This is a genomic window from Tissierella praeacuta DSM 18095 (assembly GCF_900128955.1).
GTDB lineage: Bacteria > Bacillota > Clostridia > Tissierellales > Tissierellaceae > Tissierella > Tissierella praeacuta.
The window spans coordinates 1-57671 of the sequence record NZ_FQTY01000013.1 but is presented as its reverse complement, the minus strand read 5'-3'; the positions used below and the strand labels follow the sequence as shown (position 1 = coordinate 57671).

48 protein-coding genes (1 of these 48 running past the window's edge) are annotated in these 57671 nt (G+C 30.6%); 4 read left to right on the top strand and 44 right to left on the bottom strand.

All coding sequences use genetic code 11. The features are described 5' to 3' along the window. The 15 genes from BUB33_RS11755 to BUB33_RS11685 all read right to left on the bottom strand — a co-directional run. Window positions 1–411, bottom strand: the 5' end (the start) of a protein-coding gene (locus tag BUB33_RS11755; protein WP_072976592.1) for a TolC family protein. Its footprint begins 1014 nt before the window's first position; 411 of the gene's 1425 nt are visible here — the first part of the coding sequence; the start codon lies at window positions 409–411; the stop codon falls past the left edge of the window. A 2-nt stretch (window positions 412–413) separates the two neighbouring features. Continuing rightward, window positions 414–923 carry a MarR family winged helix-turn-helix transcriptional regulator gene (locus BUB33_RS11750; protein WP_084725419.1) on the bottom strand — a complete coding sequence of 170 codons (510 nt, stop codon included), beginning with the start codon at window positions 921–923 and terminating at the stop codon, window positions 414–416. A 144-nt stretch (window positions 924–1067) separates the two neighbouring features. Next, window positions 1068–2183 (bottom strand): TolC family protein, encoded by a 1116-nt coding sequence (locus BUB33_RS11745; RefSeq protein WP_072976590.1) that lies wholly within the window; start codon window positions 2181–2183, stop codon window positions 1068–1070. Between the two features lie 102 nt (window positions 2184–2285). Next, the gene (locus tag BUB33_RS11740; protein WP_072976588.1) at window positions 2286–2561 is read right to left on the bottom strand and encodes an efflux RND transporter permease subunit; all 276 of its coding nucleotides are present in this window, start codon (window positions 2559–2561) and stop codon (window positions 2286–2288) included. Between the two features lie 79 nt (window positions 2562–2640). Then, window positions 2641–2925, bottom strand: coding sequence for a hypothetical protein (locus BUB33_RS11735; RefSeq protein WP_072976586.1), 285 nt, complete (start codon window positions 2923–2925; stop codon window positions 2641–2643). Window positions 2926–2979: 54 nt separating this feature from the next. Continuing rightward, the gene (locus BUB33_RS11730; RefSeq protein ID WP_072976584.1) at window positions 2980–3336 is read right to left on the bottom strand and encodes an efflux RND transporter permease subunit; all 357 of its coding nucleotides are present in this window, start codon (window positions 3334–3336) and stop codon (window positions 2980–2982) included. A gap of 7 nt (window positions 3337–3343) precedes the next feature. Continuing rightward, window positions 3344–4444, bottom strand: a complete 1101-nt coding sequence (locus BUB33_RS11725) for a S41 family peptidase (protein ID WP_072976582.1) — start codon at window positions 4442–4444, stop codon at window positions 3344–3346. Between the two features lie 20 nt (window positions 4445–4464). After that, entirely contained in the window at window positions 4465–5913 is a 1449-nt protein-coding gene (locus BUB33_RS11720) for an S-layer homology domain-containing protein (RefSeq protein ID WP_084725417.1), read from the bottom strand. Window positions 5914–5921: 8 nt separating this feature from the next. Beyond that, window positions 5922–7577 carry a hypothetical protein gene (locus tag BUB33_RS11715; protein WP_072976578.1) on the bottom strand — a complete coding sequence of 552 codons (1656 nt, stop codon included), beginning with the start codon at window positions 7575–7577 and terminating at the stop codon, window positions 5922–5924. A 1-nt stretch (window position 7578) separates the two neighbouring features. Continuing rightward, on the bottom strand, window positions 7579–13704 hold the full coding sequence (locus tag BUB33_RS11710; RefSeq protein ID WP_072976576.1) for an IPT/TIG domain-containing protein: 6126 nt from the start codon (window positions 13702–13704) through the stop codon (window positions 7579–7581). Window positions 13705–13716: 12 nt separating this feature from the next. Further along, window positions 13717–15930 carry a hypothetical protein gene (locus BUB33_RS11705; RefSeq protein WP_072976573.1) on the bottom strand — a complete coding sequence of 738 codons (2214 nt, stop codon included), beginning with the start codon at window positions 15928–15930 and terminating at the stop codon, window positions 13717–13719. Window positions 15931–16038: 108 nt separating this feature from the next. After that, window positions 16039–18489: a sulfatase-like hydrolase/transferase gene (locus BUB33_RS11700; RefSeq protein WP_072976571.1), complete on the bottom strand. Its 2451-nt coding sequence runs from the start codon at window positions 18487–18489 to the stop codon at window positions 16039–16041. 85 nt (window positions 18490–18574) lie between these two features. Further along, entirely contained in the window at window positions 18575–19093 is a 519-nt protein-coding gene (locus BUB33_RS11695; RefSeq protein WP_072976569.1) for a hypothetical protein, read from the bottom strand. Between the two features lie 102 nt (window positions 19094–19195). After that, entirely contained in the window at window positions 19196–20155 is a 960-nt protein-coding gene (locus BUB33_RS11690) for a dipeptidase (RefSeq protein WP_072976567.1), read from the bottom strand. Window positions 20156–20198: 43 nt separating this feature from the next. Beyond that, window positions 20199–21410: a DUF819 family protein gene (locus BUB33_RS11685; RefSeq protein WP_072976565.1), complete on the bottom strand. Its 1212-nt coding sequence runs from the start codon at window positions 21408–21410 to the stop codon at window positions 20199–20201. Window positions 21411–21587: 177 nt separating this feature from the next. Here BUB33_RS11685 and BUB33_RS11680 point away from each other — a divergent pair, with 177 nt between their 5' ends. Then, window positions 21588–22139: a cupin domain-containing protein gene (locus BUB33_RS11680; RefSeq protein WP_172463202.1), complete on the top strand. Its 552-nt coding sequence runs from the start codon at window positions 21588–21590 to the stop codon at window positions 22137–22139. A 52-nt stretch (window positions 22140–22191) separates the two neighbouring features. Here the strand turns inward: BUB33_RS11680 and BUB33_RS11675 are convergent, their stop codons facing one another. Further along, on the bottom strand, window positions 22192–23532 hold the full coding sequence (locus BUB33_RS11675) for a radical SAM/SPASM domain-containing protein (RefSeq protein WP_084725415.1): 1341 nt from the start codon (window positions 23530–23532) through the stop codon (window positions 22192–22194). A 214-nt stretch (window positions 23533–23746) separates the two neighbouring features. On the opposite strand from BUB33_RS11675, the gene BUB33_RS11670 reads away from it, so the two are divergent. Then, window positions 23747–24718 carry a hypothetical protein gene (locus BUB33_RS11670; protein ID WP_072976562.1) on the top strand — a complete coding sequence of 324 codons (972 nt, stop codon included), beginning with the start codon at window positions 23747–23749 and terminating at the stop codon, window positions 24716–24718. On the opposite strand, the gene BUB33_RS11665 is transcribed toward BUB33_RS11670, so the two are convergent. From BUB33_RS11665 to BUB33_RS11560, 22 genes are all read right to left on the bottom strand, one after another. Next, on the bottom strand, window positions 24639–25244 hold the full coding sequence (locus tag BUB33_RS11665) for a TetR/AcrR family transcriptional regulator C-terminal domain-containing protein (protein WP_200778208.1): 606 nt from the start codon (window positions 25242–25244) through the stop codon (window positions 24639–24641). The two genes, BUB33_RS11670 and BUB33_RS11665, sit on opposite strands and share 80 nt — an antisense overlap. A 46-nt stretch (window positions 25245–25290) precedes the next feature. Next, window positions 25291–26049 (bottom strand): lysine 5,6-aminomutase subunit beta, encoded by a 759-nt coding sequence (kamE, locus tag BUB33_RS11660; protein WP_072976560.1) that lies wholly within the window; start codon window positions 26047–26049, stop codon window positions 25291–25293. Then, entirely contained in the window at window positions 26049–27611 is a 1563-nt protein-coding gene (gene kamD, locus BUB33_RS11655; RefSeq protein WP_234950043.1) for a lysine 5,6-aminomutase subunit alpha, read from the bottom strand. Before kamD ends, kamE begins: the two co-directional genes overlap by 1 nt. Before the next feature lie 59 nt (window positions 27612–27670). Then, a complete protein-coding gene (gene kamC, locus BUB33_RS11650) occupies window positions 27671–29299 on the bottom strand; it encodes a lysine 5,6-aminomutase reactivase ATPase KamC (RefSeq protein WP_072976558.1) in 1629 nt (542 codons plus the stop codon). Between the two features lies 1 nt (window position 29300). After that, complete coding sequence (gene kamB / locus BUB33_RS11645) at window positions 29301–30329, bottom strand: lysine 5,6-aminomutase reactivase subunit KamB (protein ID WP_072976556.1); 1029 nt, start codon at window positions 30327–30329, stop codon at window positions 29301–29303. A 50-nt stretch (window positions 30330–30379) separates the two neighbouring features. Further along, entirely contained in the window at window positions 30380–31630 is a 1251-nt protein-coding gene (gene kamA / locus BUB33_RS11640; protein ID WP_072976554.1) for a lysine 2,3-aminomutase, read from the bottom strand. Between the two features lie 118 nt (window positions 31631–31748). Beyond that, a complete protein-coding gene (gene kdd, locus BUB33_RS11635; RefSeq protein WP_072976552.1) occupies window positions 31749–32786 on the bottom strand; it encodes an L-erythro-3,5-diaminohexanoate dehydrogenase in 1038 nt (345 codons plus the stop codon). Between the two features lie 297 nt (window positions 32787–33083). Further along, complete coding sequence (locus BUB33_RS11630; RefSeq protein ID WP_072976549.1) at window positions 33084–34472, bottom strand: sigma-54 interaction domain-containing protein; 1389 nt, start codon at window positions 34470–34472, stop codon at window positions 33084–33086. A gap of 80 nt (window positions 34473–34552) precedes the next feature. Beyond that, complete coding sequence (locus BUB33_RS11625) at window positions 34553–35734, bottom strand: hypothetical protein (protein ID WP_072976547.1); 1182 nt, start codon at window positions 35732–35734, stop codon at window positions 34553–34555. Between the two features lie 141 nt (window positions 35735–35875). Further along, window positions 35876–37243, bottom strand: coding sequence for a germination protein YpeB (gene ypeB / locus BUB33_RS11620; protein WP_072976535.1), 1368 nt, complete (start codon window positions 37241–37243; stop codon window positions 35876–35878). 9 nt (window positions 37244–37252) lie between these two features. Next, a complete protein-coding gene (gene sleB, locus BUB33_RS11615; RefSeq protein WP_084725413.1) occupies window positions 37253–37948 on the bottom strand; it encodes a spore cortex-lytic enzyme in 696 nt (231 codons plus the stop codon). A gap of 133 nt (window positions 37949–38081) precedes the next feature. Further along, window positions 38082–38702, bottom strand: a complete 621-nt coding sequence (gene spoIIR, locus BUB33_RS11610) for a stage II sporulation protein R (RefSeq protein WP_072976531.1) — start codon at window positions 38700–38702, stop codon at window positions 38082–38084. A 105-nt stretch (window positions 38703–38807) separates the two neighbouring features. Beyond that, the gene (locus BUB33_RS11605; protein ID WP_072976529.1) at window positions 38808–39389 is read right to left on the bottom strand and encodes a TetR/AcrR family transcriptional regulator; all 582 of its coding nucleotides are present in this window, start codon (window positions 39387–39389) and stop codon (window positions 38808–38810) included. A 14-nt stretch (window positions 39390–39403) separates the two neighbouring features. Next, the gene (locus tag BUB33_RS11600) at window positions 39404–42511 is read right to left on the bottom strand and encodes an efflux RND transporter permease subunit (protein WP_072976527.1); all 3108 of its coding nucleotides are present in this window, start codon (window positions 42509–42511) and stop codon (window positions 39404–39406) included. 2 nt (window positions 42512–42513) lie between these two features. Beyond that, window positions 42514–43734 (bottom strand): efflux RND transporter periplasmic adaptor subunit, encoded by a 1221-nt coding sequence (locus BUB33_RS11595; RefSeq protein ID WP_072976524.1) that lies wholly within the window; start codon window positions 43732–43734, stop codon window positions 42514–42516. 149 nt (window positions 43735–43883) lie between these two features. Beyond that, window positions 43884–45011 (bottom strand): Ger(x)C family spore germination protein, encoded by a 1128-nt coding sequence (locus BUB33_RS11590; RefSeq protein ID WP_072976522.1) that lies wholly within the window; start codon window positions 45009–45011, stop codon window positions 43884–43886. After that, a complete protein-coding gene (locus BUB33_RS11585) occupies window positions 45008–46102 on the bottom strand; it encodes a GerAB/ArcD/ProY family transporter (RefSeq protein ID WP_072976521.1) in 1095 nt (364 codons plus the stop codon). The genes BUB33_RS11590 and BUB33_RS11585 overlap by 4 nt, the downstream gene beginning before the upstream one ends. Next, on the bottom strand, window positions 46089–47603 hold the full coding sequence (locus tag BUB33_RS11580; RefSeq protein WP_072976520.1) for a spore germination protein: 1515 nt from the start codon (window positions 47601–47603) through the stop codon (window positions 46089–46091). The genes BUB33_RS11585 and BUB33_RS11580 overlap by 14 nt, the downstream gene beginning before the upstream one ends. 10 nt (window positions 47604–47613) lie before the next feature. Then, complete coding sequence (locus tag BUB33_RS11575) at window positions 47614–47823, bottom strand: CLC_0170 family protein (protein ID WP_072976519.1); 210 nt, start codon at window positions 47821–47823, stop codon at window positions 47614–47616. Between the two features lie 57 nt (window positions 47824–47880). Next, window positions 47881–48735, bottom strand: coding sequence for a 4-(cytidine 5'-diphospho)-2-C-methyl-D-erythritol kinase (gene ispE / locus BUB33_RS11570; protein WP_084725411.1), 855 nt, complete (start codon window positions 48733–48735; stop codon window positions 47881–47883). Between the two features lie 71 nt (window positions 48736–48806). Then, the gene (locus BUB33_RS11565) at window positions 48807–50354 is read right to left on the bottom strand and encodes an SPOCS domain-containing protein (RefSeq protein WP_072976518.1); all 1548 of its coding nucleotides are present in this window, start codon (window positions 50352–50354) and stop codon (window positions 48807–48809) included. A gap of 113 nt (window positions 50355–50467) precedes the next feature. Further along, complete coding sequence (locus BUB33_RS11560) at window positions 50468–50734, bottom strand: Veg family protein (RefSeq protein WP_327191970.1); 267 nt, start codon at window positions 50732–50734, stop codon at window positions 50468–50470. A 270-nt stretch (window positions 50735–51004) separates the two neighbouring features. Here BUB33_RS11560 and BUB33_RS11555 point away from each other — a divergent pair, with 270 nt between their 5' ends. Then, window positions 51005–52807 (top strand): heme NO-binding domain-containing protein, encoded by a 1803-nt coding sequence (locus BUB33_RS11555; protein WP_072976516.1) that lies wholly within the window; start codon window positions 51005–51007, stop codon window positions 52805–52807. A gap of 151 nt (window positions 52808–52958) precedes the next feature. Here the strand turns inward: BUB33_RS11555 and BUB33_RS11550 are convergent, their stop codons facing one another. The 5 genes from BUB33_RS11550 to BUB33_RS11535 form a co-directional block, all read right to left on the bottom strand. Continuing rightward, window positions 52959–53495 carry a spore maturation protein gene (locus BUB33_RS11550; RefSeq protein ID WP_072976515.1) on the bottom strand — a complete coding sequence of 179 codons (537 nt, stop codon included), beginning with the start codon at window positions 53493–53495 and terminating at the stop codon, window positions 52959–52961. Next, window positions 53496–54116 carry a nucleoside recognition domain-containing protein gene (locus tag BUB33_RS11545; RefSeq protein WP_072976514.1) on the bottom strand — a complete coding sequence of 207 codons (621 nt, stop codon included), beginning with the start codon at window positions 54114–54116 and terminating at the stop codon, window positions 53496–53498. Window positions 54117–54340: 224 nt separating this feature from the next. Then, window positions 54341–55678 (bottom strand): magnesium transporter, encoded by a 1338-nt coding sequence (gene mgtE, locus BUB33_RS11540; protein ID WP_072976512.1) that lies wholly within the window; start codon window positions 55676–55678, stop codon window positions 54341–54343. A gap of 340 nt (window positions 55679–56018) precedes the next feature. Then, window positions 56019–56315, bottom strand: a complete 297-nt coding sequence (locus tag BUB33_RS16860; protein ID WP_333637959.1) for a HesB-like selenoprotein — start codon at window positions 56313–56315, stop codon at window positions 56019–56021. A 288-nt stretch (window positions 56316–56603) separates the two neighbouring features. Next, complete coding sequence (locus BUB33_RS11535) at window positions 56604–56987, bottom strand: phage holin family protein (protein WP_072976510.1); 384 nt, start codon at window positions 56985–56987, stop codon at window positions 56604–56606. A 156-nt stretch (window positions 56988–57143) separates the two neighbouring features. Here BUB33_RS11535 and BUB33_RS11530 point away from each other — a divergent pair, with 156 nt between their 5' ends. Continuing rightward, window positions 57144–57329 carry a DUF1858 domain-containing protein gene (locus BUB33_RS11530; protein WP_072976508.1) on the top strand — a complete coding sequence of 62 codons (186 nt, stop codon included), beginning with the start codon at window positions 57144–57146 and terminating at the stop codon, window positions 57327–57329. 84 nt (window positions 57330–57413) lie between these two features. Here the strand turns inward: BUB33_RS11530 and BUB33_RS11525 are convergent. After that, window positions 57414–57671: hypothetical protein (locus BUB33_RS11525; protein ID WP_084725007.1), on the bottom strand; the 258-nt coding region annotated here is incomplete at its 5' end.

The window sequence follows — 57671 nt, the reverse complement described above, 5'->3', positions numbered from 1 at the left end:
AATGGATTTTTTGATTCCTGATTTTATACTGTCTTGCATTTCACTAGGTAAGCTATCTATTTTAGTTCCAGCTTTAATTACCTTTCCATCCCCTAAAGATATATCACTTGGAACTACTCCTTGATTTAAAAGACCTTCCGCTTGGTTTATCTGTTTCTGTGCATCTCTTAAATCATCATCTCCACGCCTTAATTTCTTAGTAGTATAATGAGATCTATCCTTTGTTATATCTGCTAACTTAATCTCTGCTTCTACTTGATCTAAGGCTAAACTATTTTCTATTCCCATAAGAACTGCTTCTTCCATTGTTAGTTTTAGTACCTTATCCTCTGCTGCAAAGGTTTCAATAGTAGAGCCTAAAATCATAGTGCATATAATGGCAGAAATTATTTTTTTCTTTATTCCTTTCATTTTTATCTCTCCTCTATTATCTTTAAAACATTATCTTTTTCTATTTCAATAATTCCTTGCTGCAAAGTTTTTAATAGTTTTATTAGTTGGTTGTTTTCTTCAACAGTCAATACTTCCATCAATTTCTTAGACCATTTAATATAATCTTCCATAACCTTTTCAACGGAGTTTATACCCTTTTCTGTGATTTTTATGACTATTTTCCTTCTATCTTCCTTGCTTCTAACTCTCTTTACTAAAGACTGTTCCTCTAATCTGTCTATTAAACCTGTAATATTAGCATTGGACAGGAGCATCCTCTCTCCTATTTTTGACATATACATCTCTTCAGTGCATCCCTTATATAGAATGACTAGAACGTTAAATTTTGTATTGGACAAATCGTATGATTGAAAAAACCTATCATGTACTTCCTCCAGCATATCCTTAGTCTTTAAAAGTTCTATATTAGTTCTGCTGGCTATTCTTTCTATCCATTTATAGTTTTCAGATAACTTTTCTAACCTTTCCACTTCTTCACCCCCGTATGTTTTTTATAACGATTTTAGTATAACCTATTTATATCAATATGTAAATAGTTAAATAAGAAATGTTTAACACATTAAACATATTTATGCAAAAAGATTATAAAAATAACCACCAAATGGTGGTTATTTCTATCTAACTGATCCTATATTTACTGCTTTATTGTATTGGATTATATTGAGATTATAATTTGCTATGGCATCTGATACTGCTAATTTAGCATTATATAATTGAGTCATAGCTTCCTTTACTTCCAATATAGTTCCCTTTCCTACATTATAGGAAATCTCCTTCAATCTTAATCCTTCTTCTGCCTTTTCTACATTTGCCTTAGCTAGTTTTATTTGCCTTTCTGCAGATTTTATAGCATCATATTTACCTCTAATATCAAATTCTGCATTTTGCTTAGCATTGTTCAGCAAGTTTTCCATCCTTAGTACACTGCCTTCTTTATACTTATATTTAAATGTATTTGAAGGATATACTATGGCATTAGTTTCAAAATCCAACTTTACAATTTCATAATTGTTTTTCATTTGAATCATTTCAAATCTTTTTTTGTATGAATTCTCAATATCTTTGTCTAAATCTGTAGAAAAACTCTCTTCTTTAAAGCTAGAGGTTAGATTTAATTTTGTATTTAGTGGGTAGTTTAAAACCATATTCAATGCTCTTACTGCTATTTCTCCATCTTCCTTAGCCTTTTCTAAGCTTATATTGGCTTCATTTAAAGCGATTTCTGTAATTAAAAGTTCAGATTTAGATACAAGCCCTAAGTCAAATTTTTTCTTTATTATATCTCTATGTCTATTGATATTATCTAGATTGCTATTTACTGCATTTATATGTTCTTTTGCCTTTAGTACCCCATAGTAAGCATTTACAACATTATATTTTATATCTTCCATTATATAATTCTTTTTTAGTTTTTCTTCTTCTAAGGCATAGCCTGCTTTTTTAGACAGCATATTTTCATCTAATAGAAACTCTTCAACAGTTCCCATAGATACATCACTTTTCTTATGTTTTCTCTCTTCATAATTAGCTTCACTTGCTTCTACTTTTTTTATTTCAATTTCTACTTCGTTGAGTTTAATTTCCGGAGAATTTTTTATTCCTATTTCTATAGCCTCTTCTATGGAAATTGTTGTTTTTATACTATTTTTTGCTGCTTCTTCTCCCAAGGAAATCATAGGTGTGATACATATTATAGATGCCAATATTAGACTTATTATTCTTTTTTTCAATTATATCCCTTCTTCCTCTTTGTTTTTCGTAAATATAAATATTATTTTTTCAAAACTAGCATATATAACTGGAATTATAATCATGGTTAGGGTGAAAATCTTTCAGCACCTAGTGCTAATTCCAATCCTAAGGGGAGCATACGAGTAAAATAGCATTGAATGAACCCTAATAATAGGGGCATGGATATATTTACCACTTAATCCTAAGGCAGGTGCGACTCCTATTATAACTAGAGGAATAGCTGACATAATCGTAATTGGATGAATAAAGGATTTAAATTGTGTTACCAATACTAAATATACAAATATTACAGATAATATTAATGAAAAAATTATATCCTTAATGGATTTGCTAAGTTCTTCTTGATCCCCTGTCATACTAATACTATATGGCTAAATGCTCTACCATCGGTGTAACTCAAGATTTCAATAGTATATTTGTAATTTTGTCTAGTAATCATATTGCCTTTTTTACTAATTTCAATTTGTCCAATCTCTCTGAGAGGTACTGTAACACCTTGAGGCGTACGAATTTTTTATACCTTCCATGGCAATAGCATTGGTCATCACCCCTTATACTTATATCTAAAGGGGCAGCAGACCCTGTTGTTGCAGTGCCGCCTTGTTCTTTCACAACAAATTCCATTATACCAGGTATAGAAGATATATATTTTCTCAATGTATTTTGAAACTGCCATATTGTTTCTTCTCTTTCTTTTCTTGTATTTAGATTAATGGTCATAAAGGCTTGGTTTGTTCACATTAATCCAAAATCTCCTAACATGGTGTTATCCTTTTAAAATCCTATTTGTGCATCATAATTGATTATGTTTTCCTCTTTAGATAGATATTTTTCTATCTTATTTACTGCTTTCTTTGTATCTTGTATTTTGGTATTAGGCTCCATCTCAATACTTATATATGTGACTCCACTGTCGAATTTAAGTAACATCTCTACTCCATTTGAAGCTAGAAATTTTCCACTTAAAATCATCAGTATAACTAATATTATATAAATTATGGATTTATTATTCAAGGCAAACTTTAAAATACCAATATATATATTTAATACTAATGTTTTTTTCCATAATAATGCCCCCTCTAATTTATTATAATAAACATAATAAATTAGAGGGGGTATGCTGTGTAACATAAGTTACTTATTTTAATATTTCTATTGCCTTTTTAAGCTGCAAATCTTCTTTTTCTGTATTTTCTACTTTGATATCTGGTTCAACACCTTTTCCATTGATTGAAGTTTTATTTGGTAATAAGTATTCTGCTGTTGTCATCTTAATTACACTTCCATTATCCATACTTATAACTGTTTGAACTGTACCTTTTCCATAGGTAGTTGTACCTATTACTTTTCCAGCCTTTCTTTCTTTAACTGCTCCTGCCAATATTTCTGAGGCTGAAGCAGAATTTCCATTTATTAGAACTACTATTTCATATTTTGGTTTTTCTAATGTGGAAACATGAGTTATCAATGGTTTTTTATTTTGTTTTATATGGACTATTGGTCCTTTTTCTATAAATAAATCCGATATAGATACTACCTCAGTTAATAATCCTCCTGGATTGTTTCTTACATCTAATATTATTTTCTTTATATTTTTTTTATCCAGTTCTTTTAGAATTTTTTCTATTTCCTTAGAAACATTTTTTGTAAATTCTGCGATTTCTATATATCCTATTTTGTCATCTATTATTTTATAATCTACTGGTGATATACTTACAACTGCCCTTTTAACATTTATATCTAGCAACTTTTCTCCCCTTTTGATACTTAATTTAACTGTTGTATCTTTTGGACCTTGTATTAGTTTAGATACTTGTTGTAATGGCATATTAGCTATATCTTTATTATCTACTTTAATGATTAAGTCACCTTTTTTTACACCTGCTGCTTCTGCAGGCTGACCCTTTATTGTATCTCTAACACTTATATATCCTTCTTTTGGTTCTATATAAATACCTATTCCACTAAAGCTGCCTGTTAATTGCTTGTATAAATCCTGTGCTTCTTCTACATTATAATATGAGCTATATGGATCTAGGGATTCTAACATTCCTTTTAATGCTCCTTCTAGAATTTTACTATCTTTATATTCTAGAGGATATTCCTTTTTTATATAGCTATATACTTCTAAAAACAATTGTATATCCACATAGTCTTCATTGTTTAATTGTGCCTCTGCCATGGCTATAGTTGGAAAGAGTAATGTAAATATAAGTAATAATGATAATAATCTTTTCATAGTAAAACCTCCCTTTAGTATTAGAAATTAATTATATTCTCTCTATAATCTCTTTGTAAATCCTTTTCTAAGAATTGTAAAAATTTTACTATTAAAGTGGATGCTTCTGCTTTTGTTAGAACTTGATTTGGGTTTACTCTATTCATAGCATCACCTTCTACTATATTCATCTCTCTTGCCATATATATACTGTCTCTAGCCCAAGATGGAATATTTCTATCGTCAGAAAATGAAGTTATATAGCCTGGATTAGGTGCTCTGTTTTCAAATCCTAATGCACGAACTAAAATAGTTATTGCCTCAGCTCTTGTAAGAGATTTATTTGGCTCAAAAAAATTCTTGGATATTCCTGTAATTATTTTTTTATCTACTCCTGATTTTATATATTGATAATTTGTATCATTAACATCTATATCATTAAAATATGATTTTTCTGGAGGCGTATTTTTCTTTCTACGGCTTCTCCTTGTTTCTTCCATGGTAACTCTAATATCTGATGCCCTCATTATAGCCTTAGTAAATTCTAATCTGCTCATAGGTAAATTTGGACCAAATATATCACTATTATCATCAAATACATCTAGGGAATATAATTTTTTTATATTTTCTTCAGCCCAGTGCCCATTTACATCTCTAAATTTAGGCACTATTAACCTTTCAAGTCTTGGTACCATATCTTGATTTAAAGATACAGTTCCTCTTGCATCAGGTAATTTATAATCATATTTTGATACTACAGATTGATTGGTTATTCTAATATGTCCTCCATGAAAACTTGAAAAATTTGCATCATTTTCCGAATATCTAAGGGATTTTGTCATGCTGTCAGATACTTGGTGAGTATAAGAACCTTGCCATGATTTCCCTTTTTCATCTTTATCACCTAGTATATTAGCTGTTATAATATGGCTTATTATTTGTGTTTCTGTACTTCCCCAGAAATTTTCATATCCCACATTTCCACCTGTAATATCTATTATAACATTTCCCTTGTTTTTATTATATTCATAGTATTTTCTTGCCTTTATGTTACCTGAATAAAAGTCAGCCGCTGGTCTTTCATCTATTATATCAGATTTTGAAAATTGATAGTCTTCAAGGCTGTAGGTATCCTTGCCAAATTTTATATTCTCTTTATATTTAGTTACTGTAGTTTCTCCTATTGTCTGATTTACATTTGTATGTTTAGATAAGTTAGTTGTATAAGTTATTGTTCTGTCCAGCTTTCCATCTAAACTCGTATCTTCACTTTTTAATGTAAATTTGTAGGTTATAGATTCCTCTTTGTCTTTTATCTTTTCTGATACACTATATGTCCCTATAAATTTTATGGGTTTTCCAGTTATAAATACCATTTCTTGGTATTGATGTTCATTTTGTACACCACCTACATATTCAAGAGGTGTAGCAAAAGATTGATTTGGCACTAATATTGCTATTATTAATAGTAAAATAATTTTATTTTTCATCTTACACCTCATTTTATGATAATTACTTTCGCCATATTGCTATCCCTTACAAGATATAATCTGTCTCCGACTTTAATATCTTCGATATTAATCTTTGCTCCATCTTTAATAAGCATCGCTTCCTTTAGATATAGGTTCAATGAGGCATTGGCTGCCATCCATTCTTCATTCCTTGAACTCCAATTTTTAACATCTCTTAATTTAATTGTCCACCCTACAGATTTATCTAGCACTGGACCGCTCTCAACTACACCTATAGTTGTCCTTTGTCCATATAGAGAATCTAAGGTTTCTTTTACAAAGGCCACAGAAACTCTATCTCCATCTGTATATAGATAGCCATACCAGTCCCTTGGCTTTCTCTTTCTTGTATTATCCTCATCTACTGAATAATTAGCTGAGAAAAACTCCTTAGGAGATACTGCCTTTTTATTTTCCATATCATATATAAAAGTATCGTTATCATAGAACAGTTCCTTTTCTTCCCTAAAGGATTCCCATTCATTTTTATCTAGTAAAAAGAAGTTTCTTAGATATAATTTGTTTTGCAATATGGTATTTAGTCTTCCAGCATAGATATAATCTTGTCCTATATTAGAATTATTTATATCTTCATTATATATATATATAATATCCGCTGCAAGTTCACTACCCCTGCCATCTGCTATAATTAAACCATCAGACCCGGAATTTAGACTATAGGTATCTACCAATCTGCCAGATTTTATAACCATTGTCCCATCATGAAATTTAATATTTTTATTGTTGCCAAGCTCTAGTTGTGAAGCATATTGACTGACTTCCTTTATTTTATCAGAGAAAACAGTTTCATATTGGGATTTTACTACCATTTTTTCTATCTTTTCTTTACCAAAAAAGTCCTTCATTGCCATATAAACTGTTTTACCTTTATAATGTTTTAGATTTTTATAATTAATCTTTTGCCCTCCCACATATAGGGGAAGGTCTGCATTATAAGGAAGTCTCAAGTTTTTATCTAAACTTCTCCAATCACCATTTCTAAATACTTCTGGATTTTCCAATGCTATTATATCTTCTAATTCATCAACTACTGTAAGCTTTCCTCTATATAGTTCTTTAATTAGTATAGAATTGCCTTCTATTTCTAATCTGTTAATATAGGATGAGTCCATTTCATCAAAATAAAGCTTGACTCTATCTCCTATATATAAGGAGTTAGCATTTGTATTTTGCTTGTTTTTAGTAATTACTGTGGCAGGGGAAGTAAAATATACTTCCTCCTTGCCCGTTGGCAGCTTTATTTGAATTTGATCTCTGTCGATTTCTTTAACTACTCCTACCCGAACCTTCTCCCCTAGTTGTATATAACCAGGCATATCTCCTGAATAGGCATCCATATATTTTACACTTCTGCCTTGCAGTTCTATATATACTTCCATTCCTTTTTTAAAGTCCGTTATACTTACTGCACGTCCATCTATCTCTAATTTTACATCTTTAACTAGCGGTAGTTTATAGATATCTCCTCCATATTCTTCTACCACTATGTTATTTCTATTATATTCTATAAAATATCCTTCTACAATCCCTTGCTGAAATATATTTCTTGCACCAATCCCATTAGCAGTAGCAAAGCTTCCAGTTATTAATATTAGTAATATAATGGATATGGTTTTTCTCATATTATCGCCTACTTCCTATTACAGTATATAATCCAAGTCTATTAGGGTAGTTTACAGGAACCCATGTCTTGGTATTTTCATCATATCTAACCATTTGCACCCTATTTAATCTTCTATTCTGTACTTTTTGTGTATCAGTATCAAGGGTGAATTTTATATTACCTCTTAGGTAATCTATCTTACTTATGTCCTTATCTACATAGGTAGTCCCTTCTAATAAATATGTTTCTCCTACTATTGCTTCTCCTGACTTCACATTTGTATTTCCCTTATAGGCAGATACTTTAAATACCACTCCAGCATTGGAATTTTTCCTATTATCTTCCATAGTAGAATTTTTAAATATATTTGGGCTAAATTCCATTGTATAATCTTTTCCAAGAACTTTTATATTTCCAAAGGAATTTACCACAATCTCTGCAGGAATTCTAATGGTTATATCCTTTACTCCCGCTAACTCTCCCCTTGTTAAATCTATTGTCATTCCTTTGCTATTAAAATCTTCTGTACCTATGGAAATATCTGCCATTGTTCCATTTCTATTTATCACTGTATTTTCTCCAAGGCTACCATCTTCATCTTCCGGTCCTACTCCCCTGCCTGTGGTAACATAGTTACTCTTGGATTCATCTATTGGCTTTGATGTTCCATATTTACCTATTGCCCTTACTAAAAACTGATACTCTGTTCGCGATTTTATGTTTTGAACTACATAGGATGTTAACTCCGTTGTACCTATGAATTCAAATTTATCTCCATCTTCACTCATATATATTTCATATTCAAAGGCATCTTTAACTCCTGACCAATGGACTTTGATAAACTGGTCATATACCACTTCTGCTTCTACATTAAATGGTGCGTCCATATCTGGTATTCCATATCCTATATTATATACATCTGTTGCTCCCTTATCTGGATTGATGACTATTATACCTTTATCATCTAATTTCCCTTCTGGAGTAATTACAGTAATGGTTTGTCCATTTACCACTTCTACTTCTGTACCCTCTGTTCCAGATTCCAGTATATATTTTTTTGTTCCTATGGTAATTACTTCTCCTGTAGCTGGTGTTTTATCATCTACTAATTTTAATACTGGGTTAAATACAACCTTTGCTCCTTCCATAAAGTCACTGCCGATTATTTTTATTTTCTCTCCGCCTTCTATGGATAAGGTTTCCACCAATACTTTATTGTTATTAGGATTCACAACTGATGTTATCTTAGGATTACTTACATAGTTAAATCCATTTGGCAATTCTGCTATATTTCCATCGGGGTTTTCAACTTTTATAGTTGCAGGTCCAGCTGTATATGGTGGTGTTTTTAATATAATCTTATCATAGGCAATGGATATTATATTTTCCTGTGGCACTTGCACTTGTTTTGAGCCTTCTCCAAAGTATACTTTTAATTTCCCATTAGGTATTCCATCCATTTTTTCTCTAAAATCTTTACCTTCTATGGTTATAACAGTTCCACCTGATGTAGGTCCGAAATTTGGAGTTACCTTTGTTATAGTAAGCCCTGTACTTTCAGGAGTTGTAAACTTGATGAAAATAGGTTCTGAATTAGCAACTCCACCATCTTCATTTTCTACTACTACCCTATTATATGTGCCTATATATCTATTCTCTATTGCTGGCATTTTAAATATTAATCTATTTGATATTGAGTCTTCTTCTGGTTGATATTCTATTTTAGCATTTATAGTTATATCACCAATTTGAATTTTAACTGGCTTTCTAAAATCCTGCCCTATTATTTCTATAGTATTTCCACCTAAATAGTTTACTTCTACTATTGTTCTTCCATCTTCTACTTTATATCCTTCTTGTCCATCTCTTAATATATTTGTTATTTTAGGTTTGCTGTCTGGATTTTTGTAATTGAATTTTCCTGTAGCAACTCCATTATCTGGATTTGTTAAATTAACTTCAACTTCTCCTATAGTATAGTATGATGGAGTAATTACATTTATATGTCCTTGGTTTAGTACAGCAGCTTCTGGTGAGAAACCTCTGTCCAATCTTACCCTAAAAGTATTGCTGGCACCTTGGATTTTTTCTAATCTAATACGGACTAATTCATTTCCTTTATAATTTTCTCCTTTATCATTTTTTAATAAATTCAAAGGAAAGAATACTTCTTCATTGTTATATAAAATATTTTCTGCCGTATATTTTATATTATTATCTGTTACAGTCATACTAAGTTTTACATCTTTTCCTGTAGCATCATATTTTAACTCCAACTGCCCTGCCTTAGCTTGGGCAATTTTATCTCTTACCCTACCTGAGTTTGGATTGTCTAAAGGCAGATTTATATTAGTCATGTTTTCATCATTTGGCTTAGCAAATTGAATTTGTGCTATTTCTTTTAACTTTGGTAATGACTTCAAATCATCATATACCAATATATCTCCTTTTATAAACCCTTCCCCTAATATTTCCAGTTTATCTCCACCTTGTTTTCTACCTGTATTAGGTGTAATAGAGTTTATCTTGGGATTAGAAGACTCGTAGGTAAATATCAATTTATTAGATACTCCATAATCATTATTTACTAGATAAACTTCCGCTGACCCCTTTGCTCCCTTTGGTACTTCTATATCTATAGTTGAAGCTGTAAAGCTTTTTATTTTAGCTACTTTTCCACCAAAATATACTGTTGGTAAGATTGGAAGTACCTTTTCATCCCAATCAGGTTTTAGTTCATCCAATACTTTTTTATCTCTTAAATCATCCCATTTGCCATTGCCATTTTTATCAGTATAGGTTTCACCTTTATCCCAAGTACCGTTATTGTTGGCATCTCTAAATGGTTCAAAATATCTAAAATCAGAACCTTCTATGGTGACTATATCTCCTCCTGCTGCTGAGCCTTTGTTGAGGATTAACTTAGTTATCTTTGGATGTGATATTGGAATTATATAGGCAAAGCCATTTATTCTTCTATCAGAACCTCCATCAGGATTTATTACTATGACATTGACATATTTCCTATCCATATCAGTTTCTTTTGATAAATCTCCAGGATATTTTGGAACTTTTACTGTCATAGTATTTCCATTAGGGGAAACTACTACATCCTGTGATGGTACAGTTATTCCACCTATAATTACAGAAGTCTTTTCATTAGGTCCTCTATCTACAAAGTTTTCACCAGAGATAATGATATTATATTGTCCTTCTGTAGACCCTTCTGATGGAGTTATTTCTTTTATTTTTGGTGGTTTTTCATTGGGCTGGAAGAAATAGTAAAATCCAGCATTTCCTTTTCTCTCATCTTTTTTTGTATCTGGGTTCACTATGGCTATATCATAGTACCCTTCCCTAGACTGAGGTGGTACTTCAAAATATAGCTCATTATTATTTATTACTTTTACTCTATTTCCTGTAATGGTATCTACTCCATTAATTATCTCTGTAGAGTATGGCGTTTTTATAGTTAATGTTCTATCTTTTAGTTTTATATTTTCTTGGGATATTTGTAACTCAATTTGGGAATCCCCACCTTTTTTCCCATATAATTTATTTCCATCTGCTGTTATTTCATATATATCCTTGTCTCCATCAGTCAAATAATATTTTCCTGAAATAGTATCAAAGTATATTTTATAATATACTTGATTATCATCTTCTAAAATAATACTATGGTAATAGTCTGATACTATGACAGAGTTATCTTTTGCTAATAATATAGGCATATCACCTGGTGTTTTATATGGTTCTAGTATATTGTTTGTTGCATAGGTATTTATATCTTTTCCGCCTATGAATACTCTTGTACCTATAAGCTTCATAAACCCAATTCCATTCAAATCCTTTACCAATGGATTTGGTGGAACTAAATTTTGCCCTTTTAAATCTACTAAGGTATTTGCTGTGCCTTTTTTAGGATTGAAATCTGTTATCTTAGGATCTGTATAGGTTTTTACATATAAAAGTTTGTCATAAGTTGCTAAAGCACCATCATCATTCTGTACTATTAGTTGCACATACCCTTCAGGTTTAGGTGGTGCATCAAAGGTTATTTCTGTACCTGTACCATTTCTTTTGGCTGATGTTATCTTTTCTCCATCCATATATAGAGTGAATTTCTCAGCAAAGTTTTGACCTGAGATAATTATACCTTTTTCACCTGAAGTGGTTATAGTGTCTGGGGTTACATTGGTTATAAATGGAGTCTTATCACCCTCAGGTTTTATAAATTGAAATTTGTAGGTTGCTGAGGAACCTTCGTCTTGAGAGTCTGGTACTCTTATGGGGTTTGTAACCTTTAAGTCAAGTTGATTGTTTAATATATCTTCTTTTATCTTTTTACCTTTTGGTATTGTAAGAAGTATTTTGGTTCCTAGGTGATTCCCCTCTGTGCCATCTATTTCTATTCCTTGTTTGTCAAGAATTCTTACTTCTATATTTTCAGATTTGTCATTAGGATCTATTTTAAATTGACCGCCAAAATCAAATTTAGGATATTTATATTGTATATTTCCTTCTTTATCTTTATATCTATACAATAAAAAATTTTCTCCTATTATAGCTACTTTCAATCCTTCCATAGCATGAAAATTACTGTCCACAGGAATCTTATCTGGCACTACGGATATAATTTTGGGAACATAATCCAACGCTTCATAGGTAAATCCGTTTTTTAATGTGTAGGTTTCAAATATCTCAGTTTTCTTTGTTACTCCATTTTCTTTATATTCAATAGTTGTAGTTATTTCTGCTATAACATCGTATACCAGTTTTTCCTTATCAAAATTTTCTCCTACCTTTATATTGATATAATCATATACTGCTTGATTCAAGTCAGAGTCTTCTCTAAAGGTAACTTCTCCACCTATTAGAAACCTTATTTCTCTTTCTAGCTTTTCAACTTCTACACCATTTTCTCCTATCATCTTATATTTTCCACCAGTATATTTTACCAGCATTTTATTGGTGTTTGTAGTTATATCTATATTGTCATCCCTGTTCCCATTTTCATAAATATCAGGACTTATTCTAGCTATATTTATGCCTTTAATCACAGCATCAACACCCTTTGATGAACCTTTGTTTGGGTCTATACTGTCTATCAATACCATGTTCTTTCTGTCTATTACTATGAATTTAGTTTCTAATACTTTATAGCTCTTTATTTGACTTTTAATATCCTTTGTTGGGTTAACTTCATTTGTAAGAACTACATAGTAAGAACCTGGTGTCAGTGCTTTTGGTACTGTAAAACTAAATATATCTTTTTTTAGCTTATCATCTCTACGATAATTTTCATTTATAGCCATATGAGAAGCTAGATATGGTTCATCTAAGTTTTTTAGAAAAAATATACTCATTTCACTTGTTGGTTTTAAATTATCAGCTTGAAGCATTGCTGTACTTTCTACTGGTCCTTGGGTTGGTATAAGGTCTATCTTTTCTGATACGTCTAGCTTATTTAATAATGAAAACATATCCATATATTTATGGGAGATTGTAAGGTCTGCATTTTTACCATCTGCCTTTTTTAGATTATCAACAGTTCCCTTTTTTTCGAATTCAACAGACCATATTCCAGTTTTTCCTTTTAATTCTGTAGATTCTAGTTCTGTAGAGCTTCCAACCTTTTTTGATATAGGACGTCTTGTATTACCTTGAAATATATAGGCTTTTAAATTGTCTGAAAGTTTATCAAAGCCACTGCCTGTCAATGTAATTTTCGCTTCACCTGTACTGTCTACTATGCCAGTCGTTGGTGTTTTATTGGTAATAAATGGCATGTCCTCTTCTGATATATCTACTTGTTTTCCATCTATAAATAAATTTCCTGTTATTTCACTTGGTTGTAATTCATATTGAAGCATAGTCTTTGAGATATATGTTGGGTTAAATGACTTTACTTTATTATCTTCACCCATTATACCGACTTCTACTATATTTTTGCCTTCTATTGTAAAGTTATCTCCTGTAATTAATATAATATATTCTTCTACTCCGTATAAGTCTTTAAACTTTTTAGTAACTATAATCGAATTAAATACAGGTTCTAAAGGTGCTGCATATATTGCTAAGTCACTTATAGGAAGACTTGATAATATAATCATTATGGCTAAAATTAAGCTTAATCTTTTCTTCAATTAATTCACCCCTTATTGAACTATTACAAAAATACCTGGTTTGCTACTCATTCCTTTTACTTTTCCATTTATTAAATCTATTATATATGGAACATCTTCAAATCTTCTATTTGATTCATCATATCTTAAAATCCTTAGTCTACTTCCATCAGAATCAAAATATGGTATCTCTATGGTTAAATTAGTAAAATCAAAATTAGCTCCTGATACTTCTATGAAATTTGATTTTATATTTTTTCCGACTAATTTTTTCTTTAATATATCTGCCATACTAGGCTCTACCTTGCCTACACGAAGCTCTATATATCTTTCATCATAGTTATTACTAAGTCTTAGAGAGTTTATACTGACATTTACCCATTTTGATTTAAGCCTGAGTTCTCCTAAACTATCTCTATATGATATAGGATATTCTATACTTCTTACCCAAGTATTACTCCCCATTAATTCATCTAAGTCTATTTCTAAATATCTATTATCTGTATATTTAGAGCTTAGTTCCAATATGTCCTTACTCTTACCTATATTTCCCTTTACCATGCCCTTTGAACTATCATCTTTTACTCTATATTCTTCATTTGGTATATAATCACCTTCCTCTACTACAGAAAATACTCCATAGACCATTTGAGTTTCATAGGAATTTCCATTACTTACTATTATATCATAGACCCCTACTGGTAATCTTCTATTTCTCGGTAAATATATATACATGGTACTATTATTATTTCTAATATCTATACTTGAAGGACTATAATACTTACCATTCATATTCCTAAACTCCACAAATGTGTCATCATGAAACATTGACCCATCTATTACTATTGGATAATTCCAATCATAGTATTCTGGTATAGAACCTTCATATAACTTTTCTGCCTTTGGAAAATAATTAGTGCTAAATGTCCATTTATAGCATCTATTTTTCTCTGTTTCTATATCTGAATATTCTACTATGGAATCTTCTGGTATATATACTTCATATTTTTGATTATCATCTAATTTATCTATTAAAGGTATATAAACTTTAAACCTATTTGTTGAATATTTATTTGTTGATAACTCTCTCTTATATACTATTTGTTTGTTCTTATCTATTAAATTAGTTTTATCTCCTATTACATTTACTTGTATACCATGACTTATACTGTCTTTCATCTTCAATGTACTTCCTATGTCTTCAAAAACTACTTCTATATAATAACCTTTTTCCTCTGGATTGGTGAATTTCTCATATAATATTTCTGGATCAAAATAATCATGCTCATCCCTGGGTGTTGTATCTATTACCTTTGGTCTATCTTTTACTATAATCCTTTGCTCTACCTTATGTATTGTGGCTGAGTTTCCTATTTCAAAATCTATATATATATCATAGACTCCTGCACTGGTATAAGTTTTTTTACATTCTTTATCATTGATTACTTTGGCAAATTCTTTTTTTGCTTCGTCATCCATAGTTCCAGTTATCTTGGTTATATCGTGAAACTTCAAGTTTTCTACATTACCTGTTTTTCTTGGTATTGTAATGGTTTTATTGTCCTTTTCCCTTACAAATCTTAACTGTTTAATATCATTAGAAAAGTTATAGCCTGTTATAGTAAATTCCATATTTTTATTTGTAGGTGTAAAATCTGTAATTAAAAATGGTCTGTCATATGAACCTACTATTTCTTTTTTATTTGTTACTTCAAACTTGTATATACCCCTTTGTGTAATATTTATCCCTTCACCATTTGTAGTAAAAGTATAATTTATTGAACCACTACTTCTACTTTGATTGAAAAAAAATCCACTTGGTATATAAATGTTATAGTAGGTATCTTTTGTAAGAATAAATGGCTTTAAACCAGCAGGATTTAATGGATTCTCTTTTATCTTAATCTCTACTCTGTTAAGGTCATTATTGTATTCTATTGTATATTTAAAATTACCATTTGAATCCACATGATTTTGCTCTTTCCCATTGGCAATAATTTTGATTATATTATGCAAGTTTTTTAAATCAAATTTATCACCATCTACTTTATAACTAGGCTCATGTTCTATATATATATAGGAAATATTATAATCTATATTTTTATCTCCCTCCAATATATTTTGTTTATCTGTATATACTCTTTTTATTATTTTCTCTTCTTCTCCCCCTGCGTATGAACTCCATTGAGGAAATATAATAAGTATTAAATTTATTGCTAAAATCATATAAAACATCTTTTTTTTCATGAAATAAAATCCCTCCCAAAATATAATTCTAAGTATATTTATCGGCAAATTAATCCAAAATCTTTAGGATAATACAATAAGTACCAAAACGGTACAAGGTTTTGGTACTTATTGCTTTTTAAATATATTTTTACCTGTATCTGTATAAACAGATAATCCTTTTTTCTTTAGTTTCTTGGATAAATCTGTTTTTGCTCTTTCTTTGTCTAGTATTACACCTACATGGGGGTGCATTGTGACAAAGTCTAGAATTTCTTCATCCGTATAATTTTCTTCCATTGGATTTAAAATTACCTTGTTAAACCCTCTATAAGTTACTGTTAAATATTGACGAAAGTTTTTTATTTCTACTATGCATCTGTCTATTAATACTGGATAATTTTTAAATGCATTTACAAAAACTTTGTTATCCACTTCTCCATGACGGAGAATTATATATGCATCTTTATGTTTATCCATCCATTCTATAAGGTCTTCTATTGTCATTTGAGTTTTATTTTCTTTCATTTTCAACTCTTTGAATTCCTCTAAGGTTAACCTTCTATCCTTTGGATTTTCAAATAAATTGTCATAATACCAATACCAATCCTTTAAAAGGATTATCCCATCATCTACTGTTAATTCTATATCTACTGCCAATACTCTATGCCCTTTATCATAAGCTTTGTTTAGCTCTTCTAGGGAATTATAGTAAAAAGAGACTATTTTTTTATTTTTTAATATATTTTGTTCTGTAAAAATGCTTAAATCTATTTCTCCATTATTATCTATATAATATCTTAGTAAATCCTTTTTTAAAATAAAATCGGATTTATTGATTTCTTTAATTATTTCATCATACATTTTACGAAATTCATTCTTATCTAATTCTTCTCTTGTATTTAAATCATAGGCTTTACTATGGTCAAAGAGTCCATCCCTTGCCATTACAAACATGGTATCTTTACCTATGAATGAACCTTTTAGTAAATATGTCTGTGGAAATACATAGTTTTCTTCTTTATAATTTGTTAAATCTCTGCCTAGCATTAATCCCTTTTCATTTTTATATCCCATTATATTTAACATAGTAGGATAAAAGTCTATTGGACTCCCTACAGTGGAAATGGTCTCATTAATTTCTTCTCCAGGCACATGGATTATAAGAGGTATATTCATCATGGAGTCATAATCATATTTATACCCTAGAAGTTCTGTCATTATATTATCTATCTCTTCCTCTCCATTTTGTATTGCAAAATGATCTCCATATAAGGCTATGACAGTATTATCATATAGCCCCTCCCTTTTTAAATCTTCTAAAAACTTGCCTATTTCCTTATCTGCATAATGTATTGCTTGTAAATAATTACCTAATATTGTGTCTTGATGTTCTTGTTTAATCTTTAGCATACAATACTCTTCTGGAATGTTAAAAGGAGAATGGGATGTAAGAGTTACAATAAATGCATAAAATGGATTAGAATTTATACTTTCTAATTCCTTTAAATATTCTATGCTTTGTTTTAGGAAGTCCTCATCTCTTATTCCAAATCCAATTATTTCTTCAAAATTATAATCTTCCTCAGAAATAAATCTTTGAAATCCTTGACTTACATATGCCATTTCTCTATTCCAAAAGTCTTTTTTATATCCATGCATTGCCCACGCAGTATATCCTCTATCCCTAAGCAGCCAAGGAAGACCATAAAATCTATTACCTTCATATTGGCTGTAAGTAGGTTCTTCTAAAGAAGGGTGCAGAGAGTTATGACTTACAAATTCTGCATCAGAAGTATTGCCCCTTCCTATTAACTGATAGTATCTATTATAGTATAAAGAGGAATTATCCTTTATGAGTCTATTTAGGTTTGGTGTGATTTCTTGATTATTATAGTTTAAATTAATGACAAAACTTTGTAATGCTTCTACTTGTAATACTATAAGGTTTTTATCCTTCCCTATTCCTGTTAATTTCCCATCTTTTAAATTTGTTCTATTCTTTATATCTTCTAAATCTTCCATTGTAAAATCAATATTTTTTCGGTTTTTAGATTTATTTATATTTTTAGCTATATCTGATATATGATAAAAATATAGCTCCTGTGCTGTTAGTGACTGTATCTGTCCAATTGTATTTACATGAATTATTGCCAATGCCATTATGGTAAGTATAATATGATTCCAACAGGGGGTAGGAGTGGAAATCCTATTGAAAAAATCTAATGATAAAAAAATTAATATAGGTATATCTACTATTAACAATATATTTTTCATATTTATTAAGGACTTTATATTATCTCCAAGTACTGTAAGTTGCTTGGCTTGTCCCAGCATTGCAACAGAAGGCAATACTTGAAATTGGGAATAGTAAAGAGCATCTATAAACATAGTAAATGATATTATGGAATAGAATATCATGAATATTGTATTTTTATGTTTTAATTTTGTCTGTTTAATCAAAGATATAAAGCCTATTGTAATCATGGATGTAATGATTAGTATTAAAATCCTATTAAATTGAACATCAGTCATATTTAAAAATAGTATAGTTTTTAGTATAAATAGTATCAAAATCATTTCTTCCTCCTAAATATAGTAATAGGTTCTCCACTCCATTAGTTGGAAGGGAAAACCTATTGCTTTAATTCTTTGATTAGAATTTTTATCTTACTGCTTTTAATAAAGCTATATCATGTGCATTTTTAGTTGTAATTATTTCCATAGCATTCAAATCCTGACGAAGTTCCTTAACTTCATCATATACTGACTGTATTTCTACTTTTAATTCTTCAGACAATAACTCAAGATCTTCTTTTGTTGCCATAGTGGCTTTAACTTCTTGTAAATCACTTTTAACTTCTTGTAAATCTGACTTTGTTGCCATCGTATCCCTTACTTCTTGGATTTCTCCTTTAAGTTCTGTCCTTACTCCCTGAATTTCTCCTTTAAGTTCTGTCCTTACTCCCTGAATTTCTCCTTTAAGCTCTGTCCTTACTCCCTGAATTTCTTCTTTAAGCTCTGTCCTTACTCCTTGAATTTCTTCTTTAAGTTCTATCCTTACTCCTTGAATTTCTTCTTTAAGTTCTATCCTTACTCCTTGAATTTCTTCTTTAAGCTCTGTTTTTAGGTTAAGCATTTCCACATAAAGCTTTTCTAATAAGTCAAAAACCTTTTCTTCCATATGGATTCTCCTCTCCATTTATCCTTAAATAAATTATATCATTTATAAAAAATACTAGCAAGAAAGAATACAGTTTTCCATAGGAGAATGTCCCTTGTCACTCTAAATTAAATTCAAGAAGTTTTTGTATCCTATCTTTTCTATATCTTCTTTTGAAAAACCTCTTTCTTGAAGCTTTAGTATTAGATTATTTCCTTTAGATATATCTTCTATTCCTAAAGTACCTACATAAGGATCTTCGGTGAAGGTATCTGCCGTATCATTTCCAATATATTCAAAAAAATCAAAACCTAAGGCAACATGATCTATTCCTATAAGATTTACAATATGTTCTATATGATTTATTAAATAATCAATAGTCCTTTTATCATGTTCTAAATTTATAAACTCATTAAATGCATTAATACCTACAAGTCCACCTTTTTCACCAATAGCTTTTATTTGTTCATCAGTAAGGTTTCTAGGAACATTACATAATGCCCTTGAGTTTGAATGTGATGCTATAAAAGGTTTTGTGGCTATATTATAAATATCCCAAAAGGTTTTATCATTAGCATGTGATACATCTAAAATCATTCCTAATGACTCCATAATCTTAACTGCATCTTTGCCTAAAGTGGTAAGTCCCCTATTTACATCTCCTTTAACTCCTGTTGCTAGGGCATTTTGTTCATTCCAAGTTAGAGTCGCATGTCTAAATCCCAGTTGATATAGGGTATAAATAGTTTCTACATCTTCTCCAATACCACTTAAACCTTCTAGTCCTAATAATACAGCAAGTTTATTTTCCTCAATAGCTTGATAAAAGTCATTTCTATTATATATTATTTTCAATATATCTTGATTTTCCCATATTTCAGTATTCATTGCCTTAATACTTTCAATAAGTCTTTCTTTTGGTCTTTCATCATGGGGAGGATCAATCCATATGACAAATACCCCTCCAACCATGTTCCCCTTTTTAAATCTTTCTAAATGATAATCTCTAATAATATTTTTCAAACCCATTTGCCTTTTTACTGTAACATCTGTCCATATATCTCCATGTATGTCAAATAGCATAAGTTGACCTCCTAATTTAGTATAACTCTATTTATATAATTCTTTACAAATATTGTAATAAGTTACCCATAAATATTCCTAAATAGTTTCCAATAATATATCCAAATACTCCTACTAGCATAATTGGTCCTATTAATTTATTCCATCCCTTAGCTATTGCCATAGCAACTGCTGTAGTAGGCCCACCAATATTCGCATTAGATGCTAATAGTATTTCTTCTAGATTGAATTTGAATAATTTTCCTAACAATAAAGTAACTGTCATATTTACAAGGACTATAACTCCTGTAAATACAAGTAGTAAGGGTGATCTAGTTAATATTAATTGTAATGATGCAGGCACTCCTATAACAACTAAGAATATATATATTAAAAATGTTCCTATTTCTTGTGCTCCATGAATATTAGACATGAAATTAGGAAAATAACTAGCTAAGAACATGGTTATAGTAGTTATAAGAAGATATTTATTTCCTAATAAACCATTAAGTAAATTATAAAAAAAGTTACCAGTAGGTATTTTATTTCCTAAAAAACTTGCAATTTCAGTAGAAACCCATACTATTGCAAAGGAAATGGCTACAGAAAAAGCAATGTCCTTTAAGGATATTTCTTTTCTTCCCCAGTATTTAGCCGCCAAGGTTTCACCTTCACCAGTATTTACATTACCCTCAACCTCATCTATATGAGGATGTTTGAATTTCTTCTGGAAAAATTTAATTGATGGTATAGCTAATAAAACAAAGAAGTATAATGCCATTAATAAATTATCAGCTACTACTAAAGCAGAAATCCAATCTCCAGATGTTCCAAAGGATTCAGCCATTGCAGCAAAATTTACTCCACCTCCAATATAAGAACCTGTCATCATGGCAGCCATCTTATACAAATCTGGTATATAATTTCTTAATAGTATAAAAGAAACAAATGCTCCTAAAAGAGTTCCCACTGAACTAAGTAAATATATAATCATAACTCTTCCACTTTCACGCCAAATCTTCTTAATATTAGCATTAAATAATAGTAAAGGTATCCCTAAAGGAACTACATAACCCCATACTGCATCATAGGTTGGTGCATCTGTAGGAATTACTTTAAGGTTTGCTAATATCATTGCAATTAATAATCCAATAATTGCTCCCGTTACTTTTGATGCCCATTTATAGGTTTGTTCAAGATAAATGCTAATTGCTGCTATACCTACTAATATTGTCCACAAAGCCCAAGTGTTGTCTGCATTAATTAATGTACCCATATTACTCCTCCTTTAATTTTATATTAGAAACTATTTCCTTAAAAATATAATACAATATATTCTGAATAAATTCAATATATTAAATATTTATTTAATATATTGAATTTATTTTAATGGTTTTTTATTTGAATATTTATGTTAAAATATAGATAATGTTAACAATGGAGGTTCATGATTTTGAATATAGATATAGGTACAAAAATAAAGGAATTGAGAAAAAAAAGAAAAATGAATATATCTGACTTAGCTAATGATGCAGAATTGAGCCCTGGATTAATTAGTCAAATAGAGAGAAATATGGTTACTCCCTCTATAGTTTCCATATGGAAAATCGCCCAATCTCTAGGTGTTTCTGTAGGATATTTTTTTGAAGAAGATGCTAAAAGAAATGCAAATCCTATTATAAAAAGAAATAATAGAAAACGTATAGTAGCTTCCAACAATAATGCCATTTATGAATTGTTGTCTGCTGACCTCAATAGAAAAATCGAATTTTTATATATTACTATTAAAGTTGGAGATTACTCCTCTGAAAATTTCGTTACCCATGAAGGAGAGGAATGTGGTCTTGTGATTAAGGGCAAGTTAATGGTTAAAATGGAAAAGGAAGAGTATATATTAGAAGAAGGGGATAGTATTTACTTTGATAGCACTATTCCACATAGATACATTAATGTTGGTGATGAAATATGTGAATCTGTTTGGGCTATGACGCCCCCAAGTTTTTAGGATTAAAATAAACAAGTTTTCCGTTTCAAATTTGAAGCGGAAAACTTGTCTTTCATTTATTCCATATTTCATCTGCTACTAATGCCCAATCTTTAGCTGCCTCTTCACATTTTGCACTTAAATCATGAACGTCTTCTGGATTTTGTAAGTCTGTTGATATAGCCCCTGATTTATCTACCATTTCAGACAATTTATTTGGATTATCCAATAACGGGCATGGTCTTAGGTGATTTTTATTAAATGGTTGATTATCATGATATTCCATAAATAAAGGAGATTTATATGCTTCTAGCAATGTTTTTTCATATATGCTAGAATCTGAATAATGTATAAATGCACATGGTTCAATATCTCCATTTGCATTTATATGCAAATAATTCCTTCCACCAGCAATACATCCTCCTACATATTCTCCATCATTCCAAAAATCCATAGTAAATATTGGTTTTGTATTTCTAAATTTTCTAATTTGATGATACATATATTTTCTCTGTTCAGCTGTTGCCATCAATTCAGGTACTGCATCTTTTCCAACAGGCATATAAGTAAAGAACCAAGCAAATTTTGCTCCCTTATCTATCATAGCATCAAAATATTCTTCGCTTCCTATGATATCTACATTTTTTCTAGTATAGCAACATGATATTCCAAATGGAAGTTTTTTATCTTTTAATATCTTCATTGCCTGAATAACTTTTTGGTAAGTTCCATTTCCTCTACGATAATCTGTTTCTTCTTCAAATCCTTCTATGCTTATGGCTGGAACAAAATTTTTAACTCTCAATATTTCATCTGCAAATTCTTCATCTATTAGAGTCCCATTGGTAAATGAAAGAAATACACAATCGTCATGCTTTTCACAAAGTTTTATAATATCATTTTTACGGACTAATGGCTCTCCACCAGAATATATGAACATATATGTTCCCATATCCTTAGCTTGACTGATAATATTGTCCAAGGTTTCATAACTCATATTCAGCTTATTTCCGTATTCCGCTGCCCAACATCCAGTACAATGTAAATTACAAGCAGAGGTGGGATCCATTAATATAGCCCATGGTACATTACAATTATGTTCTTTTCTAATGGTTTCTTTCTTATTTGCTCCTAATAAATTGGTATTAATTATAAAATTTTCAAATAATTTTTTTCTTACTTCTCCGTCTATATCTGTCCAAAAACTCTCTGCTAGCTTATACCAATTTCCTTCTTTATTCTCCAGTTCTTTTCTTACAATATTGAATTGACTACTAATATGACCTTCTTTGTCAAATTTTTCAACCCAATTTATTATTTTTGGAATATTACTATCAGGATCACTATCGAGATAGTTCAATACTATTTTCAAACCATAAGATTTCATATTTTCCTTAATAGTTTTATCTCTCATTTTGTCTCCCCCTTCCAAATTAAAAAGCCTTCTATTAAATACTATTATAAAACTTTCCTTTTAGAATTTCTTTGGACAATTTTTTTATTTGTGCAATTTTGGGACATTTTCTTAAATTGTGGTGTTTTAGGACATATATTAAATTTGACCATATACATAAATTATATAAAAGTTTATATTTATACTAGAACTAATTGAGAAGGAGTGGGTTCTAATGGAGGATAAGTTAACTAGAGTTATGTTGGAAATTGCAATTGAAAGAGCCTTTAAAGAAATAGAGTTAAAGTCTAAACGAGGAATTAGAAATTTAGTAGATCTTGGAGCACATTTTGCCAAGGGCAGGTTTCAAAAAGATTTTTATAATATTGCTCAAATAATGCTTGAAAATGAAAATAGTCCATACTATAAGCTAATTTTTAATATAGTTCAAAATGTGGATCATAATATTCTTAAAACCTTTGGAATTAATCTTGGATTAAACTCTTGGACATATGGTGCAAAGAAAATTCGTCAATATGAGGAGAAAAAAGGTTATAATGTTCCTTGGACTATAATATTTGACTTTACAAATCCTAAGAATGATATATTAGATTATAATAAAATTGAAAATATAATTAATGAGGGAAAAAGCATTGGCTTATACAGTTATATATTTTTTTTAGATAATAATGAGAATAGATTTAAAGGACTAATAGAGATTTTAAAATCCAATAAAGATTGTGCTTTTATTGTATTTGTAAACCCTATTATATTGGCAGAAGAATATGTCTTGGAGCTAAAAAACATTGGAAATATATTATTATCTATTAATATAAGAGATAATAATCCTTTCTTTGATTCTAAGATATTATTGTTAAAAAAGAATAAGCTTCTATTTGGAGTTCATATGATTTATGATAATAATGATGTCAAAAGTATTTTAAATAATAGTTGGGCTATGGATGTAGTCAATTTGGATTGTGCCTTTGCATTCTTAATTCCCTCTTTAGAATGTAGTGAAGAAATTGTAGTTTCTATAAATAAGTATATAAAAGATGCAAAAACAAATCAAAAATATCCTGTATTCTTAATTGATTTCTACAAAGATATAAATCATGTAAATAAAACTATTTCTCAAGAATATTATTTAATGGAGTTTCTTCCTGATGAAACTTTTCTTTATACATCTTTACTGCAACTCCTGTAGCAGCATTCTCCATTAGTTTTACAAACTCATTAGGTGGAATTTTACTGCCTTCAAGTAACCATCTTGTTATGGAAGTCCTTATTGCATCAGTAAAAAATGTTATGTAAAATTCCTTATCCTTATCTTGAAATATATTTTCAAATTCTAAAGCAATAATTGGAGATAAGACCTCACCAAAATAGTCATAAAATGAATTTTGCCCCTTTACTTCCAATGCATTACAATAAAATCCTCTATTATTATAAAAGAATTCACAAATGCTCTCTAAAATACTCCATTGAGAGTTGAGTTCGTTTTCTTCAAAGCTAGTTACAAAATCTGTATAATATATCCAATTAACCAAGTCATATTTATCTTTAAAATGATAATAAAAGCTCTTACGGTTCATATTGCAACGCTGTACAATATCTTTAATGCTGATTTTAGATAAGGATTTTTCCTTCATCAATTCCTTCATAGAATCTGCTAAGGCTCTTTTGGTTATAGATGACTGGGTCATGTCTATCACCTTCCTATATGGAAGCATAGGTTCTCCATTACATTATTCTGAACGGAAAACCTATACTTCCATTTTATATTAATTTTCTATTTACCATTTCTGTAACTACAAAGGTAGCTACATCCTCTGCAAAGGATCCTGTGCCAAAGCCTGCATCATAACCCAATTCTTTAGCTAATTCATGGCTAATTCTTGGACCACCACAAGTAAGTACTACTTTATCTCTTATACCCTCTGCTTCTAGTAATTCTACTAATTGAGTAAGGTTTGGTATGTGTACATCTTTTTGTGTAACTACTTGTGATACTAAGATAGCATCTGCATTTAATTCTATTGCCTTTGCTACTAACTCTTCATTTGGTACTTGGGAGCCTAGATTGTACGCATCTATTCCCTCATATCTTTCTAGTCCATAATGTCCTGCATAACCTTTCATATTCATTATAGCATCTATTCCTACTGTATGAGCATCTGTACCTGTACAAGCTCCTACTATAACTACTTTTCTCTTTATATTATCTTTAATGTATTCTTCTACTTCTTCTTTGCTTAGTACATCTACATCTACTTTTGGCACTTCTATTTTAGTAAAATCTACTGTATGTGTACATTTACCATATACTACAAAGTAGGTATAGCCTACTCCTAAATCCTTTGAATATACTACTGCTGGTTCATCAAAGCCCATTTTTCTAGCCAATTGACGTGCTGCCTCTACTGCTTCATCTCCTGCTGGCACTGGAAGAGAAAAGCCTAACTGTACCATTCCATCATTCATGGTATCTCCATAGGGTTTAACTTGCGTTAAATCTACTTTTGCAATTTCTACCATTATCTGTCACCTCCAAGCATCAATTCAATAAATGGATTGAAATAACCTAAGTCTTTCTTTGCTACTCCATCCAAGCCTTTTCCACCTGTACGTGATCTCTTTACTCCACCAAATTTACCTTGCTCTATGGTTTGAAATAGTCCTTCTTTTTCTATTTGAGTTAGGAGTGCCTCTGCATTTTTAAGTACTTCTTGTGCTCTTTGCTGGATTATACCATCTTCTTTAAATTCTATTTCATCTCCAAGATCTCTTGCATTATTGAATATATACTGAGCGTTTTCAATAGATAGATATCTATCATGTAAATGTGGTGTATGGATTGCTTCTGTTAACATTCCCAATAGTTGTATTCCTTGATTTGTCATAATGGATACCATATTAAATAGGGCATTTTGTATGTGTCCTTTAAATATATTTCCTGTCATAAATTTTGTTGGAGGCATATATTTTAATGGTGCTCTTGGAAATATTTCTCTTGCCATTTGTGCTTGAGCTAATTCAAGTAAAAATCCATTTTCTACTGATGGATCCATCTCAAATGCATGTCCAAGTCCCATTTGTTCCTCTGGTATACCTGCCTTAATTGCAAATTGCTCATTGATAAACTGTGATGCTAATACTGTATGTGCTGCTTCTACTGCATCATCTGTAGTTAAGTAATTATCTTCTCCAGTGTTTATGATAATTCCTGCAAAACCGTTGATTATTCTAGAGAAATATTGGTCTACTAAGGTTCTTTGCATATTGATATCTCTAAACAAAATTCCATATAATGCGTCATTTAACATCATATCTAATCTTTCACTAGCTCCCATTGCTGCTATTTCTGGCATACAAAGTCCTGAACAATAGTTACATAATCGTATATATCTGCCTACTTCCTCACCTACTTCATCTAATGCTCTTCTCATTAGTCTAAAGTTTTCCTGGGTTGCATATGTTCCTCCAAAACCCTCCGTTGTTGCTCCATATGGCACATAGTCAAGTAAGGACTGTCCTGTTGTTCTAATAACTGCTACAACATCTGCACCTTGACGTGCTGCTGCTTGTGCTTGAACTATATCTTCATAGATATTTCCTGTAGCTACTATTACATATAGATATGGTTTTTTTCCTTCTCCTATTGTATTTAGGTATTCATTTCTTTTATCTCTATTGGATTTAATCTTTGCTACTTTGTTTTTTGCCATTTCATATACTACTTCTTTTATCTTTCTTTCATCTGCCGCTGGAAGTCTGGTAATATCTATTTCTCCTACTGCTATTTTTTCCGCTATTTCTTGAGTTGTAAGTCCTGTATTTACTACTGCATTTCCAAGCCAGTATGCTGCTCCTCTTTCTAGTCCTCCACCCTCTTTAATATTGTCTACAACTACGTTTGGTAGAGGCTTTTCGATTTCATCTACTCCATCTACTCCAAGAAGTCTGACTATTGTTCTTTCCGTTGCTGTTGTAGTATGAGCATCTATAAATTTCTGTATTTCTTCTGCTATGTTTTTAGCTGCATTTCTTGAGCTTTCGATTAAACTTTGATCAAGATTTAATTTACTCAAAATTATCACTCCTTCGTCATTCAATTAACAGATAACAGATAATAATTAAAACATAATATTTTATATATTTAGACTGGTTTCTTTAAATATCCTTCTGCTAAATTAAGTATTTCTTCATTTAACCCCATTATTCTAGCTATATTTAATGCGTCCTTGGGAACTAGAGTATCCTTTTCTACTACTCTTAGACGATAATCCATATATTTGTTGATTATTTCCATTTTTTCATCTATACTTATTTCTTTAGCTAAGTCTATAACATTGACTTTAGACAATCCTATTACTTGTAAGTGAACTACATCATCTAAGTTTGCTACATTATCATAATGTGTAGTTAGTAAAGATATGGAATTTTTGCCCTTTAGATAGGTAACTATGGCCTTAGATATGGCATATCCTTCTTCTGGATTTGTACCCCTTGCCAATTCGTCTATAAGTATTAATCCCTTTTCATCTGATTTTAATATGGCTTCACTTACTATTTTTATCTCTCCCCCAAAGGTAGATAATCCTGAATCCGTTGATTGCATGTCCCCAATGGAAGACTTTATAAATTGATTTAATCCAATTTTCATATTTTTAGCTGGTACAAATAAGCCGTATTGTGCCATTGCTGATAATAATCCTGCTAGCTTTAAACTAATGGTTTTCCCTCCCATATTTGCTCCTGTAATACAAGCTACTCCTTCTTTTAAGGATAACGATATGGGGGTAAAGTGTAGATTTTTCTCCTTTAAGAAATCTGCTACCTTTGGATGTATTCCTTCTTTAATCTCTAATCTATGTTCCTTCAGTATTTGTGGTCTTATTCCTTTTATATCTAAAGCATATTTTGTTTTTCCTATAAGCAAATCCAATCTTCCTATATTTGCCATATTTCTAAAGATTTGTTTTCTTCTTTTTCCAATTTCCTTAGATAGTATTTCTCTTATTCTAAGCTCTTCTTTTTCTTCTTTATCCTTTAGAATAAGGAGTTCTCGTTCTAATTTAGTCATATTTTCTGTTTGTCTTATGGAAAATTTTATATTCATATATGTTTCTGAAATATAGGTTAAATAGGGATAGTCTTGAAGTTTTTCTATTAATTCTTTTTGAGTCTTTGATATAAGTACAGAGGAATCTGGTCTAAGATCTAAATTTAACTCTTCTTTTATTTTATCTTTTATATTCTTTTTCTCTAATTTTATTTCCTTATCTATAATTCTCTTTTTTTCTCTAATGTTTTTTAATTCTTCTGAGTAAGCATCATATATATAGAAAGTAGATATTCCTGTATTTTCAGGATCTAATGCTTTCTCTAAAGATACTATTGGTTCAATCTTTGTATCACTAAAAGTTGGAATATTGTTTTTCTTTATTAATCTATCTAAATCTCTTATTAAAAAAAGGAAGTTTTTTATTTCAAATAACTCTACTTCTGTGAGGATAAAACCCTCCATAGTACGTCTTACTGAGGTTCTCAAATCCTTTATATGAGCAAAGATATTGTTAAACTCCCTTCTTATCTCTTTATTTTCTACCAATGGTAAGAATGATTCTATTTTATCCAATTCTTCTATCAGTTTTTCTTCTTCTCCTAATTGAAATGCCTTTAATCTAGCTTTATACATCATTCCATAAGGTGTAAGTGTGGAAATCTTATTTAATATATATTGAAAATCTAAGGATTCCTTTGTGCCTTCATCCATGAATACCATATTATTCACCACCTAATATTAAATCCATTACTGGTATATGGTTTATGTAGGATTTCATTTTCGATAGAAATTCTATTGGTTCAAAATAGTATCCTGCTGGTGCATATGGATTTAATGTTATTCCTACTAAATTTATTTTATCTAAGACTTTTACTACTACTCCTTGTCTCATGAATTTTAGCCAAGCCTTTGGCTCTATAAATATTTTCGTACCATCTGTAACTATTATTTCTACATTTTTATATCTTCTTGTGGATCGAGTTAAATCTTCTATTGTATTCTTCACTAAAGAACCTGGGATTACTAAATACTTTGAATTGTCTTTTAGATGATCCCCTATTATTGCACCTCCGTTTAATGCTGTTTTTAAAGGAATAATATCCACTTGGTTATTATTGTCTATTACAGCTATTTGATTGTTTTTAATAAGTTCTCTTATTATCTCTCTTACTTCTTCGTCTTCAACAGCTGGAAGTCCTAGAGTATTAACTACATGAATTGTTTCCTCTATTACTTTATTTATATCTCTAGATAGTACAGCACCTGTAGATAAAATAGTAGCCTCTGATATAGCTGGAGCTGCTTGGGATAGCCTGTCTAAAGCTCCATCTATGATGACAAATTTAGCACCTAGATTTAACATAATATCAGAGACTGCTTTTATTTCAGAAAGGAGCTGAGGGCCTGCTATTTGAACATAGCCCCCATCCCTTACTCTGCCTATAATTATTTCACCTAGAGGTGTTCTATATTCCGTTACCTGTAATATTTCTATATTGGCATCTCCTAGTTCTAACATTCCCGTAGCTGTTGCAATAAGAGCACCTTCCTCTAAAAATATACGAGGTTTTTCTGTTTCAGTCACAATATCTAATGACTCTCCATCTCGACCTATAGAAGTTATACCGACGGGAATTCCCTCATCAATGGCTTCAGCTATTAAATGGTTTAAAGCTACAGTCTTACCACTATTTTTAGACATTCCTACTATAGATATTGTTTTGAATTTACCATTTATTAGTTCAAGCATAAAGTGCCCCTTTCAGTTGCAAATTTTGAATTGTGAATTATCTCTAGATTTTAGTCTTTTCTATGTCTTCTTTCTAAATAACTAGGTTCTAGAGCTTTTACCTCTGGTCCTTGAAGTAATTCAGCTACTCCTGTAATCCTTGCTTCTCTTTCTCCTTTACAAGTTGGGCAATTACATGGTTCTTCTACCATTTGTGGTTCTGTATATGTTGTGATTATACCTTCATAGTTTCTTAAAACCACCTTAGTTGGTGATTGTGATATGACATATTGAGGCATTACTGGAGTTTTTCCTCCACCACCAGGAGCATCAACTACAAATGTTGGCACTGCATAGCCTGATGTATGTCCTCTTAAAGCTTCTATTATTTCGATGCCCTTGGATACCTTTGTTCTAAAATGCTCAATTCCCATGGAAAGGTCACATTGATAAATGTAATAAGGTCTTACTCTTATCTTTACCAGTCCGTGTACTAAGTCTTTCATTATATGAGGACAATCGTTAATTCCTCTTAAAAGCACTGATTGATTTCCTAATGGAATACCAGCATCTGCTAATTTTGCACAAGCTGCTGCTGATTCAGCAGTTATTTCTTTTGGATGATTAAAGTGAGTATTTAACCAAATCGGATGATATTTCTTTAGCATATTTACTAGATCGTCTGTAATTCTCTGTGGACATACTACTGGTGTACGGCTTCCAATTCTAACTATTTCTACATGTGGAATTTCTCTAAGTTTCTTGATAATATATTCTAATACATCATCAGATACTAATAAAGCATCTCCACCTGAAAGCAATACATCTCTTACTTGTGGGGTATTTCTAATGTATTCTATACATGCGTCTATTCTGTCCCTTGGTACTCCCATGTCATTTTGTCCTGCAAATCTTCTTCTAGTACAGTGTCTGCAATACATGGAGCATTGGTCTGTAATAAGGAATAATACTCTATCTGGATATCTATGAGTTAATCCTGGTACTGGTGAATCTTCGTCTTCATCTAATGGGTCTTCCAAATCAGATGAACTAATGTGAGTTTCCATTAAGGTTGGTACTGCCTGCATTCTAACTGGACAATGGGGATCATCTGGATCCATTAAAGAAGCATAATAAGGTGTAATACCTACTCTAAATTTCTCCATTACCTTACAAATGTCCTTTTCTTCTTCTTCTGTTAGATTTATTATTTGTCTTAATGTTTCAACATCTGTAACTCTGTTTCTAACTTGCCAATGCCAATCATTCCATTGTTCTTCAGTAACATTTTTCCAAAGTTCGATTTCACTATAATGACGCATTATTTTTCCTCCCTTTTTATTGGATTAAAACATTCAATCAGTCTATATAACATATGCTATTGATTTATTTAACTGACAATTGTGCATTGTCAATTAGTAAACTTTGACAAAGGAAAGTTTAAGCATATAGTTCTGTGAAAATCTTTCTTAATGCTTCTGATTCTCTCATTAACTCCAGTGATATTGCCGCATGGTCTTTAGTGTATCCGTTTCCTACTATCATAGTTACATCCTTCCCTACTCCTTCTGCTCCTAATGCTGCCTTTGTAAAGCTTGTAGCCATACTAAAGAAATATACTATTCCTCTGTCTTTACAGATTAGTATAGATGACATTTCTGTATTTGGAATATTTACTGTGTTAATTACTATATCGGCCATTTCTCCATTTGTAGCTTCTTTTACTTTTTCAAGAATTTCTACTGCATCTGTTGCATTTGCCTTAATATATACATCTGCTAAATTAGCATCTTTACATCTTTGTAAAGTAGTATCTCTTGAACCTATGCATATAACCTTACCTGTAACTCCTGCTCTTTTCTTTGCTTCATATAGACATAGCATACCTGATTTACCTGTTCCGCCTATAACTACTACTGTATCTCCAGGTTTAACTAATTTTGCTGTTTGTGCTGGTGCTCCTGCTACGTCTAATACTGATAATGCTAAGTTTTCAGGCATATCTGATGGAATAACTGCATATATTCCTGATTCAAACAATATTGCTTTACCTACTATATCTACTTGGTCTACATCTGGTCTAACTTCTTTAAATTCGTCTATTCTAAGTGGTGTTAGTGATAAAGATACTAATGTAGCTATTTTGTCTCCAACTTTAAGATCAGTTTTGCCTTCTAATGCTGATCCTATTTTTTCTACTGTACCGATTAACATTCCACCTGAACCTGTAACTGGGTTTTGGTGTTTACCTCTTTCTGCTACAATACCCTTCATTATCTTTTTGATTTCTTCTATGTTGCCGTGAGCAGCCTCTTTAATTTGCGTAAAGCTTGCTGAGTCTACATTCAATGTTTGAACGTCTATAAGTATTTCGTTGTCATAAATTTCCATGTCATTATCAATTTTAAGTGCTGGTTGCGGTAAAACTCCTTTTGGTTCAATAACCCTATGCGTGCCATATGGACATCCTTTTTTCATTTGACATTCCTCCCCAGTATTTTAATTAATTTTTCATTTATAATTTAATGCAAAATATATGCCAAGGAAAGATTTATACTCATTTTAAATTGTGAATTGTGAATTAAAAGACGATGTTTTGAATGTTTTAAAGGTGTTTTTATTTAAAGATATGATTTAAAATTTGAAAAAATAATCTTTTAATTAATTTTATAGTGGAATCAATGCCCAATTTTAGGCAAAAATATAGTGAATAGTTTTAAACAAGATTTAGAGTCTTTTAACTATTCACTATTATTCTCTACTATGGACTGATTATCAAAGTCCTAACTTTGATAATCTATATTGTAGTGTTTGCCTTGGTATCTTTAGGATTTCTGCTGTTTTAGTTATGTTGTTATCAGTTTTTGATAAGACTTCTTTTATTATATTTCTTTCAGTTTCTTCTAATATTTCTGTGAGGGATGCCTCATATTGATTATGGTTTTTCTCATGTTGTCTAAACTTATATGGAAGGTCTTCTATGTCTATTATTTCTTTATCGGATATACTCATTATTCCCTCTATTAGGTGCTCCAATTCCCTTACATTCCCATCCCATTTATAATTATTAAATATATTTAATACAGCTTTTGATATGCCTTTTACATTTTTACCTAGCTTATTATTAAATTTTTTAATAAAATAATTTGTAAGTATAGGGATATCATCCTTTCTATCCCTAAGTAGAGGTATTTCAAAGGATACAACATTTAATCTATAATATAAATCTCGTCTAATCTGCTTGTTTTCTACAGCTTCTTCTGGAGATATATTTGTTGCTGCTATTATTCTAACATCTACCTTTGTAGTATTAGTAGCACCTACTCTTCTTATATTACCATCTTGTAAAACCCTAAGAAGTTTAGATTGAAGTTCTAAAGGCATAGAGTTGATTTCATCTAGAAATAATGTCCCTCCATTGGCTAATTCAAATAATCCTGGTCTATCTTCTGCCCCTGTAAATCCGCCTTTTATTGTGCCAAAGAGTATCCCTTCTAATAGATTTCCTGGAAGTGCTGCACAGTTTTGTGTAATGAAAGGTTTATATCTTCTTGAACTGGCATTGTGAATGGAATGAACAAATAATTCTTTCCCTGTTCCTGTATCTCCTGATATTAATACAGAAACATCTGACTCTGCAGCTTTTAAAGCTAAGGATTTTAGCCTTATTATCTCTTTATTTTCCCCTATTATGTCTAATAAAGTAAATTGAGCAGATTCTTTAATCCTTTCTGTAGGGTTTTTTTCTTTTTTATTATTATATAGTTTATTTTGTAAATCTACTATTTTTTCAGACATTTTTCTAACAGTTGTTATATCCTTTGAGATTTCCAATGCTCCTAAAATCTTTCCCTTTGCCGTTATAGGAATGGAGGAGTTTATAGTTGTAATCTTTTCTCCTTTGTAATTAAGAAAAGTCTGTTCCTTCTTACGCATTGATTCTCCTGTACGAATTACTGTAAGCAGTGTACTTGTTTCCTCTGTTAGGGAAGGATATACCTCAAGTAAATGTCTTCCTACGACTTTTTCCCGTTCTATTCCATCTATGCCTTGTGCAAATTTATTATAATATACAATGATTCCATTTTTATCAATAATATGTATGCCTTCCTCTAAGTAATCAAGAATTTCCAACACATTTTCCCTAAAGAATAAATCCTTCACAGTATCTCTCCTTTGACTGCTTAATTTTGGGCAGCATTAGCCAAAAATTAGGCACTTTCGTGCCTAATTTGAGTTTACATTTAATTTATTTTTTCCATTTGCTTTTTCATCATTTCCATATAATCTACTGAATTTTTTTCATCTACTTTAGGCATCTCTACTTTTATATCCTTACTATTGATATTACTATTCTTTACATTATAGTTTATACCTAGTTTAATTATGCCTTTCATTTCTATAACTGGTTTTTCTTTATCTTTGTTATTTGCTTGTGCAACCTTAGTAATATTTTCTAAATCAATTCTTAAATCAATATTACCTGTTTCATGAACTATATATCCATCTTTATTGATGCCATATTCTATTACTATACCCTTATCTCCTAAAATCTTAACATCTTTGTATTTATCCATGAATTCATTGAATTTTGTCTTGAACTCTGGTAGTTTATTTTCAAAGTCTGCTAATTGATCTTTAACTTCAGTTTTTTCTGTTTCTGATACCTTAGCTATATTCATTACTGCCTTCATATATTCCTTGATAAAATTCATAGTTGCTTCCTTATCTAAGGCATAGTTTACTGAATATTTTACAAGTTCTTTTAGAGTAGCATCGTCTAGTTTTAACTCGTATATGTCTAATTTTTCATTGCCTATTAATTTAGCATCTTTTTCCTTAACTATTTCAAGTCCTGGTTTAAAATCTTTTTGAATTTCCTTCATAAACTCTGTTACTTTTGGCTGAAAATCTTTGCTAAATTTCATTAATTCATTGAAATCTAATTCTTCATTTGATTCTTTCATCAGCTTTTCAAAATCATATACTATATATTTCTTTTCAGCATCCTCTGGAAACATGGAATTCATAATTGTTTGAGGCATTTCTATTATTTCCTTTACCTTAGGTTCTGCTGTTGACATATCTGCATCAACCCAAACTTTCATATCCATGCCTATACCGCCAAGGTTCATATTAGTAACTACTTCTGCTTTAGATGCTGTTTTTTCTTTGTTTTGTAATTGTTTTATATGCATTTTAAGCTTTGTATTATTTACTGAACTAGCTACTTGTTGCAAAATTAATTGCTCATCCTCTGCAAACCCTTCCCCTTCAAGATTAAATCCTATTTCCATATCTGATTCCATTGAAGTTATATTTTGCATTTTGTTTAAAGAGCTATATAATTTTGACTCCCCACCAAAACAACCTGTGACGGATATGGCTAATGCTAATACTAATGATAATACCGATATCTTTTTCATATGATCCCTCCTAAGTTTTGTGTAATACTTATGTTATCATTATAACAGTCTATACTATTAATATGCAAGTAATTTGAAAAAATTTCAAATCTAATTACAAAATAAAGACTCATCATTATGATGAGTCTTTATTTCTTATAATTAAAATGTTAATGTTCCATTTTCATCTTTTATTATTTGTAATATTTGCTCTTCTCTTCCATTTAAAGCATTTATATAAATGATGAAATCTGAATCATTATATTTCCCCTTGAATTCATAGCATAAAACTTCATTTTTTCCCTTTGGTATTAGGGCTAAACGAATAGAGTCTATATTAAAATTCATCTTAACTTTAGCTCTTGCTTCATTTTCAGCTATATGTGGAGTATCTATATTTCTATCTTTATGATTCATATAATAGGCAGAGGCATCAAATCCTACTATTTCTCCCGTATCCAATGCTACTTTTACTTTAATTAAGTCTGGATATATTGTTATATTATTTTCCTTATATGCAAAATTAAATAATATTGTTCCGTCATATTTTAATGAATAATTAGGCTCCATGTTTTCAAAGCCTTTATCCTTTAAGTATCTTAATGCCTTTTCTTCTGCATTTTTTATGGATAATTTTACATTAGAAACTGGTCTTGGGTTTGCCATCCAAACTACTTTACCACCCTGTCTAGAAACCCCCATGTATACGGATAAATCTTTTTGCTGATTTTCAGGATATAAAAGGAATGTATAGGCTGGTATTTTCACTTCATTTATATGCTCACCTTCCTCAAATGCCTTTACTCCTTTTACTCTATCCCTTCCAAAAAAGTCTTGAGCTATATTCTTAGCTTGCTCCTGTGACACTTGTTCACGAGGAAGTCCTACAGGTTTTCTATTAATGATTTGGTCTGAAAACGGACCATCGTATATTAATTCAGGAGTTTTAGCCATTTGCTTATCTAGAGTGACTAAAGATGTTTGAAATACGCTTTCATTACCTTTCTCCACCCTTTTGCTTTGTTTGTTACTTAATTCTCCTACTACAAAATTTGATTCCATTAAACTCTCATGTAATTTTGATAACTCAGCATTAAATTTAGCAGAATTAGCTTGAAGTCCATTTAGTGTTTCTCTTTGCTCTTTTGTTATTTCTTCCCCTTGAAGATGCCTTTGTATTAAATAAGCAGAATAGTCTGCTGCCTGTGTTAAAAATTTTTCTGTTTTTGCAGATTCTGCATGGGTTATTGGCATTTGTGCTAGTTTATCCTTTGCAAAAAATGCCTCATTCATAATCTGAGAAAACAATACTATATTCTGCTCTCTTGAGCTTGCCAGCATTGCCTTAGATAAATTTACTTGAACATTTTCCACATGTTTTTTTACATCGAAGAATAACCTTTGATAATGATTTTCCAAAGCTATTTCGTGCTGTTTTTTTATTTGATATTGATTATATCCCCAAACAAGGGCTACGATGAGTAAAACACTAAGTATAGTTGGGGCAATAAAATTACGTCTGTTTTTCATATTTACCTCCTATAATCCAAACCAGTGTTTACCGATTTTTAATATTACTTTTCTTGACCATATCCATTTAGATGTTGCTGTAGCTGGATTCCAATAGTATAAACATCCATAACTAGGATCCCAGCCATTTAAGGCATCTCTTGCAGCTTTTATGGAGTCCTTATTAGGTGTTAAGTTTATTTGTCCATCAGCAACTGCTGTGAATGCTAAGGGCTGATATATTACCCCAGCTACAGTATTTGGAAAAGATGGACTTTTAGTTCTGTTAAGTATAACAGCTGCTACGGCTACTTTACCTACATAAGGTTCTCCCCTAGCTTCTCCATGTATAGCTCTTGCTAATAAATATTCATCAGCCTTTCTGTTTACTCCTTGAGTTGATGCTGCTACACTGGTTGTTGCCATTCCTAGTGCATTAGCTGTTGATGGGCCTACTATACCATCTACATTTAAACCATTTTTAGCTTGAAACTTTCTCACTGCTCTATAGGTTCTTGCACCATAAACCCCATCTACCTGCCCATCATAATATTTCCATCTAAGAAGCTTATCCTGCACCGTCCTTACATCTTGCCCTTGTACCCCCCAATAAAGGGTTCTTGGACTAAAAGATGAATTATACTTTTCTGCCCTTGGTTCATAAAATAAAAATATTGATAGGAACACAATACTTAATGCAGTTGTAATTATAATAAATTTTTTCAAGATTATTTACTCCTTTCATCTTAATGATAGCTTTTTCTTATTTTTAGTAATTTCCCAAATTTTATACATAAAAAATAACTTCACTTTTTGGTGCCAGGCACCAAAAAGTGAAGTTATTTAAAAATGTTTAAAGTTATTTTATTTTTTTGCTTTTTATTTTTGTTTTTATTTTTTTGTTTTTTTTTATAAGTTCAGCAGTTTTCCACTTTAATTTTAACTGTGGTTCTTCTATTTTTGTATCTAATTCTTTTTCTACATTGTAAGCCACTGAATGGGTAATATCTACAAAACAAAGTGGAGGAAACATTATACACCACCAATTTTGTCCTTTCCCTTCTCCCAATGTAATAAGTAATGTTTCATATTCTCCTGATGGTAATACTAAATTCCCATATTTTCTTGTAGGAAAATTATCTTGGTCTAGGGTTATAGCTACATCATAGTCTTTTCCTTCTTTTTGGATTACTCTTTCTGTTATATCTTTCATTTCCTTCATATTTTCCCTTATTACTTCTCGGCTTTCTTCTAATGTTTTTGTGTATTTGAATTTTTCTTTCATTTCCTTTAATATTTCATCTCTTATTTTGAGCTTTAGTGCCTGGTCTTCTTCTTTGTCACTATTAGCTCTTATATGGAATCTAATGATTTCATCTTCAAAGCTTTTCTTTACCTTTTTTTCTATAAATGGACAGATTATATAGACAAAACTAAAAATAAATATGGATAATATCAGTACTAACTTTTTATATTTCATTTTCTTTCCTCCCTTTTATACTTGTCCTACTAATAATAGTTTTGCCCATATTCTTATTTTTATACATAAAAATGCTCCAGTAAAAACTGCAGCATTTTTTATAAATTATTTACCTAATCCTTTGAGTATCATATCTACTATATCTTCATTTCCTATATTATCTAGAGAGCCATCATTGGCAATTACTGTTTTAAGATGACTGCTATTCATAAGTCCCAGAAATATAATAGTAGCCGTCTTATTATCTATATCACCTAGTTCGCCAGTTTCAATTCCCTCTGTAATAATTTGTAGGGTAAAATCAAATATTTGCTTATTCATTTCTTGAATATATTGTTTAACTTCTTTTAAAATATTTTCAAAATGAAAAAAGGTTCTTTCTATTAAATGAGCATGGATATCAATAAATCTTGAATGATAGTTAAGTATTGCTATTAGCCGATTCCTTATACCTTCTTCTCTTAGGACAGTTCCCTTTGCTCCTTCAATATATGCTTCCATCATGTACATTAGCATTTCTTGAAATATCTCTTTTTTACTGCCAAAGTATTCATAAACTGTACCTTTACCAATTCCCGCTTCCTTGGCAATATCTTCAACCTTCCCATGATAAAACCCACATTCACTAAATACTTTCATTGATGCTTCAATAATTTCAGTTCTTCTCTTCTCTTTTAGTTCACTCAAGTCCTCACCTCTTTTTATACATTAGAATTGCTTTTCCTTAGTCTTTTTATCCTTGATTTCATTTTAATAGAAAAATCATCAAATACTGTATATAAGACTGGAACAAATACTAATGTTAAAACCGTAGATAATGTCAATCCACTTATAACTACTACTGCCATTGGTGCTTGCATTTCTGCTCCCTCGCCTATTCCTAAGGCTAAAGGTACAAGACCTAAAATTGTTGTCAATGTTGTCATTAGTATAGGTCTTAGCCTAATAGGTCCTGCAGTAGTAATGGCTTCAAACCTTTCTTTACCTTCTTGACGCAAGGTATTTATATAGTCGATTAGTACAATACCATTATTAACTACAATACCTGCTAACATGATAATACCTATAAAGGCTGTTACACCAAAGGATTTTCTTGTTATAAAAAGACCTAAAAGTCCTCCACCAAATGCCAAAGGTATGGTAAACATAATGATAAATGGATTAATTAAGGATTCAAATTGTGCTGCCATTACCATATAGATTAGAATTATTGCTAAAATTAATGCTAATAAAAGTTGCTTAAAGGCATCAATCATCTGCTCGTTCTCTCCACCTATTTTATAACTATAGCCTGATGGAAATTCATAATTCTTTATCTCCTTTTCTATATCTAAACTAATGCTTCTCAAATCTCTGCCAGTTATTTGGCTGGTAACTGTAACCACTCTTTCTTGATCTTCACGATTTATTTGGATAGGGCCTTTTACTATGGATATATCAGCTACTTGAGATATAGGTATATTAATTCCACTTGGAGTGGTAATATCCAATTGTCCAAGATTAGATAAGCTCTCTGTAATATCCTCTGTTGCCCTCACTACTATATCCAATTCATCTCCCTCATCTTTATATTTAGCAACTATGGTTCCAGATGCCCCTCCCCTAATAGCAGAAGCTATTTGAGAAGTAGTTAATCCATATATTGCTGCATTTTCCTTATTTACTTGAATTTCTACTTCTGGTACTGCATCGCTTAAACTTGTTTTTACATCTCGAGTTCCTTCTACGGATTCAATTATATCTTTGAAATCATTGGATATTTTTTCAAGAACTTCTAGCTCATCACCTTTTATACTTATACTAACTGGAGCAGAAGAACCAGCCATTCCCATATTTGAAGATTCTGTTACTGTTATTTCAGCTCCTGGTATATCTTTTGTGATTTTTCTTACTTCCTCTGCAACTTCCTTTGTACTTCTCTTTCTTTCCCTTAATTTAACTAAATTTACAGAAATAGAGCCACTATTTCCAGTATTAATGCTATGGCTTCCAAAACCACCTGAAGTTACATTGGCAAATATTACATCTATTTCAGGTATTTCTGTAATTTTTTCTTCTACAATTTTCGTTATTTCATCAACCTGATAAATATTTGAACCTAAGGGTAAACTTATATTTATTGTCATACTTCCCTCATCTGTTACAGGGAAAAATTCCATTCCTACACCTGCTAAACTTACTACACTTAGAACAAAAACTATTACCGAAATAGCAATTGTAGTCTTTCTACGTTTAAGTCCTAATTCTAATAAGGATTTATATTTATTTTCTATTTTTTCAAATAAGTTATCAAATGCCTTATAAATGAAATCTAATCTTTTCTTCTTCCCTTCAGTATCATCAATTGTTAAAATCTTAGAGGATAACATGGGAATAAAAGTTAAGGCTACTACTAAGGAAGCTGTAAGTGATAAAGTAACTGTCATGGCAAAATCTTTAAATAAAATACCAACCATTCCATCTACAAATACTATTGGTAGGAATACTGCTATGGTTGTAAGGGTTGAAGCCATAATTGACAAGCCAACCTCTTTAGCTCCTTTTATGGCAGCTTCTTTTTTAGAGTATCCTTCTACTCTATATCTATAAATATTTTCCAGCACTACAATGGCACTATCTACTAACATACCTACTGCTAATGCCAATCCACCTAAGGTCATCATATTTAATGTAATCTTATTAAAATATAATAATATAAATGAAGCGATTAATGAAATAGGTATAGATACTCCTACTATCAAAGTGGATCTTATATTCTTTAGGAAAATATATAAAACTGCAATGGCGAATATAGAACCTACAATAACATTATCTATAACATTATTAATAGAGTCCCTTATAATAGTAGAGGTGTCTATTACTATATTAATTTTAACATCTGGATAATCCTTCTTTAATTTTTCCACTTCCCTACTTACTAAATCTGCCACCTGTACTGTATTTTTACCTGATTGTTTTTTTATGGAAATATTGATACTGTCCTCTCCATTAGTTCTAGAGATTCCAGTAATATCTTTATTTTTTAATTCTACTTTAGCTATATCCTTAAGAGTAATTATAGAACCTGTATTAAGGGTAATTGGCATATCTCTAATTTCATCAATAGAATTAAACTCTCCTATTACTCTTATGGTAAGATCCTGCTCACCATTTTCTACAACTCCTCCTGGAAGATTAGTATTGGCTGCACTGAGTAATTGATTTAACTGGTTTATGCTCAATCCATATCTTGATAATCTAGCTATATCAACAGATACCTCAATTTCATCTGTAAGTCCTCCTCCAATATCAACAGAAGCCACTCCTTCTAATCTTTCAAATCTTTGTTTGAAATTGTCTTCTGCCAATGACTGTAAGCTTGACAAGCTTCCATTGGTAGATAAAGCTATTTGTACAATGGGCATGGAATTTGGGTCTATTTTAATTACCATAGGTTGTGTAGCATCATCTGGTAAAGCTCCCTTAACTAAGTCTACTTTCTCTCTCATTTCTAATGTGGCAAAATCCATATTTGTACCAGTATTAAACTGAGCAATTACAATAGAGCTTCCCTGGGAAGAAATTGAATTAATTGTATCAATATTTCCTACTGTAGCAATTGCCCCTTCAATTCGCTTGGTAATTAAGTTTTCTATTTCCTGAGGACCAGCCCCTGAATAGGAAGTAGAAACTATTGCCACAGGTATTTCTATTTCCGGATAAAGGTCAATTGGTAGTCCTGCCAATGAGATTGCCCCAAAGATAACAACTACCAAAACCATCATTGTTATAGTAACGGGTCTTTTAACAGCAAAACTTGATAAATTCAATATTATTCACCCCTTACTACTTTCACTTTTCGTCCATTTTCTACATAATGCTGCCCTTTTATAATAACCTCTTCATCTATTTTAAGTCCTTCTTTAATTTCAACATAATCTCCTGTATCTAAGCCCAATGTAACAGTTCTTTCAACTGCTTGGTCATTTTCTACTACAAATACTATTTTCTCATCTTTCTTATCCAAAACAGCATTACTTTTAATTGCTATAACTGAATCTATTTTATCTAAATTTAACTTTACTTTACCATTCATCCCAGGTCTTATTTTTCTATCAGAATTATCTATATATACCTTTACAGAATAAAGATTGCTCCCAATATCAGCTGTTGGGCTAATATAGCTAATGGTACTAGATATATCTTCATCAAAGGCTGCCGGAATACTTAAATCTACTTTTTGATCTATGCTTAATCTATTTACTACATCTTCTACTACCTTTATTTCTATATAAACCTTGTCCATATCAACAATGGTAGCTGCCATTTGTCCACTACTAACAACTTGACCTTCCTTTACATTTAATGTGGAGACAACTCCATCCATTGGTGCTTTAACAACTGTATTGTTGAAATTATCTTCCATTTGCTCATAGGATATCTGTGCTTGCTTCAATTGGCTTAAAGCTTGCTGATACAATGTTTCTGCTTGTTCTAGTTGACCTTTTGCTGCTTCTAAATTCATATCACTAGCAGCTAACTCTGCCTGCTCTAGTTGACTTTTAGGTATGATACCCTCTTCATAAAGTTCTTTACTTCTTTCTAAATTTAACTTAGCATTTTCTATTTTTTCTTTATTTAATTCATAGTTAGCCTTTGCAATCTTTAAACTGCTTTCAGATTGTAAAACTCCATTATTTGCTATTTCAATGGCATTATTAGCCTGCTCAAGACTTTTTAGAAAAGTATCCTGTTCTACTACAAACAGTACACTGCCTTCTTTTACTACATCACCTAGCTTAACATTTACACTAGAAACTATACCAGAAACCTTTGGTAAAACTGATATTTCTTCATTTGCTAATATCTTACCATTAAATTTAAGATTATTTGCTATGGTTTGGATATTAGTCTTTTCTACTTCAACTGGTATATAATTTTCCTCTTCAACTGTCTCACTAGATTTTAAAGACTTATTACATCCAGATGCTAAACTTAATATCCCTACTAGAATGAAAACTAATATAATTTTTGTATTGAACCTTCTATGCACTATAGTGTCCCCCCTAAATCAATTAAATTTTTATCGACCGAACGGTCAGTCAGTATTTTTCATTATATTATAGTACCTTTGTCATGTCAATATTTTTTTCAATAACTTCAGTTTTTGGTGCCTGGCACCAAAAACTGAAGTTATTGAAGTTATTGTACTAATCCTCTTCTTCTTATTTTAGAATCTACTACTACATCTATATCAATTTGCGGAAATATCTCATCCCAATCATTTTCTACCTCTTTCCATACCTTTGGGTGATATTTATATAGATATTCTCCAATATATATTGCATCAGCTTTATATTGTTTTTGTAATACTTCTAACGTACTATTTACTTCACTTTCTAAAACTTCATTTATTGCATTTTCCATTTTATTCATTATTTCCATATCGTTTACCATAGGTCTTCCTCGTATTATATACTCTTGCAGATTTCCTTCGATTTCAATATCTATTCTAATTTTTATATTCCCATCTTCTCTTATTAAATGTTTTTTTATTTTTGAACCATCTATTGAATATGAAACCGTAACTCCATTATATATTGCATCTATTAAATCTCTTTTTAATTTCCCTCGCATTAGTGATATAGCTCTGTTTTGCATTTCATCTATATCTCCTATATAGGTATAGTTTTTAAATATTGCTCCACCAAATATCTTTATATCTTCTTCATGAATTGAAGCTCTAGGCATAAGCCCAACTCCACCTATATCAGTATCTTTTATAAATTGAGTTAAACTTTGAGGTATAAATTTAGATGTTCCTTTATTTTCTTTAAGCATACTTACCAGTGTACCTTCTATTACCTCTTGTCTTTTAGCCTTTGGTATAAATAGGAGTAAATCCATAGCTTTCCCTTCTGCTATTAATAATCTAACTTTTTTGTTTATAATGAAATCTCTACTCATTCCATCTAATATTTCTCGAATTATACATTCATCCTTTGCTAATTCTTGTCCAAAGACTACTACTTTTAGATGTTTAAAATAAACTTCATAGGGCAATCTCGTAGACAGTTGTTCTATACCCTCAAAAACAGATGATGCTACAGTTGATACTATATGTATTCTCTCTTCTTGAGTTGCATTTTTACCTATTGCATTTATATTGGGATAAGATATGGTTATTATATATTTTTCACCCTCATTATCATTTAAATCTACGCCTATTGAATATGGAAATATTCGTTGGTTTATTTCTATCATTCCCCAACATCCTGTAGTCAATATAAGTGGTATAGTAATAATTACCAATATAAATCTTTTTTTCATCTATCTGACCCCCTAGATTTAAATAATCCTATAACATAGATTATAATTGGCAAGAAAACTATGGATACAAATCCAAAGTAATTTATAAACTTTCTTATTTGTTTACTTAATTGAACTATGTTTTCAGGTATCAAGGATATTATATATATTAGTGGTGTAAGTGGTAGTATAAATAACCCATGTTCTTTTGTATTAAATAAGTTTGAGAGAATTTTTCCAGCTGAATAATAGAATGGAACCATAGTTCCAAAAATGACTATTACCCATATGGCTACCATAAGTCCATCAAGGTTTTCAATAAAATATCCAGGTAAATCTATTTCTTTTATAAGGGATAGTATAGGAAAGCTTTGCCTTCTCAAACTCTGTAATCCATATTGAGATAGAGAAAGCACAAATATTATTAGATATATAACTATTACTATTCCAACTCCCATAAGACTAGATTTCATTGTTTCTTTTTTTCTTTCTGTAAAGGGTATTGAAAATAATAATATTTCAAATCCAGTATAGCTAAAAAAGCTTAGACTTATGCTCTTTGGCGTATTTCTAATATTTGATTGAAATAGTGGAAGCATATTTGTAAAGTCTACACTTGTTAAAGATATAAGTATTAATATTATTACAAATCCTAGTACTACTGGATATATATGATATGCTGCTCTTCCGATTACTTGAATTTCAGATCTAGAAAGATAAGTAGTTACAAGTATAAAGGAAATTATTATTATTTCTGTTGGAGTATTTTCTAAAAGAAATGCCTTTAGAATCTCTGCAATATTTCTAGAAATGGCAGCCATACTCACTATTAGATAAATTAGAAAGAAAACAAGAAAAATATTAAAGAGCCATTTGCCTAAAACCATTCTACCTATTTCAAAAAAATCTTTATCAGGATAAAGATAGAACAATTTATTCATAATTATTGTAATTCCTATTACTAATATACCTGAAAGAATTATAGCTATCCATCCATCATTTCCTAATATCAAAGAAATTCTATTTGGAAGAGATAAAATTCCTGTTCCTACAACTGCAGAAACAACTAATGCTCTTATCTGTTTATTTGATATTTTATTATTTTTTTGCATCTTTCCAACTTCTCCCCATTCTTCTCTTATTCCTCGGATGTGTAAATGTAGGTCTTTCTTTTAGGTATTGAATTGGTATCTTAAATAAAGTGTCTTTTAATTCACCAGAACCTACTCCTAAACCTGAATATGGTGATGTAAATGGAACTCCAAAACTATCTAATTTAATTAAATGAGTTCCTAATAGGATAATTCCTAACATTACTCCATATAACCCCAATACTGATGCTAAAATAATAAGGATAAATCTCCACACTCTTAATCCTGCTGCAAACTCATAACTAGGGATAGCAAAAGAAGCTATAGTAGTTGTAGCTACTATAATTATTAAAATAGCACTTACTATTCCAGCCTCAACTGCTGCCTGACCAATTATAAGTCCCCCAACTATTCCCACAGTTGTCCCTATTGGTCCAGAAATTCTTGTACCTGACTCTCTTATTAGTTCTATTGTGCCCTCCATTAAAAATGTTTCTACAACTGCTGGAAAAGGCACATTAATCCTACTTGCTGCTAAATAATAGGTTAATTTTGTAGGAAGTAGTCCTGGATGATATGAAATAATGGATATATAAAGTGCAGGAGATAGAACTGCTAAAAACACTGCTAATAATCTTAAAAATCTTACTCCTTGTGTTTCTTGCCATCTTGTATAATAATCTTCTGTTGATTGCAATAATGTCCCAATGGTAGCAGGTACTATTAGTACAAAGGGTGAATTATCTACTATAATGGCTACACGTCCTTCATACAATGCAGCTGCGACTGAATCAGGTCTTTCTGTATTCTCTATTTGAGGAAATGCTGAAAGGTAATTATCTTCTATTAAATTTTCTAGCATGGAACTATCTAATATGGCATCTATATCTACTGATTTTAACCTTTCATTAACATCATTAATTAAAGATTTATCAACAATATCTTCTATATACATTACTGCAACACTTGTTTGTGACCTTCTACCAACTGTATGCATTTTAATTTTTAAATTGGTATCCTTTATCCTTCTTCTTACTAATGTCATATTTGCCTTTACAGATTCTACAAACCCATCCCTTGGACCTCTAACTAAGGTTTCTGTCTGTGGTTCTTCAACGCCCCGAGCTGGCCAGCCTTTTGAGTCAAATATTAAGCATTTATCAATTTTATCAATTAAGATTATGGTATCACCAGAAAGTATGGAATCCACTATATTATCTACATGAAATTCTTCTTTTATATCTATAGTAGATAATGCCTCCTTTGAAATTATATCTATTAGTGGAGTCTTAAATCCTTGTAGAGAAAAGGTTTTTATTTCTTCTTCTATGAATAGGGAAAAAATCCCGTGTTCTGCAATATATTCTTTGCTTACTAAGCCATCTATATATACTAAGGTGAGCTTTACTTTATAAACATCACCTATTTCTATTCTTCTAAAGACAACATCATCACAGTCGGTAAATAAGTTTCTAAATATTTCTTCGTTTTTTTCTAAATCTTTAAGCAGTATAGTTTTCATCATTACACCCCTACATTAATAATAGCAATACATATAATAATCCACCTATGGTTATGTATGAATAAGATATAATCTTTACCATTCGTAATTCCCTTATGTATCCTTTTTGTCTATATCTTTTGCCATCAATTAATAAAGTAAATATTCCTATGGCAATTATCATTAAAATAGTATAATAATCCGTCAACTCTCTTAATATCTTATATGTTTTAGAAAACAAAATCCCACCTCCTGTAACTAATATAGTTTGCAAAAGATGGGTAATATATACACTCTATTAAATTGTCTTTACAATAAGAACTACGCCCTTATTATATTTTTTTTCTAAGCTTTTCTTACAAAATTGAAGTTTATCTAAATCCTCAAATAATCCGAAAACCGTTGGTCCACTACCACTCATTAAAGAACCTAATGCTCCATAGTCTAGCATATCTCTCTTGATTTCAGATATAATAGGTGTTTTTTCTATAACTACTTCTTCCATTACATTGGTTATACTTTTGGCTACGGAGTTTATATCATCTTCTTCTATAAATGACATTATTTTTTTTATATCAATATGTGATTGTTTATTTAGTCTAATATTTTTATAAACTTCAGCAGTTGAAATACCTATCCCTGGATTAATAAGCAATACATTCTTATCTTTAAAAGACCTGATCTTTGTCAACTTTTCTCCTATTCCTTCTGCAAATGCTGTTCCTCCCATAATACAATAGGGTACATCTGCACCAATTTCCACACCAATTTCCATTAATTCTTTTTCACTTAGTTTTAAACCCCAAAGCTCATTTAATCCTTTCAAAACTGCCGCTGCATTTGCACTGCCTCCTGCAAGTCCTGCTGCCACAGGAATTCTTTTATATATATTTACTTTAATTCCTCTGTTTATCCCCGTCTTTTCCTGCATCTTTTTCCATGCATGATATACTAAATTTGTAGAATCTAGGGGAACTTCTTCCTTATTACATTCTATTTCTATATCTTTTTTAATTTCTTTTATAGTCAATATATCATTAAGACTGATTTGCTGCATTATAGTATTTATCTCATGATAACCGTCGTCCCTCCTATATAACACATCCAGTCCTAAATTAATTTTACCATAGGAATTTATTATAATCTCTTTCATTTAAATTTCTCCCTCATGAAAATTTACCTTTTATATTATATCATAATTCCTAAGGTATGATAAAGTTTCCTTTAAAAAGATATATCTACTGTTTTTTCAATTATTATTTTCTCTCCAGGCATTATATTATTTGGATTTAAACTTTCATTTGCCTGCAATATTTCCTCTACAGTTGTATTGTATCTTTTAGCTATATTCCATAATATATCATCTCTTTGAACTATATAAATAGTTATACTAGGGCGATTTCTTTTATCTATTATATCTCCTGTTTCCTCTATTAAATTGATCACTGATAATACTCTATTTCTATTGATTTTCACCTTATGCTTAATAGCTGCCTCTACAATAAAAGCGTCTTTAGATGTATCTACTTTTATTGTTTCCAAATTTAGACTTACATCTATTAATGGTTCTATAACCTTTTCTTCTAGGGGCAAGTAATATTTATATGGAATTTCTTCTCTAAATGTACTAATTTCTTCTGTTATATCGTCTAAATAAATTCCTTTTAAAGAAAGAATTCCTTCCACTATTAGTTCATTATCTTGAATTCTAGTATCTATAATACTTGGAGAGCCTATTATATTATAAATCTCCCTTATTTTATATTGAGTTAAATCCTTAACTATATTCTCCTTATGAATTGTACTTTTTACATTTTCAATTAAATTGATTTCTTCTCTTTCTATATTAACTTCTTCCTTAGTTGAGTATGCATCTACTATTAAGGCTTTCTGATTCTCTGAGAAAGCTATACCTGATATTCTAAGTTTTACTTCTAAGGATAAAATCTTAAGCTCTCCAGCTTCATTTTCTAATAATTCATAATTTCCTTCTACTACTTCAATAATAAGTTCTTCTTGTGATTCAGCTATTGCACCTGGAATTTCTAGAAAATGATTGAAAGGTATTTCCTCTTCTACTGTATCTATTCTATTTTCTCCATAATATATAACTTTAGCATTCACCATCCCAGATACTATTATCCTATCGTCTGCTACTGTAGCTTCATTTTCATAAGCTTGAATTGACATTTTAAGTATTTCTTCTATGGCTGGATTTTCTTCTCCTATTTCGAAGGTTTCTTTTACTATGGCATAGGATGTCTCTCTACCATAGATTTCCTTATATTTAATAGTTTCTTTTAATATTTGAAGATTATTTTTTTCATTAATGTCTTTGATTATTTCTATATTATTTACTTCTTCCACTTTTCCTTCTAAACTAACTAATGCCTTTAGAGATAGTTTTCTTTCATCTAATATTTCTTCTTCTATATATTCAATATTAGAACTTATAGTTGCGGACATAGTTTCTGTTATTCCTGGTATCTCTATTTCTTCTCTAAAATCTGCATTAGAATCCATTGTATAAATATTATTCTCTTCTTCCTTTGATTTGTAAACTATTTTAAATTTTACTACTCCTGATACTACTATTCTATCCATTATTACCTTGGTACTAAGTATTTCTACAGTGCCATCTGTCCAAAGTACCTTATTCAAATCTGCTTTAGATGGATTTAGATAAATTTCTGTTTCTACCAAGGCCTGGATATTTTCTTTTCCCCTTAGCTCTTCAATCCGCAAAACATCTTTTATTAATTCAACAGACATAATATCCCCCCTAATTATTTCCTATAACATCCTATGAAGATATATATGCATAAATATCATAAATAATGAATAAAGACATAAAAATAACTGTACAATGATTGTACAGTTATTTTTTAAGATATTTTTACACTATGTTGATTTTGTGAGCAAACAGTTACTTCAACGGTTCCCGTCAATACATCTGTATAGGTATATGATACCTTTCTACTGCTATCATATTCATTGCTAATCCTTACAATAAATAAATTAGGGTATGCCGCTTCCAATATTCCTTCTCGAACCACAGTCTTTTTTCTACCTTTATTTGCTCGAAGTATTACATTTTTGCCAATACACCTCTCGATGTCTTTACGAATTCTGATCAATATATCCTTTTCCAATATAGCAAACCACCTTCCATTAGTTGCTCCCCACAGTCGGAGGCAGAAGAAGTGTCACTTATGTATGAATTATATCACAAAAATTCCATATTGTCAAATAAATTAATTATTATACTATTAATGGGTTTATTTGTCAATTATATTTTAAATTTATTTTTGTTAATTTTTGTTCATAGTTAGTTTATATCAAAATATAACAGTAATTTTTTGGGATTTTTGACGACCCTTGTGATATAATATATTTAATTATATAACGGGGAGGAAGTAATTGTGAAAGGTACTATTGTTTCTGCATGGGTTCAAACCTGCAGAGAATTATATGGAGAAAGCTTAACAAATGAGGCTTTAGAGAATTTTAATATTAGTCCCAATAAAATATTTACTCCAACAGAAGATATTGATGATAAAGCAGCTAGAGGAATTTTAGATTATATCGCCCAAAAATTGGGAAAAAAGACCGATGAAGTATGGAGAACTATGGGTAATCATAATGTAATTACTTATACTAAAGTTTATCCTGCATTCTTCAGATATAAGAATTTATACTCTTTTCTTCAAGCTATGTATGATATCCATGTAGTAGTTACAAAGAGAATTCCAGGTGCAAAACCACCTATCTTAGGAATAAAACCAATAGATAAACATACTGCTCATATGACTTATTCTTCTTCTAGGGGAATGTTTCCTTATTTTCATGGTATGTTAGAGGGTGCTGCCAAATATTTTAAAGAGGATATTACAGTTGAAACCTTAGAGAAGACAGAAGATTTTACAAAGATAGCTATTACTTTCACTGAAGAAATTTATTATCAAAGGAAGTTTAGATTTAACAAATTGTTATCTTTTGGATTTATAAAGAGTATGGAGGGAAAAATTGCTATAGCATCCCTTTTATTAGTAGGTCTTCCTGTAACTTTGTTATCTAAATTTGCATCTTCATCTACTGCCTTTTTTGGAACTTTAATTCTTTCAGCAATTGTTCCATTTCTAATTAGCAAAGGATTATTTAAACCTCTTAAATTTATCTATAATTCCCTAGATGAAATTGTTGATAAAGATTTATCTATGGTATTGGATATAGATACTAATGATTTCTTTGAAGATATTAATAAAAAGGTAAAGAATTTAAAGGAATCTATAAAAGCAGATTTTGTAGGATATAAGGGAACTACTGATGAATTAAATGTTTTTGCTGATAAATTTGCTGAAATTTCCAGTAATATGAGCTTTACTTCAAATGAAATATCCAATGTAGTAGAGCAGGTGGCTGGCGGTGCTATAAATCAAGCAGATGAAACTGAGCAAGTGGCATATAAGTTAAATGACTCTATTGTTTCTTTAAATGAAGTAGTAAAAAAAGAAAATGCAGGTAAAGAAGAATTAGAATCAGCCGTTACACAAATAAACCAAGGATTTGAAGATTTAAAGTCTACATCTGATAGCTTGAATCATGTACTATTACAGTTTTCTCAAGTACAATCTAAAGGTCAAGATTTACAAAATAGAGCAACTGAAGTTCGTAATATAGTTGAAACTGTAGAAAAAATTGCTGAACAAACTAATTTATTAGCTTTAAATGCAAGTATAGAAGCTTCACGAGCTGGAGAATATGGTAGAGGTTTTACAGTTGTTGCAATGGAAATTAGAAAACTTGCTGAAGGTTCTAAGGAAGCTGTTAAAACTATTAATGATAACCTAGAATCTTTTATTAAAGATATTGATGGATTTGTTTTTGATATATCTGACCAATTTAATATTCTTGAAAAGGAAAATATTAAATTAAATTCTGTAGCAGAAGAAAATAGTAATTCTGTAAATTCCATAGCCCAAGTATCAGAATTAATTATTGAATTAACCAAGGAACTTACAAATGAAACTAATAATATAAATTCTATATCTCAAGGAATAGAATCCTTAGCAGCTATTGCAGAAGAAAATTCTGCTTCGTCCCAAGAAGTTTCTGCTAATGTTCAATCCTATACAGAAGAAATAAGAAAGATGACGGAAAGTATATATGAATTTAAAAAGGTCAGTATGGAGTTTAGTAAAGAATTGGAAAAATATATTGTATAATTTGAGACAAGGAGCAACTCTCCTATTGCAACAATTGATAGTTGAGAATTGACAATATTAAAAGATTTATAATATTTTTATATTTAAAACACAAGACCAAGGATCTTCCAGAAGAAAATTCTTGGTCTTTTTAATTATCAATTGTAAGTTGTCAATTAAAAAATAATCTCGTTATATAAACTGCTGAAATCAACCCTGCTAAATCTGCTATTAACCCTGCTGCCAATGCGTGTCTTTGTTTTTTTATGGATATAGACCCAAAATATACTGCCAATACATAGAATGTTGTTTCACTAGAACCCATCATTACTGCCGCTGTTTGAGCTAATAAGGATTCTGCCCCATAATTTGTGGCTAGTTCACTTAATATTCCTTGAGCACCTGAACCCGATAAAGGTCGCATAAATATCATAGGAACTAATTCTCCTGGTATATTAAAAACCTTTATAATTGGTGTAAATATCTTAATTAAAATATCCATGGCTCCTGATTCCCTAAAAACTCCAATTGCTACAAGCATGGCTACAAATGAAGGTATTATTCTTATGGCAGTGGAAAACCCATCTGCTGCTCCTTCTACAAAGGATTCATAAACATTAATATTTTTACTCATTCCATAGGATATAATACCAACTAGCATAAGAGGAATTGATAACTTAGATAAAACTTCCATTATTATAGGGAGCATTTAATAATTCCTCCCTATTTTTTTATTAATTTTTTTCATCTCATATTTAGGAAGTTTTTGTAGTATCCTTGCTGCAATTATAGCTACAGTTGTAGATATAGTAGTTGCTATTATAGTGGGTCCTATTATTTCCGTAGGGTTAGATGCACCTGCTGCTGATAATATAGCAATAGTTGAGGCTGGTATTAAAGTTACTGATGAAGTATTTATAGCAAGAAAAGTAACCATAGCATTAGTTGCAGTATCCTTATGTTTATTTAATCTTTGTAATTCCTCCATAGCCCTTAATCCAAAAGGAGTAGCAGCATTGCCTAAACCTAATATATTGGCTGAGATATTCATTATCATAGCTCCCATAGCAGGATGTTCCTCTGGTACCTCTGGAAATAAAATTATCATAATTGGTTTTAATATTTTGGATATACATCTTATAAGCCCAGAATCCTCTGCTATTTTCATTATTCCCAACCATAATGCCATAACACCTATAAGACCCATGGCGAGTTCTACTGCCGATTTAGCATTGTTTATGGCTGCATTTGTGACACTATCTAAGTTCCCAGTAAGAATTCCAACTCCAAACCCAATAATAATTAAACCTGCCCATATAAGATTGAGCATATAATCACCCCTCATTAACAATTAACAATTTTAAAGCATTAAATAAATTAATGTTTTAATTGTTCTATGCTCTTTGATAATTGTTAATTGACAAAATTCTTTTTTGTTAATTGTTATTATCCTATTCTGTAAAACTTGTCTATATTCAAAAAATAATAAGAGCCAAGTTAAATCAACTTGACTCTATTAATTCTCCTATTCTCTTAATTGTTCTTTATTCTTTATTACAGCCCCAATAAGGTTGTAGCTATACCAAAATATACTATCAAACTTAGAGCATCTACTATAGTTGTAATTAATGGTCCTGCCATAATAGCTGGATCTAATTTTAGCTTTTTAGCTACTAAAGGCAAAGTACCTCCAACAACCTTTGATGTCATAACAGTTACTATTAAGGTTAGAGAAACAGTAATAGCTATGGATAATTCAATTTTCTCAATCACTATAAGTCTTACAAAGTTTATAGCTGATAGAACAATTCCTACTATAAGACTAATTCTTAATTCCTTCCATAATACCTTCAACCAATCATGAGTAGTTATTTCACCAGTAGCTAATCCTCTTATTATTAGAGTTGAGGATTGGCTTCCTGAATTTCCACCTGTATCCATAAGCATAGGTATAAATGTGCTAAGTATGACTACAGAGGCTAATACATTTTCAAACTTACCCATTATTCTACCAGTAAATGTGGCTGAAACCATAAGTATCAATAGCCAAGGTAGTCTATGTCTTGCCAAAGCAAATACTCCTGTATTTAAATATGCATCCTCTGACGGGGACATGGCAGCCATTATTTGAAAGTCTTCTGTTGCTTCCTGTTCCATAATATCCATAATATCATCTACAGTAATAATTCCTGTAAGTCTATTTTCATTGTCTACAACTGGTAATGCTAAAAAACCATATTTTCTAAATACATTAGCAACACTTTCTTGGTCGTCATGGGTATTTACACGAATTACTTCATCTTCCATTATATCATCTATAAGCAATTCTTCATCAGATGTAACTAGGGTTCTTAGGGAAACAAATCCTTCTAAGGTTCTTTTTCCATCTGTCACATAGCAGGTATAAACTGTTTCTTTATTTAACCCAGTTTCTTTTATATGTTCCAATGCTTCCTTTACTGTAATTCCTTTTCTCAAATCTACATATTCTATGGTCATTATGCTGCCAGCAGAATCTGCAGGATATTTTAAAAATTGATTTATTAATTTTCTTTCATCTTCTTTAGTAGCTTTGAGCACTTTTTTAACAATGTTTGCTGGCATTTCTTCTATTAAATCTATCATGTCATCGAAAAACAATTCATCCATGATATATTCTAATTCTTTATCTGTTACAGAATTTATAATTCCTAGCTGCTGTTCAGTAGAAAAATGTGCAAATACTTCTACTGCCAAATCCTTTGGCAGCATCCTGAATATTAACAATGTCATATGTGCATCTAATGGGTCTAAAAGTTCAGCTACGTCTACTTCATTCATTTCTGACAGTTCTTTTTTAATTTCTATATACTTTTTTTGTTGAATTAATTCTAAAAGTTTTCTTTCATCCATGTTCTCCCTCCAATTTAGAGAACCATGTTTTGTGATAAAAATGGTTCTCCCATTATTATTTTAAAAATTTGTTTTTTAATACAACTGGGTACAGGACCCGAATCCATTTTCATCACCAACCCTTCTTTTACAATTAGCAATTAACATTTAACAATTAACCATTTACTATATTTAATCAATGCTTATTTAACAATTAAAACATTAAAATTAATTAATGTTTTAATTGTTTTTTGTTAATTGTTCTCTGTTAATTGTTATTATACCACAGTTTCCATGTTCTCGAAAATAAAAAAGATAGGAATCCTATCTTTTTTATTTAAAATTATTCATTTTTTCCTAACTAACATCCACCAGCAGCTCTATCAGGGATTACTGTAAATCCTCTTCTTAGCCAGTTATCACTGTAATCTACTGTGAACTTTCCAAAACTCTCTTCTAATCCTTCTTCTAATACAAATGTAAAATCATTTACTCTAGTTTCTACATCGCCTTCTTTACGCTCATCCAGAGCTAATCCAAATGATGGACCACCTCAACCATAACCTGCGATAAAAATTCTTAAAGGCTTTTCAGTGTTTTTACTCTCAACTATTTTTGTTAACTCTTCAGTAGCTTTTGTAGTTAAATCTATAATCATTTAATTACCTCCTAATTATTCTCTCTTTGTATATATTATATACCCTCATAGGGTATTTGTAAACAATTATTTATTAGTTTTTTCTATAAATATATATGTTATTATAGATTACCCTAATCTTAAACTTTATAATCAAAAAAATCAAAACTGAAACCCCCCTCTACCTTTATAGTGATTATAAGTCTCCATAATAAAGATAGAAAAGAATTTCAGTTTTAATAACCTTCGTCATTTAATCTTTTGTTTATTATTTACTTTTTTTTCTTAGTATTTTAATTGTCAATTATCTTACATTGCTCTCCCTGGTATTATAGCATCTACTATACCTATTACTAGAGCACCTATTATAGCTCCCCATATAGATATATTGAAGCCAGGAACTATAAATTTGGTAACATAAAGAATGATTGCAGCAACTAGAAATCCTGTTATTCCTCTTCCAAAGGGCGAAGCATTAATACCAGTAAATCTTTGTACTAAATGGTCTAATACTCCAATTACTACAGATGCTAACAATAGACTCCATATACCATCTATTGTAAATCCTGGAGTAAAGTATGCTGCTATAGCAACGACTATTGCTGTTACCAAAACTCTTATAAGCATTTCTCCTATGTTGAAATCATCATCTCTGCCTTTATTTTGTTCTCTATTTCTATTATCATTATCCATTATTTCACCTCCTGATATAGTAATCTCCAATAATATTTTTTTTATACAAAAAAATATTAAATAATTTTCATATTTTGTGAAATGATAAATTATGCTAGAAAGCAAATAAAAGATATGCTACTATAATAGTAAGAATTAAAAAGGAGGTTGAAAAATATGGAAATTACTAAAGATATGTTAATTGGTGAACTAATTAGAAAAAAACCAGAAGCAGTAGAAGTTCTTATGAGATTTGGTATGGGTTGTGTGGGATGTCCATCAAGTCAAATGGAAAGCTTAGAAGAAGCTGCTATGGTACATGGCTTAGATTTAGATAAATTAATGGCTGCATTAAATGCATAAATCGGGTAGGAGGTAAATAATTAATTTATTTACCGACCTCCCTCACCACCGTACGTACCGTTCGGTATACGGCGGTTTCATAGTTTACACTTTAACTTCAAGGTAATATTTAAGAAAACTTAAATAACCTTGTTTTTCAAACCTAGCATTGGTTAGGGTTGTTGCAAGAATCCAGCTATTGGCCGTATGCCAGTAGCCTTTTCTTGTATTTGCCCATTCCCATGCCTTTTCTCTTGCTACTCCCAGTTTCTTAAGGTTAACAAATTTCGTCTTGACCTTCTTCCAACTTTTCCATGTTATCATTCGAATTCTTCTTCTGAGCCATTCATCAATTGTTTTCAT

Coding starts and splice junctions, on each gene's coding strand:
- BUB33_RS11740 (WP_072976588.1), bottom strand. CDS start 2,561: ATGACAGGGGATCAAGAAGAACTTAGCAAATCCATTAAGGATATAATT.
- BUB33_RS11735 (WP_072976586.1), bottom strand. CDS start 2,925: ATGACCATTAATCTAAATACAAGAAAAGAAAGAGAAGAAACAATATGG.
- BUB33_RS11730 (WP_072976584.1), bottom strand. CDS start 3,336: ATGTTACACAGCATACCCCCTCTAATTTATTATGTTTATTATAATAAA.
- BUB33_RS11725 (WP_072976582.1), bottom strand. CDS start 4,444: ATGAAAAGATTATTATCATTATTACTTATATTTACATTACTCTTTCCA.
- BUB33_RS11720 (WP_084725417.1), bottom strand. CDS start 5,913: ATGAAAAATAAAATTATTTTACTATTAATAATAGCAATATTAGTGCCA.
- BUB33_RS11715 (WP_072976578.1), bottom strand. CDS start 7,577: ATGAGAAAAACCATATCCATTATATTACTAATATTAATAACTGGAAGC.
- BUB33_RS11705 (WP_072976573.1), bottom strand. CDS start 15,930: ATGAAAAAAAAGATGTTTTATATGATTTTAGCAATAAATTTAATACTT.
- BUB33_RS11700 (WP_072976571.1), bottom strand. CDS start 18,489: ATGATTTTGATACTATTTATACTAAAAACTATACTATTTTTAAATATG.
- BUB33_RS11695 (WP_072976569.1), bottom strand. CDS start 19,093: ATGGAAGAAAAGGTTTTTGACTTATTAGAAAAGCTTTATGTGGAAATG.
- BUB33_RS11690 (WP_072976567.1), bottom strand. CDS start 20,155: ATGCTATTTGACATACATGGAGATATATGGACAGATGTTACAGTAAAA.
- BUB33_RS11685 (WP_072976565.1), bottom strand. CDS start 21,410: ATGGGTACATTAATTAATGCAGACAACACTTGGGCTTTGTGGACAATA.
- BUB33_RS11675 (WP_084725415.1), bottom strand. CDS start 23,532: ATGAGAGATAAAACTATTAAGGAAAATATGAAATCTTATGGTTTGAAA.
- BUB33_RS11670 (WP_072976562.1), top strand. CDS start 23,747: ATGGAGGATAAGTTAACTAGAGTTATGTTGGAAATTGCAATTGAAAGA.
- BUB33_RS11665 (WP_200778208.1), bottom strand. CDS start 25,244: ATGCTTCCATATAGGAAGGTGATAGACATGACCCAGTCATCTATAACC.
- kamE (WP_072976560.1), bottom strand. CDS start 26,049: ATGGTAGAAATTGCAAAAGTAGATTTAACGCAAGTTAAACCCTATGGA.
- kamC (WP_072976558.1), bottom strand. CDS start 29,299: ATGGTATTCATGGATGAAGGCACAAAGGAATCCTTAGATTTTCAATAT.
- kamB (WP_072976556.1), bottom strand. CDS start 30,329: ATGCTTGAACTAATAAATGGTAAATTCAAAACAATATCTATAGTAGGA.
- kamA (WP_072976554.1), bottom strand. CDS start 31,630: ATGCGTCATTATAGTGAAATCGAACTTTGGAAAAATGTTACTGAAGAA.
- kdd (WP_072976552.1), bottom strand. CDS start 32,786: ATGAAAAAAGGATGTCCATATGGCACGCATAGGGTTATTGAACCAAAA.
- BUB33_RS11625 (WP_072976547.1), bottom strand. CDS start 35,734: ATGAAAAAGATATCGGTATTATCATTAGTATTAGCATTAGCCATATCC.
- ypeB (WP_072976535.1), bottom strand. CDS start 37,243: ATGAAAAACAGACGTAATTTTATTGCCCCAACTATACTTAGTGTTTTA.
- spoIIR (WP_072976531.1), bottom strand. CDS start 38,702: ATGAAATATAAAAAGTTAGTACTGATATTATCCATATTTATTTTTAGT.
- BUB33_RS11590 (WP_072976522.1), bottom strand. CDS start 45,011: ATGAAAAAAAGATTTATATTGGTAATTATTACTATACCACTTATATTG.
- BUB33_RS11585 (WP_072976521.1), bottom strand. CDS start 46,102: ATGCAAAAAAATAATAAAATATCAAATAAACAGATAAGAGCATTAGTT.
- BUB33_RS11580 (WP_072976520.1), bottom strand. CDS start 47,603: ATGAAAACTATACTGCTTAAAGATTTAGAAAAAAACGAAGAAATATTT.
- ispE (WP_084725411.1), bottom strand. CDS start 48,735: ATGAAAGAGATTATAATAAATTCCTATGGTAAAATTAATTTAGGACTG.
- BUB33_RS11565 (WP_072976518.1), bottom strand. CDS start 50,354: ATGTCTGTTGAATTAATAAAAGATGTTTTGCGGATTGAAGAGCTAAGG.
- BUB33_RS11550 (WP_072976515.1), bottom strand. CDS start 53,495: ATGCTCCCTATAATAATGGAAGTTTTATCTAAGTTATCAATTCCTCTT.
- BUB33_RS11545 (WP_072976514.1), bottom strand. CDS start 54,116: ATGCTCAATCTTATATGGGCAGGTTTAATTATTATTGGGTTTGGAGTT.
- mgtE (WP_072976512.1), bottom strand. CDS start 55,678: ATGGATGAAAGAAAACTTTTAGAATTAATTCAACAAAAAAAGTATATA.
- BUB33_RS11535 (WP_072976510.1), bottom strand. CDS start 56,987: ATGGATAATGATAATAGAAATAGAGAACAAAATAAAGGCAGAGATGAT.
- BUB33_RS11530 (WP_072976508.1), top strand. CDS start 57,144: ATGGAAATTACTAAAGATATGTTAATTGGTGAACTAATTAGAAAAAAA.